The sequence below is a fragment of the Microbacterium sp. RU33B genome (genome assembly GCF_900155915.1).
Taxonomy (GTDB): domain Bacteria; phylum Actinomycetota; class Actinomycetes; order Actinomycetales; family Microbacteriaceae; genus Microbacterium.
Map to the genome: position 1 here is coordinate 786,710 of NZ_FTPO01000001.1, position 57,152 is coordinate 843,861.

Below are 57,152 nucleotides of genomic sequence, written 5' to 3' on the forward strand. Positions count from 1 at the left end.
GCGCGGGGGCGATCACGGCCAATTACGACGATCTGGCCAAGCACCGCACGGAGATCGGCGACGAGGTGCACTCCGGGTCGCATAACGTCTTCGTCGCGCCCGTTAGGATCGGTGACGGAGCGAAGACCGGGGCGGGCGCGGTCATCCGCAAGGATGTCCCCGCCGGTGCCCTGGCTTTGAGCGTCGCCCCTCAGCGCAATGTCGAGGGGTGGGTCGAGATCAACCGACCGGGGACCGGTGCCGCCGACGTCGCGGCCAAGGCCCGGTCCGCACAGAAAGCGGACGATGGGACGCAAGAAGAGGATTGAGCTCGATCGCGATCACGACATCGCACCGGGGCTCGTCGCGAAGACGAAGAAGCGCCTGGTCGTCGCGACGGGGAGGTCGCACCCCGAGCTCGCGGACTCGGTCGCGCTGTCGCTGGGCACCGAACTGGTGCCCACCGAGCACCGCACCTTCGCCTCCGGCGAGATCCTGACCCGCTTCGAAGTCTCGATCCGCGGCTGCGACTTCTTCCTGATCCAGTCGTTCGGCCCTCCGGTCAACGAGTGGCTCATGGAGACGCTCATCATGCTGGATGCCGCCAAGCGCGCATCCGCGAAGCGCATCACCGTCGTCGCCCCGTACTATCCCTACTCCCGCCAGGACAAGAAGGGCCGCGGGCGCGAGCCCATCAGCGCCCGCCTGGTCGCCGACCTGCTCAAGACGGCCGGCGCCGACCGCGTCATGAGCGTCGACCTGCACGCCGCGCAGATCCAGGGCTTCTTTGACGGTCCCGTCGATCACCTCTTCGCCAAGCCCGTGCTCCTGGAGTACTTCAAGGAGACCCTGTCGGCGGAGGATCGCGCCAAGCTCACGGTCGTCTCGCCCGACACGGGGCGGGTGCGCGTGGCCGACCAGTGGTCGGACAGTCTCGGGGCACCGCTGGCGATCATCCACAAGCGCCGCGACCCGAACGTCGCCAACCAGGTGACCGTCAACGAGATCGTCGGTCATGTGGACGGCCGGGTGTGCCTCCTGGTCGACGACATGATCGACACCGGCGGCACGATCGTGAAGGCGGCCGAGGCGCTGAAGAAGAACGGCGCCGAGCGCGTGATCGTCGCGGCGACGCACGCGATCTTCAGCGATCCGGCGGCCGAGCGACTCCAGAGCGAGGCGATCGACGAGGTCGTGGTCACCGACACGATCCCGATCCCTGCGGAGAAGCGCTTCGCCACGCTCACGATCCTGCCGATCGCGCCGCTCCTGGGCCGCGCCATCCGCGAGGTCTTCGAGGACGGCTCGGTCACGAGCATGTTCGACGGCGCGGCCTGAGCCGCCGGCCATGGCCTCGCTGACGGATGCCGCGCTGACCGTCGCCCGCCCGCACGCGCTCGACGTCGAGGAGCTCGAGTCGCAGCTCCGCACGGACACGGGCGGGCTCACGAGCGCCGAGGCATCCGCCCGGCTCGCCGTCGCCGGACTCAACCTGCTTCCGGAGCCGAAGCGCAAGCCGGCGATCCTGCGGTTCTTGTCGCACTTCAACGACACGCTGATCTACATCCTGCTGGGCGCTGCCGCGATCAAGGCGATCATGGGCGACTGGCTGGACTTCTGGGTCATCATGGCGGTCGCCCTCATCAACGCCGTCATCGGCTATCTGCAGGAGGGGCGCGCCGAGAAGGCACTCGCCGGCATCCGGGGCATGCTCTCCGCCGACGCATCCGTGCGGCGCGACGGATCGTGGGGCACGGTTCCCGCGGCCGACCTGGTGCCGGGAGACGTCGTGCGCCTCATGCCGGGCGACAAGGTGCCGGCCGATGTGCGGCTGATCCAGGCCAGCCAGTTCCGCATCGACGAGTCGGCCCTGACGGGGGAGTCGGTGCCGTCGTCGAAGGACATCGACTCCGTGTTCGCCGATGCCGGTGTCGGCGATCGCTCCTCGATGGCGTTCTCCGGCACGATCGTGTCGGCCGGTCAGGGACGCGGCATCGTGACGGGCACCGGAGTCGGCACCGAGATCGGCAAGATCCAGAGCCTCGTCGGCGAAGCGGGGTCGCTCGACACGCCTCTGACGAAGCAGCTCGACGGCTTCGGTCGCGTGCTGACCCTCGTGATCCTGGGCATGGCGGTGCTCATGCTCGCGATCGGCCGCTACCTGCACGGGATGCCGTTCGCCGAGCTGATCTCGGCGACGATCGGCTTCGCCGTCGCGGCGATCCCCGAGGGTCTTCCGGCGCTCGTGACCATCACCCTCGCCATCGGCGTGCAGCAGATGGCGAAGCGCAACGCGATCACCCGCAAGCTGCCGGCCGTCGAGGCACTCGGCTCGGTGACGACGGTCTGCTCCGACAAGACCGGCACGCTCACCAAGAACGAGATGACCGTGCGGACGATCGTCACCCCCGTGGCCGCGTACGACGTGTCGGGTCTCGGCTACGACCCGGCGGGGGCGATACGGCCACTGCAGGGAGCGACGGCCGGCGCGGATCTGGCCGCGATCCTCTCGGTGGCGACGCTCTGCAACGACGCCCACATCGTGGAGGACCCGTCGACAGGCTCAGGGACCGCCCGCTGGACGCTCGTCGGCGAGCCCACGGAGGGCGCGCTGAAGGTCGCGGCGAAGAAGGGCGGGGTCGAGGCATCCGGCACCCGGATCGGGGTGCTGCCGTTCGACTCCGCGAACAAGTTCATGGCGACGCTCAACGATGGGTCCGGTGGCTCGCGTGCGCTGCTCGTGAAGGGTGCGCCGGATCGCCTGCTGGAGCGCTCGCTGACCCAGCGCGGCGCGAACGGCGCCGAGCCGCTCGACATCGTGCGGTGGGAGGCGGAGATCGACGCGCTGAGCAGTCAGGGTCTGCGCGTGCTCGCCGCCGCCCGCAAGCCCGTGCGCTCCGAGACCGACTCCGTCGCGATCGACGACCTGGTCGACCTCGAGTTCCTGGGCCTCTGGGGGATCGTCGATCCGCCCCGCCCCGAGGCGATCGAGGCCATCGCGGACTGCCACACGGCCGGCATCCGCGTGAAGATGATCACCGGCGACCACGCGGGCACCGCCCTCGCGATCGCGCGCGAGATGGGCTTGGTGCCTCAGGACGACGACGTGCGGGTGCTCACGGGCGCCGAGCTCGAGGCCCTCAGCCAGGACCAGCTGAAGGCCGTCGTCCAGGACGTCGACGTGTACGCACGCACGAGCCCCGAGCACAAGATCCGGATCGTCCGCGCGCTGCAGTCGCACGGGGAGGTCGTCGCCATGACCGGCGACGGCGTCAACGACGCGCCCGCCCTGACCCGCGCGAACGTGGGCATCGCGATGGGCATCAAGGGCACCGAGGCGACGAAGGAAGCCGCCGAGATCGTGCTCGCCGACGACAACTTCGCCACGATCCGCTCGGCCATCCGCGAAGGCCGTCGCATCTACGACAACCTCCGCAAGTCGATCGTCTTCCTTCTACCGACCAACGGAGCGCAGTCGCTCGTCATCCTCGTGGCGATCGTGTTCGGTCTCGCGCTGCCGCTCACGCCCGTGCAGGTGCTGTGGGTCAACATGATCACCGCCGTCACCCTGTCGCTCGCGCTCGCGTACGAGCCCGCCGAGCGCGGCATCATGACGCGTCCGCCGCGCAGGAACAGCGGCGGCATCATCAACGGCAGCGAGTTGGGCTTCGTGCTGCTCGTGTCGCTCATCATCGGCGGTGCGACGCTCGGCGTCTTCTACAGCGTCGTCGGGGCCGGAATCGACATCGAGTACGCCCGCACCGAGGCCGTGATGATGCTGGCACTCGGACAGCTCGCGTACCTGTTCAACTGCCGGTTCATGTCGCGGTCGAGCCTCACCCTCGACGTGCTCAAGGGCAACAGGGTGATCTGGTGGTCGGCGATCGCGCTCGTCGTGCTGCAGGTCGTCTACACCTACGCGCCGTTCATGAACGACCTGTTCGGATCGCGCCCGCTGACCGTGTGGGGGTGGGTGCTGCCGCTCGTGCTGTCGGTCGTGGTGTTCCTCGCCGTGGAAGGCCTCAAGGCGCTCCGACGGCGCCGCGAGGTGGCCGCATCCATGCGTCTGCATTCATAGCGGGTTCATAGGACATATCGACCTCGCGTTCGCTCTCGGTCTCTAGCGTGGAGACCACCTCGCAGCGAGGAACCGCAGAAGGAGGACCTCTCATGATCCGCACCACCGCCGTGCCCCGCCCCGTCCGCACCGGAGCCGCCATGCTCGGCGTCGCCGGCATGCTCACCCTCGCGGGCTGCGCCACGACCCCCAGGGCGGACGCCGAGTCGACCGCCGACGCGGGATCTGGCACCGACGCGACCACCGGCGGTCCCTACACCGACGGCACCTACACGGCCGAGGGATCGTACGCGACGCCCGAATCGGTCGAGGAGATCAGTGTCACCGTCACCCTGGAAGACGATGTCATCACCGCCGTCGAGGTGACGGGCAACCCGACCAAGCGGGAGTCCGAGCAGTACCAGGGCCAGTTCATCGGCGGTATCGAGGAGGTCGTGGTGGGTCAGGACATCGACGACATCTCGGTGAGCCGCGTCGCGGGGTCGTCGCTCACGAGCGGCGGCTTCAACGAGGCGATCGAAGCGATCAAGGCGGAAGCGGCGGCGTGACGTGACGGCGTCGGTCTGGCGCTTCGACGCGATCGGCACGGTCTGGGAGATCGAGACGGCCGCGCCCCTCGACGGCGCCGTCCGCTCCGCGGTGACGGAGGACATCGACGCCTTCGACCGGGAGTGGTCGCGATTCCGATCCGACTCACTGGTCTCGGCGCTCGCGCGGGGTGCGGGCGCGGTGCCCGCACCCCGCGATGCCGAAGACATGCTCGCGGCGTACGGAGACCTGTCTGCGGCCACCGGCGGAGCCGTGAACCCCCTGGTGGGGTCGGTGCTCGAGCGACGCGGATACGACGCGTCGTACTCGCTCGTCGACGGCGGCGCGGAGCCCGCGCCCCGCGACCTGCTCGCCGTGGACGACGGCCTGCTCACGCTCCGCGAGCCGGCCGTCATCGACGTCGGGGCGCTCGGCAAGGGCCGGCTCGTCGATCTCGTGCTCGGTGTCGTGGCGGCCGCCGTTCCCGGCGACGTCGTCGTCGACGCCGGCGGCGACATCGCCGTGCGGGGCGGGCCGCACCGCATCGGTCTCGAGCATCCCTTCGACGCGCGGCGTGCGATCGGCGTCGTGGAGGTGACGGATGCCGCTCTCTGCGCATCGGCGTCCAACCGGCGCGCGTGGCCGTCGGCGACGGGGGAGACCCTCCACCACGTGCTCGATGCCCGAACGGGTCAGCCCGTGCGGACGATCGTCGCCGCGTGGGCGGTCGCCCCGACGGCGATGCGGGCCGATGCGATCGCCACTGCGCTGTTCTTCGACGGCGGTGCGCGGCTCGCCCACGACTGGGGCGTCGAGTGGGTCCGGATGCTGTCCGACGGCCGTGTCGAGTACTCGCCGGCGTCGACCGCGACGCTGTTCACGGCATCCGGACCGTGATCCCGAGGCGCTGACGACGGCTAGCGTGGATCCCATGACCTTCGACACCGACGAACCGCACGTCGTCGCCGTCGCACGCGACCGCGCCCACCGATTCAGCAAGCCTCTGGCCGAGGAGATCGTGCTCGTCGAAGGCTGGGGAGTCGAGGGCGACGCGCACGGCGGACCCACCGTGCAGCACCTCTCGCGGCTCCGGCGCGATCCGGAGGCCGCGAATCTGCGTCAGGTGCACCTCATCCATTCGGAGCTGTTCGACCTCGCAGAGCATCGCGGGCATGCCGTGGCGCCCGGCCAGCTCGGCGAGAACATCACGACGGCCGGAATCGACCTGCTCGGCCTGCCGCGGGGAGCCCGCGTGCACCTCGGAGCCGATGCCGTGGTCGAGATCACGGGTCTTCGCAATCCGTGCACGCAGATCAACGGACTCTCGGAGGGTCTCATGAAGGAGCTCGTCTACGTCGACGACGCCGGACAGACCGTCCGCCTCGCCGGCGTCATGTCGATCGTCGTCCGCGGCGGCGCGGTGCGCCCGGGAGACGGCATCCGGGTCACCCTCCCCGAGGGCGCCCCCGAGCGGCTGCAGGCGGTCTGACCGTGGGAGCGTCCTTCACCGCCCTCTGGAACCGCGTCTTCGCCGTGCTCGGCCGCGTGTCGATGTACCGCCTCGCGCTGCTCAGCCTCGGCGGGCTCGCCATGATCTCGTTCGCGGTGTCGTTCTTCGGCCTCATCGCGCCCGGTCCGCTCGAGCTCATCGTGACGCTGATCGTGCTCGCGGCCTCGTGCACGCTGGTGGATGCCGTGGCGCAGCGCCTCCTGCACCTGCCCTGGCGCATCGAGTCATCGCTCATCACGGCCCACATCCTCCTCTTCGTGCTGCGTCCGACTCTCGACCTCGCCGGGCTCGCCGGCATCGCCCTCGCGGGCGTCGCGGCGTCGCTCTCCAAATACGTCCTCGCGTGGCGCGGCCGCCACATCTTCAATCCGGCCGCTGTCGGCGCGACCCTGGTCACGGTGCTGAGCATCTGGCTCCCGGGCCTCGGATCGTCCGCCTGGTGGGTCGGCACCCCCGTCCTCGCCGTGCCCGTCGTGCTCGCCGGTCTCGCGGTGCTGTGGCGTACCGAGAAGCTCCGGGTCGTGCTCGTGTTCCTCGTCGTCGCGGTGGCGGTGGCGGTGCTGCGCACCTCCGCGCAGTACCAGGACGCCGGCGTGCCCTTCGACGGGATGTCGCTGTTCTGGCAGATCCTCTGGTCGTCGCCGTTCCTGTTCCTCGGCGCGTTCATGCTGTCCGAGCCGCTCACGCTGCCCCCGCGGCGCTGGCAGCAGTTCCTGGTGGCCGGGGTCGTCGGCGTGCTCGCGGGCTTCCCGATCGACATCGGCGAGATCAGTCTCGGCCAGGAGCGGGCGTTGCTGATCGGCAACCTCGTCGCGTTCGCGTTCTCGTTGCGCGCCGCGGTGAAGCTCACCCTCGAGTCCCGCGATCAGCTGACGCCCACCGTGAAGCAGCTGACGTTCCGCACCCATCGCCCGCTCGCCTTCACGCCCGGCCAGTACCTCGAGCTCGACGTGCCCCATCACCGGCCGGATGCCCGCGGCACCCGCCGCGAATTCAGCATCGCGTCGGCCCCGGAAGACCTGCCGCTCCTGCGCATCGCGTTCCGCGAGTCGGGCTCGCCGAGCGCGAAGCCGCAGAGTTCGTACAAGAAAGCCCTCGCGGCGGTGTCGGCGGGCAGCGACCTGGCCGTCACGGGCGTGTGGGGCGACTTCGTGCTCCCCAAGCGGTCGATGAGCCCCGTCCTCATGGTCGCGGCCGGGATCGGCATCACGCCGTTCGTGTCGCAGCTGCGACAGGCGACCCTCGGCCGCGAGGATCGCGACGTGGTGGTCGTCTACGTCGCCTCGGAGGCATCCGAGCTGGCGTTCCGCGACGACCTCGAGGCGTCCGGCGTGTCCGTGGTGGTGTTCACGCGCGATCGCCCCCAGGACCTCCCGTCGCACTGGCTGTGGGCGCAGGGAGTGCGGCTCGATGCCGAGGGACTCCTCCGGGTCGTGCCCGACATCGCCTCCCGGCACGCCTACATCTCCGGCCCGCCGGGCCTCATCGCCGAACTCGCGCCGGCCCTGGAGCGAGCGCGTTCGATCACGACGGACGCCTTCTCGGGCTACTGAGCCGCCGGGGATCCGGATTCCGGGGGAGCCGGTTTCGCGGGCAGCCGCACCTCGAACGTCGTGTCGCCCGGGGTGCTGCGCACGGAGATCGAGCCGCCATGCGCCTCGACGATCGCGCGGGCGATCGACAGGCCCAGACCCGTGCCGCCGGTCTTGCGTGCGCGGGAGCGGTCGGCGCGGGAGAAGCGCTCGAACAGCTCGTCCTGCACGGCCGGGTCGACACCGGGGCCGTCGTCGTGCACGCGGAGCACGGCATCCGTCCCGTCCTGGAGCACGCTGACCGCCACGGTCGTCCCCGCCGGGGTGTGCGTGCGGGCGTTCGCGAGGAGGTTCGCCGCGACCTGGTGCAGACGCGCCGTATCGCCCGCCAGCAGGACGGGGGCCTCCTCGGCGTCGAGACCCCACGTGTGGTCGGGGCCGGCGACGACCGCGTCGCCGACGGCCTCCATCGCGAGGCGGGTGAGGTCGACGGTTCCGTACACGAGCTCCTGACCCTCGTCGAGGCGCGCGAGCAGCAGCAGATCCTCGACGAGCCTGGTCATCCGCAGCGACTGCGCCTGGATGCGCTCGAGCGACTGCTCGGTCGTCTCCACGACGGTGGTCTCGCCCTGCCGGAGCGCGCGGAGCGACAGCTCCGAGTAGCCTCGGATCGAAGCGAGGGGGGTCCGCAGCTCGTGGCTCGCATCGGCGACGAAGCGCCGCATCCGCTCCTCGTTGCGCTGGCGCGCATCGAGCGACGCGTCGACATGGTCGAGGAGCGTGTTCAGCGCGTGTCCGACCCGGCCGATCTCGGTGCGATCGTCGGCCTCGGCATCCGGGACGCGCTCGTTGATCGAGACTGCGCCCTCCGACATGGGGACGGATGCCACGCGCGTCGCGGTGTCGGCGACGGCGCGCAGCGGCTTCAGACCCGCCCGGATCACGAGGGCGATCGCGGCCCCGAGGATCAGGAGCCCGCCCGCGGTGACCAGCAGCACGGTCGTGATGAGCTGGGTGATCGTGCTCTGCACTTCACTCAGCGAGAGCCCGACGAAGGCGACGTAGTTCTGCGACTGGAACGCTCCGACGCGGTACTCGCCCAGTCCGTCGACCGTCACGGTGGACCGGTCGGCCTCCTGCGGTCCCGCGAGCACCTGGGCGATCTGCCGCGGCGTGAGCTCGGTGATCGTGTCGCCGTCGACGATCGCGCCCGTGTCGGCTCCGCTCGACGAGCGGAGAACGAGGAGCGCTCCGGAGGCCTGGCGGCCCTCGCCGAGCACGTCGGCCGCGGTCAGCGCCACGGACTGGCCGAACGGTCCGCCCTGGAGCTCGAACAGCGACTGGCCGGTCTCCTGCGCCGTCGTGTTCAACCGCGCGTTGAGGTTCTCCTGCAGGACGTTCGAGAGGACCGTGCTCATCGCGAGGGCGACGCCGAGGAGGATGAGGGCGACCGCGCCGGTGATCGTCACCATGAGCCGCGCCTGGAGGCTCCATGGACGGCGGCCGGGGCGCGCGGACGGGGCGAGGGCGTCGGTGGTCACTGGGGTGCTTTGATCATGTATCCGACGCCGCGGACGGTGTGGATGAGCGGCTCGCCCCCCTGATCGATCTTCTTGCGCAGGTAGGAGATGTAGAGCTCCACGACCGAGGAGCGGCCGCCGAAATCGTAGTTCCACACGCGGTCGAGGATCTGCGCCTTCGACACGACGCGGCGCTGGTTGCGCATGAGGTAGCGCAGCAGCTCGAACTCGGTGGCGGTCAGCTCGATCTCGCGGCCCGACCGCTCGACCTCGTGGCTGTCTTCGTTGAGCGACAGATCGGCGACGCGCAGGATCGGCTCGGCGTCGCTTGCGAGCGCCGTGCCCGCTCGGCGCATGAGACCGCGCAGCCGCGCCACGACCTCTTCGAGGCTGAAGGGCTTCGTGACGTAGTCGTCGCCGCCCGCGGTGAGACCGGCGACGCGGTCGCCGACGGAGTCCTTCGCGGTGAGGAACAGCACCGGCACGTCGTTGCCCGACTGGCGCAGCCGCTGCAGCACCGCCATGCCGTCGAGGTCGGGCATCATGATGTCGAGCACCATCGCGTCGGGATCGAAGTCCCGTGCAGCCTGCAGAGCCTGGAATCCGGATGCCGCGGTCTTGACCTCCCACCCCTCCATGCGCAGCGCCATCGAGAGCAGGTCGGTGAGCATCTGCTCGTCGTCGACGACGAGCACGCGAAGGGCCGAGCCGTCGGGACGGTGGAGGGCGGGGGCGGGCGCGGTGGCGGTCATGGGTCCATTGTGCGCCGGTTCCTATGTGCTTCCTATGGAGGAGGCTATGCGTCGTCTGTGAGTCGCGCGCATACCGTTTCCATAGCTTCCTCCACGGTCCCGCATTGCCGCGGTCCCTACGTTCGGTCCCATGTACTTCACCTATCTGCGCCGCGAACTCGCCGGCCGAAAGAAGCAGACGATCATCGTCGCGGCAGGTCTCGCGATCGCGATCGCCCTCGTCATCATCGTGAACTCGCTCTCGACCGGCGTGCGCGACGCGCAAGCGCAGGCCCTCGAGTCGGTCTACGGGGTCGGCACCGACCTGACCGTCTCGGGCGCGGCGGTGGAGCCGGGCGAGGGCGGGGGTCCGCGGTTCGAGTTCGACGAGGACGGCGGAACCACGACCGACGACGGCACGACGAGCCTGAGTCAGTCGCGTCTGGTGACCGACCTCCTCCGAGGCACGCTGGACGCCTCGACGCTGGAGACGGTCGCCGGGATCGACGGGGTGGCCGCGGCATCCGGCGCGCTCAGCCTGACGAACACGACGTTCTCGGGCGAACTGCCGCAGCGACCGGCCGACGGCGAGGCGCCGGCCGCGCCGGGCGCCGGCGGCGATCAGACCCAGGGCGGCGGCTTCGGGGGTGGGGCGTTCGACGTGGATGCGTTCACGGTGCTCGGCATCGACCCGGCGGCCGACGCGGTCGGCCCCCTGTCGGCGGTCACGCTGACCGAAGGGCGCGGGCTCGACGCCGACGACGCGGGGCAGAACGTGGCCGTGCTCGACGCGACCTACGCTGCCGGCGCCGAGATCGGCGTCGGAGACACGATCGACGTCGGCGGCACGGCGATGGAGGTCGTCGGCCTCGTCTCATCGACCTCGAGCGAGGCCGACACCGCCGCGAATGCGTACATCCCGCTCGACGTCGCGCAGTCGATCTCGGGCGCGGGCGACGTGATCTCGACCGTGTACGTCCAGGCCGCTTCCGCCAGCGACATCGCCGCTGTGCAGGCGGCGATCGCGGCCGAGCTGCCGGACGCGACCGTGAGCTCGCAGTCCGACCTCGCTGCCGATGTCTCGGGATCGCTGTCGAGCGCGTCGTCGCTCGTCTCGAACCTCGGCACCTGGCTGTCGTTGATCGTGCTCGCCGTGGCGCTCGCCCTCGCCGTGCTCTTCACCACGTCGGGCGTCTCGCGCCGCACGCGCGAGTTCGGCACCCTCAAGGCGATCGGCTGGTCCAACGGCCGCGTCGTGGGTCAGGTCGCCGGAGAGTCGGTCGTGCAGGGACTCCTCGGCGGGGCTGCCGGCCTCGTGATCGGACTCGCCGGCATCTGGATCATCAATCTGACATCGCCCACGATCTCCGCGTCGCCGACGACGCCGGGGGCGCCCGGCGAAGGCGGACCCGGCGGGGGCGGATTCGGCGGAGGCGGCTTCGGGGCGTTGACGCAGACGGCGCAGGATGTCGTCCTGCACGCGCCGCTCACGATCTGGGTCCTCGTCGCCGCCGTCGGCATCGCCGTCCTCGGAGGACTCGTCGCCGGAGCGTTCGGCGGATGGCGCGCCGCGCGTCTCAGCCCCGCCGAAGCCCTGCGATCGGTGGGCTGACCGTGGACGCCCCCGACATCCTCACCCCTCACGCACCGACAGGAGACCCCGCCATGACCGTCACCGACACGACCCCCGCCCCCCACGAGGCGGATGCGCCGCTCGCGCCGATCTACCGACTCGCCGGCGTGACCCGCACCTACCGTCAGAAGGATCGGATCGTGAAGGCCCTCACCGGCGTCGATCTCGACATCGCGGCGGGGGAGTTCGTCACGATCCAGGGGCCGACGGGAGGCGGCAAGTCGACGCTCCTGCAGCTGCTGGGCGCTCTGGACCGGCCGTCGGCCGGTTCCGTGCTCCTCGCGGGCACCGACATCGCCCAGGCCTCGCCCGCCGAGCTCGGACGCCTCCGTGCCACCGAGATCGGATTCGTGTTCCAGGGGTTCAACCTCATCCCGACCCTGACAGCGCACGAGAACGTCGACATGGCGCTCGAGCCGCTCGGACTGTCGCGGCAGGAGCGCGCCGCCCGGGTGACCGAGGCTCTCGTGCACGTGGGTCTCGACGACCGCGCCGACCACCGGCCGGGGGAGCTCTCCGGCGGTCAGCAGCAGCGTGTCGCGATCGCCCGCGCGATCGTGAAGCGACCCCGTGTGCTGCTGGCGGACGAGCCCACCGGAAATCTCGACGAGAGCATGCGCGATGAGATCCTCACGGTGCTGCAGGCGCTGAACGCCGAGGGCCTGACGCTGATCGTCGTGACCCACGACTCCGCCGTGGCCCGTCGCGCGACCCGTCGGCTGCGACTCGAGAAGGGCACGGTCCGCGACATCACCCGCACCCGGTGAGCGCGGTGGGCGGTCAGGCGCCGGCCGACCGCGCGTAGTCGACGAGGCGATCGAAGACCGCGTCCGTCGAGCTGTCCGGGCTGCCCGGGTGGGGGTGCGCGTCGTACCAGGCCACGACGCGCCGCGCGCCCTCATCGAAGGTGATCGTCGTGCGGAAGTCGGGCACGAGCTGCGTGATCTTCGCCGTGTCGAAGACCATCGAGTGCGATCTGTCGCCCAAGAGTCCGTCGGCGAGGTCGGGAGCGAACGCGGCGATCGCCTGCGATGAGACGTGCACGAGCTCGGCATCCGGGGCGCCGGCGGCCTCGGCCAGCCAGCGGTAGATCTGGTTCCAGGTCGGGGCGTGGGTGCCCGTGATCGTGAAGGCCTCGCCGATCGCGAGCGGGTTCGACAGGAGTCCGGCGATGCCGACCGCGACGTCGTCGGAGTGGGTGAGCGTCCACTGGGTCGTGCCGTCGCCGTGCACGATCACGGGCCTGCCGGACCGCATCCGCTCGATGTCGGTGCCCTGGCCGAGCGTGGGGATGTGGGTCTGGTCGTACGTGTGCGACGGCCGCACGATCGTCGCAGGGAACCCGCGATCCCGGAAGGCGGCGACGAGCAGATCCTCGCAGGCGATCTTGTCGCGCGAGTACTGCCAGAACGGGTTGCGCAGCGGCGTCGACTCGGTGATCGGCAGTGCCTTCGGCGGCTTCTCATACGCGGATGCCGAGCTGATGAAGACGTACTGACCGGTCCGCCCTTCGAACACGTCGATGTCGCGGGTGATGTGCTCCGGAGTGAAGGCGACGAACTGCGCGACGGCGTCATACGACGTGCTCCCGATCGCGGCGCGCACCGATTCCGGATCGCGCAGGTCGCCCACGAGCGTCTTCACCCCCTCGAGACCGGCGAGGCTCGATCGCCCGCGGGTGAGGATCGAGACGTCGTGGCCGAGATCGAGCGAGCGGCGCACGCAGGCCCGGCTGATGACACCGGTTCCGCCGAGATACAGGATGCTGGCCATCTCCCGACCCTACTCGCGCGCCCGCCTCACCTTCCCGCCGTAGGGTTGCACGCATGGCAGTCATCGACACCGGCGTCTATCTCAAGGGCGAGCGCGTCGCCGGCGGACTCACTCCCGAAGAGGCGATCGCCGAGGCGCGCCGCGTGCACGGCGTCGTGTGGATCGGCCTGCACCAGTCCGATGCCGACGAGCTCCGCCGCGTCGGCGAGCTGCTCCTGCTGCATCCGCTCGCCGTCTCGGAGTGTCTGCGCGGCCATCAGCGCGCCAAGCTCGAGCACTACGGCGACCAGACCTTCCTCGTGCTCCAGCCGGCCCGCTACATCGACGAGTCCGAGACGGTGGAGTTCACCGAGATCGGCGTGTTCGTCGGGCCCGACTTCCTCGTCACGGTGCACGTCGAGGGGGACAGCGAAGTCGTGGACGTCCCTCGACTCCGCGAGCGCCTCGAAGCCCACCCCGAAGTCCTGATCCGGGGTTCGTACGCGGGACTGTGGGCGATCCTCGAGAGCATGATGCATCTCTACCTCCCTGTCGCCGACGGTGTGGAGAACGACATCGACGAGATCGAGGAGCAGCTCTTCAACCGCGATGTCGGAGTGTCGCATCGCATCTTCAAACTGCAGCGCGAGGTCATCGATCTGCAGCACGCGACATCGCCGCTGGTCGACATGCTCGATCGTCTGCAGCAGATCGTGGCGGCCGCGTCCGGCAGGACCGATGCGCCGGTCTTCCGCGATCTCGACGACCGCGCACGCCACCTGGTGGCCCGCATCTCCGGGTTCCGGCACACCCTCGACAACGCCCTCACCGTGGATGCGACGCTCGCCGATCAGGCCCGCAACGAGGAGATGCGGCGCATGACGGAGACGAGCCTGGAGCAGAGCGACCAGGTGAAGAAGATCTCCTCGTGGGCGGCCGTGGGCTTCGCGCCCACGATCATCGCCGGGATCTACGGCATGAACTTCCGGTTCATGCCGGAACTGGACCAGTGGTGGGGCTACCCGTTCGCCCTGTCGCTCATGGTCGCCGCCAGCACGACGCTCTACTTCGTGTTCAAGAAGCGCGGCTGGCTCTAGCCCTCGCTGCCTGGACGGATGTCGGGAGTCGGCGCTAGCTTCGGCGCATGGATCTCTCCGCGCTGCGCGCCGCCGTGTCCGGGTCGATCATCGCGGCCGCCGATGAGGGGTGGGATGCGGCGCGCGCGTCGCACGCGGGTTCGGGCTCGCCCGAGGCGATCGTGCGCGTCTCGTCGGTCGACGATGTCAGCGAAGCGGTGCGGTTCGCCGTGCGACAGGATCGAGCCGTCGTCGTGCGCGGCGGCGGACACAGTGCGTGGAGCACGCTCGCCGACGGGGTGATGATCGACCTCGCCGGGCTCGCCGATGTGGAGGTCGTGGGGGCAGCGACGAGGCCCGTCGTGCGGATCGGGGGAGGGGCGGTGTGGGGCGAAGTCGCCCGTGCGCTCGCGCCGCACGCGCTCGGCCTCAGCTCGGGCGACACCGCCTCTGTCGGGGTCGGAGGTCTCACCCTCGGCGGCGGCATCGGGTGGATGGTGCGGGCGTGGGGTCTCGCCGCCGACCAGCTCGTGGGAGCCCAGCTCGTGACCTCGAGCGGCGCGGTCGTCGAGGTGTCGGAGACCGAGCATCCCGAACTGCTCTGGGCGCTCCGCGGGGGCGGGGGCAATTTCGGCGTGGTGACGCGCTTCGACTTCGCCGCTCATCCTCTCCCCGGGGTGGCGTACGCCGAGCTCGATGTCGAGGGCGACGCGCGACCCGTGCTCCGGGCGCTCCGCACTCTGCTGTCTGATGCGCCTCGCGATCTGACGGTGACGTACATGGACGTGCCGTCCATGGATCCGAGCGCGCCGGCCGGCAAGACGATCACCGCGTGCTGGGCCGGCCCTGACGCCGACGCCCTGCGCGCGGCGTTGTCACCTGTCCTCGGGCTCGATGAGGTCCGCGAGGCGCGTCTGAGCGTCTGCGCCTACCCCGACATCCTGCTCGAGCAGCCCGCCGCAGACCCCGATCAGCCGTTGCCCGGCTTCATCGGCGGCAACTCCCTCATCGCCGACCTCGATGACGCCGTCATCGACGGACTCGCAGCCTTCCGGGAGTCGAACGACGCATCCGTGCTGTTCCTGCGTTCCCTCGGCGGTGCGTACGCCGATGTCGCACCCGCCGCGACGCCGTTCCCGGCGCGCGACGCCACATGGTTCGTCATGGCGGGGGCGTTCGACATCCCCGGTCTCGTCGACGACGACGACCGCGTCCGCATCTCGGCGGACTGGGATGCGATCGAGGCGCGCGGCGCGGGCGTGTACGGCAATTTCACCACGACGACGGATCCGACGTTCGTCGGCCGGATGTACTCGGCCGAGGCGATGGCGCGCCTGTCGTCCATCAAGCTCCGGTGGGATCCGCAGAACGTCTTCTCGAGGAATCACAACGTCGTCCCGTTCTGACGGCCAGCATGACCGCGAACCCGATGACGGCGCCGAGCGTGTTCGCCGCGAGATCGCGCACGTCCGCGACGCGGGTGTCGAGGAAGAGCGCCTGACTCAGTTCGATCGTCCCGCTGAGCACGAGTCCTGCGATCGGCGGGATCCACCAGCGGCGTGGGCCGGCCCACAGGACGCACAGGATGCCGAGCGGCACGAACAGCGCGACATTGGCGGCGAACTCGACCACGTCGAACGTGATCCACGCCGTCGCCGGAGATCGTGCGAGCACCGCGAGCACCGACGCGAGGAGTTCGCCGGCCTCGGGGTCGTACGGCGAAGGCCGCAGAGTCAGCCACGCGACGGCGCTGAGATACAGCGCCGTCGCGAGGACGAGAAGGGTGCGACGCCGGGTCAGTGCGTGTCTTCGGCTTCGATCTCGGTGCGGTCGCCCGACCACAGGGTGTGGAAGGTGCCGGGCTTGTCGATGCGCTTGTAGGTGTGTGCGCCGAAGAAGTCGCGCTGGCCCTGGATGAGGGCTGCGGGCAGGCGCTCGGCGCGGAGGCCGTCGTAGTACGCCAGCGACGACGAGAACGCGGGGGCGGGGATGCCGGAGGCGGCCGCGGCCTGCACGATGTCGCGCCACGCCGACTGCGCGCGGCCGAGGGCCTCGACGAAGTACGGAGCGGTGAGCAGCACCGGCAGGGCGGGCTCGGCCGCGTAGGCGTCGGCGATGCGGTTCAGGAACTGGGCGCGGATGATGCAGCCCCCGCGCCAGATCTTGCTGATCGCTCCGAGGTCGATCTGCCAGTCGTACTCGGCCGCACCCGCGCGGATCTCGTCGAAGCCCTGCGAGTACGCGACGATCTTCGAGGCGTAGAGGGCGAGGCGGACCTGCTCGATGAACGCGTCGGGGTCTTCCACGGACAGCGACTGCTCGGGGCCGGGGAGACCGAGCGAGACTTCGCGCTGCTCGGGGTGGCTCGACAGCGACCGGGCGAACGTGGCCTCGGCGATGCCCGAGACGGGGACGCCGAGAGAGAGGGCCGTCTGCACCGTCCAGGCCCCGGTGCCCTTGGCGCCGGCCTGGTCGACGATGACGTCGACGAGGGGGAGGCCGGTGGCGGCATCCACCTGGCGGAGCACCTCGGCGGTGATCTCGATGAGGTACGACTCGAGCTCGCCGGTGTTCCATTCGGCGAAGATGTCGGCGATCTCGGCCGGGCTCTTGCCGGTGCCGCGGCGGATCAGGTCGTAGGCCTCGGCGATGAGCTGCATGTCGGCGTACTCGATGCCGTTGTGCACCATCTTCACGAAGTGGCCGGCGCCGTCGTGGCCGACGTGCGTGACGCACGGCTCGCCCTCGGCGACGGCGGCGATCGAGCGCAGGATCGGGCCGAGCGTGACCCACGACTCGTCGGGGCCTCCGGGCATCAGCGACGGCCCGAGGAGGGCGCCCTCCTCACCGCCCGAGACGCCCATGCCCACGAAGTTGAAGCCGCGCTCGCGCACGGCCTTCTCACGGCGGATGGTGTCGGTGAACAGCGAGTTGCCGCCGTCGACGATGATGTCGCCCTCTTCGAAGACGTTCATGAGCTCGTCGATGACGGCATCCGTCGCCCGGCCGGCCTTGACCATGATGATCGCCGTGCGCGGCTTCTGCAGCGACGCCGCGAACTCCACGTACGACTCCGACGGGACGAACCCGGCCTCGGGGTGCTCCGTGACGAGCTCGTCGGTCTTCGCATACGTGCGGTTGAACACGGCCACCGTGTTGCCCTCGCGCGATGCGAGGTTGCGGGCGAGGTTCGATCCCATCACAGCGAGGCCGACGACGCCGATGTTGGCCGACGCGGCCGCCTCCGATGCGGGAGCGCTTCCGCTGACGGGGCCGGTCTCGCGGGGCACGTCCTCTGCGGCAGGTGCGCTCTCGTGGGCGGTCGCGGCCCGGTGCGGGGCCTGGTCGTGATCGGTCGAGTTCGAGGGCACGCGTACTCCTTGCGATGGATGCGGGGATCCCCTCCAGGGTAGTGCCTCACTACTGCGGGCCGCGGGCTGCGTTACGTTCGTCTCGTGCCTGCCTGCATCGTGGTGATGGGCCCGAGCGGATCGGGCAAGTCGTTCGTGGGCGCCCTTCTCGCCGCTCGCCTCGCGGTGCCCTTCGTCGACGCCGACGACCTGCATCCGCCGGAGAACGTGGCGAAGATGTCGGCCGGCGTCCCGCTCGCCGACGACGACCGGATGCCGTGGCTCGATGTCGTCGGCGCGACGCTGTCGTCGCTGGACGGCGGCGGCGTCATCGCCTGCTCCGCCCTCGCGCGGCGCTACCGCGAGCGCATCCTCGCGGTGTGCCCGGCCGCGCAGTTCGTCGAGCTGCGCGTCACCCGGGACGAGCTCGACGGACGCATGCGCACCCGGCAGCACTTCATGCCGGCTTCGCTCCTGGAGTCGCAGCTGGCCGCGCTCGAGGGTCTCGAGTCCGACGAGCCGGGCGTCGTCGTGGACAACACCGGAGATGCCACGGCGGTCGTGGCGGCGATCGAGAGCCTGCTGAGAGCCCGTCAGTCCTTGCGGTAGGCCGAGCGGCCCATCGTCCAGAAGGCCAGGACGGTGCCGACCAGCCCGACGGCGGTCATGGCGCCGATGATCCAGAGCAGGATGTGCGAGGAGGTGACGGCGTCGATGTCGAACATGGGGTCCTCCGGGCTCGGGAAACGTGCGTCTTCATCGTAGCGGGCCCGCTGGTAGACTTGAGGCTGAACTTCGGCGAGGGATGTCCGTCTCAGGGTGAGGCATCCGTGATCGACGCGGTGATGCAGGCTCCCGGCTTTCCTCACGCGCTCGCGTTCGAGTCGAATCCAGACCACCACCCGGTCCCTGCGTCAGGGGCCCGCAAGGAGAAACCATCATGTCGGAAGACACCAAGGTCGCAGCCGAGCTGCGCGAGAACTTCGGCAAGGGCTACGCCCGTCGCCTCCGCGCCGCCGGCAAGATCCCCGCGGTCATCTACGGCCACGGCACCGACCCCGTGCACGTCGCCCTCCCGGGTCACCAGATGTCGCTGCTCATCCGCCGCGCCAACGTCGTGCTCGAGCTCGACGTCGCCGGCAAGGAGCAGCTCACGCTGGTCAAGGACGTCCAGAAGGACCCCGTGCACCAGGTCATCGAGCACATCGACCTCCTCGTCGTCCGCAAGGGCGAGAAGGTCCAGGTCGACATCCCGATCAACGTCGTGGGCGAGTCGGCCCCCGGCACGATCGTGAACCTCGACGCCGCGAGCATCCTGCTCGAGGTCGAGGCGACCAACATCCCGCAGGGCATCGAGGTCGACGTCGAGGGCCTCGAGGACGGCACGCACATCACGGCCGCCGACCTCAACCTGCCCAAGGGCGCCACGCTCATCGCCGACCCCGAGACGCTGGTCGTCGCCGTGTCGATCCCGGTCGACACGCTCGAGGCCGAGGAAGAGATCGCCGACGCCGACGCGGCCGTCGCCGCCGAGCAGTCGGAGGAAGCGGCCGAGTAAGCCTGCTGTCCCGCGAGACCCTGCTTCCGCATCGACACCCCCGCCCACCGCGCGGGTCTCGATGCAGAGGGAGGGTCTCGCGCGTAGAAGGGAGAGGGATGCATGGCGGAGACATGGCTGGTCATCGGACTCGGCAACCCCGGTCCGCGGTATGAGACCACGCGGCACAACGTCGGTCAGCTCGTCGTCGACGAGCTCGCGGCGCGTCGGGGCGAGACGTTCCGCGCGCACAAGGCGAACGCCCGGGTCGTCGAGACGTGGCTGCGTCCCGGCGGGCCGAAGCTCGTCCTCGCCAAGCCCAACTCCTTCATGAACGTCTCCGGCGGACCCGCCTCCGGCCTCGCGAAGTTCTACGGGGTCGAGGCCGACCACGTCGTCGTCGTGCACGACGAACTCGACATCCCCTTCGACACGATCAAGCTGAAGGTCGGCGGTGGTCACGGCGGTCACAACGGCGTGCGCGATGTCGCGAAGGCGCTCGACACCCCCGACTTCCCCCGCGTGAGGGTCGGCATCGGGCGGCCTCCGGGACGCCAGGATGCCGCCGACTGGGTCCTGGATCCGTTCGGCGCCACGGAACGCCAGACGCTGGGCATCCTGATCGGCGATGCCGCGGATGCCGTCGAGCAGCTCGTGGGCGAGGGGCTCCTCGCGGCGCAGCAGAAGCACCACGCACCGCGGGACTGATCCCGCGGCCCGGCTCTCAGCCGCCGATCCCCGAACCGGCGGTGAGCCCGAGCGACAGAGTGGCCGCCACGGCCGCGAAGAAGACCACGGGACCGAGGGCGGCCACCACGACGGCGATGGTCCCGGGCACCCGGCCTCGCCGGGTGATGAGCGCGATGATCCCCGACACGATCGCCGCGATCCCCAGCGCCGTCCCGGCCCAGAGCGACACTTCGCCCGCGAGAGCCCAGTCGCGTACGGGGGCGAGGACGCTCCAGTCGAAGTCGGCATCGATCGGCGCCGTTGCCGATCCTCGGCCGGCGGCGAGACCGAGCTGCCACGCCGACGCGGCGCCCACGACAGAGGCGCCCAGGGTTCCCAGCACCGCGAGGACGAGGGCCGCGAGCCCGAGGCCCGCACCCGACGGCGCGGTCTCCGGAGGGCGGATGCCCGCCGCCGGCGGGCGGGGCGCGGAATATGGCGCGGCGTACCCGGGGGAGGGCGGGGGATGCGGTGCGTACGCTGCCGCAGCGGCAGGCGCGGAAAGCGACGGCAGGGGCGGAGACGGACGCATCGCCGGCTCGATCGGATCGCTCACGGTCTCATCCTAGGGAGCGCCGATCCGGCGTCGGAGCCCGCGCGTAGACTCGTCCGGTGACAGTTCCCGGGATAGTCCGCGCCCTCGAGCAGGCTGAGCCGTTCCGAGACGCGCTGGCGGCAGCATCCGTCGATGCCGACTTCTCGCTGGTCGAAGGCCTCGGCGCCCCGGCGCTCGCGGCCCTCCTGCAGCGCCGCGGGTCCGCGGGGCATCCGCCCTGCCTGTTCGTCGTCGCCCCCACGGGTCGACGCGCCGAGGCCGTGGGCCCGGCCCTGTCGGCGCTCGTGCCCGGCGTCGAGGTGCTCGACTTCCCCGCGTGGGAGACGCTGCCCCACGAGCGGCTGAGCCCGAGCGCCGAGATCGTCGGCCGTCGGCTCGACACGATCCGCCGCATCGCCCTGTGGGACGGCAGCACGCCCCTCGTCGTCACGGCGTCGGTGCGCGCCGCCCTGCAGCCCATGGCGGCCGGGCTCGCCGACGTGCCGCCCGTGCGATTCATCGTCGGGGAGCGCGGCTTCGATCTCGGCGAGATCACCCGCCGCATGGTCGAGCTCGCCTACGCCCGCGTCGACATGGTGTCGCGTCGTGGCGAGTTCGCCGTCCGCGGCGGCATCCTCGACGTCTTCCCGCCGATCGCCGATCATCCGTACCGCGTGGAGTTCTTCGGCGACGAGGTCGACCAGATCCGGGCGTTCTCCGTCGCCGACCAGCGCTCGCTGCCGGGCGACGTCGCCGAGGTCGAGCTCGTGCCCAGCCGCGAGCTGCTGCTGACCGATGCCGTGCGCAGTCGCGCCCTCGACCTCGCCGACACGCTCCCCGGACTCCGGGGGATGCTGGAGAAGATGGCCGAGGGAATCCCCGTGGAGGGGATGGAGTCGCTCACGCCGGCGCTCGTCGACCGTCTGGTGACCTTCGTGGAGTACTTGCCGAAGGGAGTCGCGACGGCGCTCCTCGACCCCGAGCGCGCCGTCACCCGCGCGCTGACGCTCGGAGAGACGAACCGTGAGTTCCTCGAGGCGGCGTGGAGCGCCGCGACATCCGGAGCCGCCGCGCCCATCGATCTCGGCGCCGGCGACTTCGTCACGCTGCCCGAACTCCAAGGCGCCGTGCGCGCGCGATCAGGCGTGTGGTGGACGCTGTCGAGCTTCGACTCGGGAGAAGCGGATGCCGCGGCCGAGGGTCTGCTCTCGGAAGACCTCGAGGTCGCGCTCCAGGCGCAGGTCACCGTGCGGGTGCCGGGCACACCGGTGCCGTCGTTCCAGGGCAACGTCGACGGAGCGACGACCCACGTGGGGGAGCTTCTCGCCCAGGGCTGGCGCGTCGTGGTCGCCGCATCCGGCGTCGGACTCGTCGAGCGCGCGCGTGATGTGCTCGCCGAGCGCGGCATCGCGGCCCGCAAGGTCGAGGCGATCCTCGACGCCCCCGAGCCCGGCGTGGCCCACATCGTCTGCGCGACGCTCGAGCGCGGATTCGAAGCGCCCGAGGCGAAGCTCGCGGTGCTCACCGAGGCCGAGTTCTACGGACGAACGATCGGCGGCGACAACCGGGTCGTCAAGAAGCTCGCCTCCCGCCGCCGCAACGTCGTCGACCCGCTGCAGCTCAAGCCCGGCGACAACGTCGTGCACGCGACCCACGGCATCGGGCGGTTCGTCGAGCTGACCCAGCGCGAAGTGTCCAGCGGGGGGCGCAATCCGGTCAAGACCACGCGCGAGTACCTCGTGCTCGAGTACGCGCCGTCCAAGCGCGGATACCCGGGCGACAAGCTGTTCGTCCCCACCGATCAGCTCGATCTGCTGTCGAAGTACGTCGGCGGTGAAGCGCCCACGTTGTCGAAGATGGGCGGCAGCGACTGGTCGGCCGCCAAGGGCAAGGCCCGCAAGGCGGTGCGCGACATCGCCGTCGAGCTCGTCAAGCTGTACTCGGCGCGGATGGCGGCGAAGGGATACGCCTTCGGACCCGACACGCCGTGGCAGCGCGAGCTCGAAGAGGCGTTCCCGTTCGCCGAGACGCCCGATCAGCTGCAGACGATCGACGAGATCAAGGCCGACATGGAGAAGCCGATCCCCATGGATCGACTGCTCTCGGGTGACGTCGGCTTCGGCAAGACCGAGGTCGCCGTGCGGGCCGCGTTCAAGGCGATCCAGGACGGCAAGCAGGTCGCGATGCTCGTGCCGACGACGCTCCTCGTGAAGCAGCACTTCGAGACCTTCACCGAGCGCTTCGCCGGGTTCCCGGTCAAGGTGAAGGCGCTGTCGCGATTCCAGACCGACAAGCAGGCGCGCGACGTCCTCGCGGGTCTCACCGACGGCACGGTCGACATGGTGATCGGGACGCATCGCATCCTCACCGAGAAGGTGATCTTCAAAGACCTCGGGCTCATGATCATCGACGAGGAGCAGCGGTTCGGTGTCGAGCACAAGGACGCGCTGAAGAAGCTCAAGACGAACGTCGACATCCTCGCGATGAGCGCGACGCCCATTCCGCGCACGCTCGAGATGGCGGTCACCGGCATCCGCGAGATGTCGTCGCTTCAGACGCCGCCCGAAGACCGGCATCCGATCCTGTCGTATGTCGGACCGCGCAACGACAAGCAGATCGCCGCGGCGATCCGGCGCGAGCTGCTGCGCGAGGGCCAGGTGTTCTTCGTGCACAACCGCGTGCAGTCGATCCAGCGCGTCGCCGCCGACCTCGCCGAGCTCGTGCCCGAGGCGCGCATCGCCGTCGCCCACGGTCAGATGGGCGAGCACGCGCTCGAAGAGGTGGTGGATGCCTTCTGGGAGCGCCGCTCCGACGTGCTGGTGTGCACGACCATCGTGGAGACCGGGCTCGACATCTCCAACGCCAACACGATCATCATCGATCGCGCGGACAAGTACGGTCTGTCGCAGCTGCACCAGCTCCGCGGACGGGTCGGGCGTGCGCGGGAGCGGGCGTACGCGTACTTCCTGTACGACGAGATGAAGCCGCTGTCCGAGACCGCGGCCGATCGCCTCGAGACGATCGCCGTCAACAACGACCTGGGCTCCGGCATGCAGGTGGCCTTGAAAGACCTCGAGATCCGCGGTGCCGGCAATCTGCTCGGCGCGGAGCAGGCCGGTCACATCGCCGGGGTCGGCTTCGACCTCTATCTCCGCATGATCGGCGAGGCCGTCGCGACGTTCCGCGGCGACGAGGTCGAGGGTCCGACCGAGCTGCGGCTCGAGCTGCCTGTGCAGGCGCGCATCCCCGAGTCCTACATCGACAGCGAGCGTCTCCGCCTCGAGGCGTACCAGAAGCTCTCGGCGGCGGCATCGGTCACCGCGAAGGACGACTCGCTCGACCTGGTGATCGAAGAGCTCACCGATCGCTACGGCGAGCCGCCGGCCGAGGTGGAAGGACTCGTCGCCGTCGCTCGGCTGCGGCGCCGTGCGGCGCAGGCGGGCCTTGCGGATGTCGTGGCGATGGGGCCGAACCTCCGCATCGCCCCGGCGAACCTCGCCGACTCGATGAAGGTCAGGCTGCAGCGGCTCTATCCGAAGGCGAAGCTCGTGTCGGGCAGCGACGCCGTCGTGGTGCCCCTGCCGACGGCCGGAGGCGCGGTGGTGTCCGATGCCGACCTCATCGGGTGGGTCGGGCAGCTGATCGAGCAGATGTGGCCGGCGCCGAAGGCCGCCGACGCCCCGGTGGCGGCTCCTGTCGATTGACGGGGGAGCGGCGCCTCGCGACGATGGGCTGATGGTCGATCAGCAGCGGATCTGGGACGACGTCGCGGCGCGGCAGTACGACACTCCGGGCGAGGGGATGTTCGCGCCCGAGGTGCTCGGCCCGGCGATCGAGGTGCTCGCGGCGCTCGCAGACGGCGGCTCCGCCGTCGAGTTCGCCGTCGGCACCGGTCGCATCGCGATCCCGCTGGCCGAGGCGGGTGTTCGGGTGAGCGGCATCGAACTGTCGCACGCGATGATCGCGAGGTTGCGCGAGAAGGTCTCGGACGACGTGATCCCGGTCGTGCAGGGCGACATGACGTCGGCATCGGCGGGAGAGGGATTCTCGCTCGCGATCCTGGTCTTCAACACGATCTCGAACCTGCTCACGCAGGACGCACAGGTCGAGTGCTTCCGCAACGCGGCGCGGCATCTGATTCCCGGCGGGCGGTTCGTGATCGAGCTGTGGGTCCCGCAGCTGCGCGCGCTGGCTCCGGGGCATCGTGGGACGGTCGAGGTGTTCGAGCCCGGCTACCTGCTGGTCGACACGGTCGACACGCTGACCCAGCACCTGGTCTCGCATCATGTGCGGTTCGGCGCCGCGCTGGAGGACGGACGGGATGCCGTGATCGGCCGGTCGCCGCACCGGTACATCTGGCCGAGCGAACTCGATCTGATGGCGCGGCTGGCGGGATTCGAGCGGGAATCACGGTGGGCGGACTGGGACCGCAGCGAGTTCACGGGGGAGTCGACGAGCCATGTGTCGGTGTACCGGCTCGTCGGCTGACCCCGGCCCCGCCACGGGCGGGTCGCGAGCTCAGCCGGCCGGACGCCGGCGCACGACAATCAGAGGCACGGCGAGCCCCAGCGCCAGCACGAGCGGCAGCGGCGTCATCGTCGCGAGAGCCACCGCCGCACCCAGGCCGGCCAGGACGGCGGCGAGCGTCCACGCGGTCACGAGAATCCACCGGGGTGCGGCATCCATGACGGCAGTCTCGCACGCCGCCCGCGCATCGCCCATCGACTCCCAGCGGTCTCCCACGCGCGGCACCCCGCGGCTCTATCCTGGAACGCGATGCACGACGAACATCACCGGCTGATCGCGTGGGATGCCGAGCTTCGCGAGGCGCACCGCCGGCTGCGGCGGGCTCTCCGCGCTGCGCAGGAGTCGGCATCCGCTTCGATCGCCGGCGGGAGTGACGGCGGGGCGCCGACCCGGGACCTGCTCCTGTACTGCCACGGTTTCTGCCTCGCGCTCTCGGCGCACCACCTGGGCGAAGACGGCGCGCTGTTCCCCGCCCTGGAGGCCCGGCATCCTCGCCTGCGCGAACTGATCGGGAAGCTGCGACAGGATCACAGCATGATCGCGCACCTGCTGACCCAGTTGGATCATGCGGTCGCCTCCCACGCGGGCGTCGAGCACCTCGGCCGACATCTCGAGGGGCTCTCGGCCATCATGGAGTCCCATTTCCGCTACGAGGAGCGGGAGCTGCTCGACATTCTGCGCGAGCTCGATCTCGACGCCGATCCCCACGCCGTGCTCGGTCCGCTGTGAGCGCTCTCGTGGCCGCGACGGACGACGACATCTCCGACGTGCGCTCGTTCCTCGCCGAGGCCGACCTGACCCTCAGCGGTCTCGATGCGGCATCCGTCCGCCTGTGGATCGAACGCGACGACGGCGGGCGGATCGTCGGCGCCACCGGATTCGAGCTGAGCGGCGACGCTCGTCACGCGCTCATTCGCAGCGTCGCCGTCGCATCCGACCGACGTGCGCAGGGGAGGGGCAGCGCGCTCGCGCGCTTCGCGCTGGAGCGGGCGACGGATGCCGGAGCCGGCACCGCCTGGCTCTTCAGCCGCCGCTCCGGGCCGTTCTGGCAGAGCCTGGGCTTCGCGCGCGCCGACATCGCCGAGCTCGCCGCAGCGCTCGCCGACACGCACCAGGTGCGTCTCTTCCGAGAGACCGGCCAGCTCGACCGCGAGGTCGCGTGGTCGCGGCCGCTCGCCACGGCCTCCTAGATCACGCCCTGCGCGAGCATCGCGTGCGCGACGCGCTCGAACCCCGAGGCGTTCGCACCCACGACATAGTCGCCGGGGTGTCCGTAGCGCTCGGCCGCGTCGAACGCCGAATCGTGCACGTTCTTCATGATGACGCGCAGCTTCGCCTCGCTGTCGTCGAACGACCACCGCTGGCGGGCTGCGTTCTGGCTCATCTCCAGGGCGGATGTCGCGACGCCGCCGGCGTTCGCGGCCTTCCCCGGCCCGAACAGCACGCCGGCCGCCCGCAGAGCGGCGATCGCACCGGGCGTGGAGGGCATGTTCGCCCCTTCGACCACGGCGCGGACGCCGCCGGCGATGAGCGCCGCGGCATCCGATTCGTCGAGCTCGTTCTGCGTCGCCGACGGGATCGCGATGTCGACGGCGACCTCCCACGGTCGCGCACCCTCGACGAATCGCGCCGACGGTCGCCGCACGGCGTACTCCGAGATGCGCGCGCGATCGATCTCCTTCACCTGGCGGAGGAGACCCACGTCGATCCCGGCATCGTCGACGACGTAGCCGGATGAGTCGGATGCGGTCACCGGGACCGCTCCGAGCTGCCACGCCTTGTCGATCGCGTAGATCGCGACGTTGCCCGAACCCGACACGGCGACGCGTTTTCCCTCGAGCGACCCGCCGTCGACGGCGAGCATCTCCTCGGCGAAGAACACGGCCCCGTACCCGGTGGCCTCGGTGCGCACCTCGGCGCCGCCCCACTGCACGCCCTTGCCGGTGAACATGCCGGACTCGTGGCGGTTGGTGATCTTGCGGTACTGGCCGAACAGGTAGCCGATCTCTCGCGCACCCACGCCGATGTCGCCCGCGGGAACGTCGGTGTGCTCGCCGAGGTGGCGGTACAGCTCGTTCATGAACGACTGGCAGAACCGCATGATCTCGGCATCCGTCCGCCCGTGCGGATCGAAGTCGCTGCCCCCCTTCGCGCCGCCGATGCCCTGGCCGGTGAGCGCGTTCTTGAAGATCTGCTCGAATCCCAGGAACTTGATGATCGACAGGTTCACCGACGGGTGGAAGCGCAGGCCGCCCTTGTAGGGCCCGAGCACGGAGGAGAACTGCACCCGGAAGCCCCGGTTGACCTGCAGGACGCCGGCGTCGTCGACCCACGGCACGCGGAAGATGATCTGGCGCTCCGGCTCGACGATGCGCTCGGCGATGCCGCCGCTGACGAACTGCGGATGGCGCTCGAGCACGGGGGCGATCGAGTGGAGCACCTCGTGCACGGCCTGCTGGAACTCCGGCTCATGGGGGTTCCGAGCCTGGACCGCGTCGAACACGGGGCGGACGGAGGCGGGCAGCACGGCGAGGGTCTCGATCACGGTGGAGCTTTCTGTGCGAGGCGTCGGGGGCGGTTCGAGGCGAACCTCCCCACCCTAGCCCGAGGCCGCAGCGGGCCACGGGCGTGTGACGGGCCCCGGCGCTACGCTGGCGGAACACACCCCCAGGGAGGTCCGCCATGCAGTTCGAGCACCTCGGAGCACGTCCCCGCATCCATCCGTCCGCCGTCATCGCCCCCACCGCGGTCATCAGTGGAGACGTCGAGATCGGCGCGGACTGCCAGGTGCTGCACGGCGCCGTGATCACCGCCGAGGGCGGCCCCCTCACGCTCGCCGAGAACGTCATCGTCATGGAGAACGCGCTCCTCAGAGCGAGCGCGACCAACCCCGTGCACATCGGCGCGCACTCCCTGGTCGGTCCGATGGCGAGCGTGTCGGGCGCGACGGTCGGCGACGAGGTCTTCCTCGCCACAGGCACGCGCGTGTTCAACGGCGCGCGCGTCGGCGACCGCAGCGAAGTGCGCATCAACGCGGTCGTGCACCTGCGCACGACGCTCCCCGCCGACTCGATGGTGCCGATCGGCTGGGTGGCCGTCGGCGACCCCGTGCAGATCCTCCCGCCCGATCGGCACGAGGAGATCTGGGCCGCCCAGAAGGAGCTCGATTTCCCGGGCTACGTCTTCGGCCTCGACCGTGAGACGCCGGATCTCATGATGCAGCTCACCGAGCGCTACGGGCGCAGCCTCGCGCGCCATGCTCACGACACGCGCGTGGACTGACGGGATGCCGTCACGGCGGCGGTAGCCCGATCAGCCGGTGTTCTGGAGTCCGGCCGCCACGCCGTTGACCGACAGCAGCAGCAGGCGCTGCTGGTCCGGATCGCCCGGAAGCCCCTCCGCCGCCGTGTCGCGGAGCGCCCGGAGTGCCCGCAGCTGCAGCAGCGACAGCGCGTCGACGTAAGGGCTGCGCATCTTGACGGCGCGCTGCAGGATGGGGCGGTTGTCCAGGAGCTCGGATCCGCCGGTCACCCGTTCGACCCACGAGCGGGTGAGGAGCATCTCGTCCATCACGAGATCGGCGAGGTCGGCGCGATCGCCGAGATCGAGGTAGTTGCGCGCGATGCGCATGTCGGACTTCGCGAGACTCATCGCCACGTTGTCGATCAGCGTGCGAAGGAGCGGCCAATCGCCGTAGGCGCGGCGAAGCAGCTCTTCGTCGCCGACGGCCTCGAGCGCGGAGCCCAAGCCGAACCAGCCGGCGAGGTTGATGCGAGCCTGCGTCCACGCGAACACCCAGGGGATCGCCCGGAGGTCTTCCAGCGACTCGACCGAGAGGCCGCGGCGCGCCGGACGGGATCCGAGGGCGAGCAGCCCGATCTCCTCCATGGGGGTCACCTGGGCGAACCAGGGCGCGAAGCCCGGTGCCTTCACGAGGGAGAAGAAGCGCTCGCGGGAGGCGGTGTCCATCGTCGCGGCGACGTCGGCGTACCGCTCGGCCGCATCGCGGTTGCGCTGCTCGATCGAGGGGGACGAGGCCAGCAGCACGGCAGCGGCGACCTGGTCGATGTGGCGCATGGCGATGGCGGGATCGCCGTACCGGGCGAAGATCACCTCACCCTGCTCGGTGAGCTTGAACCGCCCGTCGACCGAGTGCGGGGGCTGGGCGAGCACGGCCGAGTTCGCCGGTCCGCCGCCGCGCCCGAGCGCCCCGCCGCGGCCGTGGAACAGCGTCAGCTCGATGCCGACCTCTTCGGCCCACGCGGCGATGTGCGCCTGCGCCTCGTACAGCGCGAGGTTCGCAGCGACCGGTCCGACATCCTTCGACGAATCGGAGTAGCCGAGCATGACCTCCAGGCGGCGGTCGGTCGCAGCGAGACGCGCGACGAAGTCGGGGTTCTCGACGATCTCCGCCAGGATGCGCGGCGCCGCCTGCAGATCGGCGAACGTCTCGAACAGCGGGATGACGTCGAGCACCGGCGGGACGCCCTCGGGGCCGACCGCATAGCGCGCGAGGCGGTGCACGTTCGCGAGGTCCTGCGAGGACTGCGTGAACGACACGATGTAGCGACCGGCCGCGCGCGGGCCGAAGCGCTCCTGCACGTACGCGATCGCGCGGAACACGTCGAGCACCTCTTCGGCCTGCTCCGAGTACCCGTCGGCGGGACGCGGACCCGACTCGAGCTCGGCGAGCACCTTCGCGTGCACGGCGGAGTGCTGCCGCACCTCGAGTTCGGCGAGATGGAATCCGTACGTCTCGACCTGCCACAGCAGCTGCTGGAGGTGTCCGTAGGCCTGGCGGGGTGCTCCGGCCTGCACGAGCGAGCCCTGCACGGTGCGCAGATCGGCCAGGAGGTGCTCGGGATCGCGGTACGCGAGGTCGGCGTCGCGCGTGCGGGTGGCTGCGATCTTGCGGGCGATCATCAGCAGCACGCGGCGGTGCGGCTCGTCGGGCGAGCGCTTCGCCACGTCGGCGGCGGCCTCTTCGTCGGATCCGCGCAGACGCTGCCAGAGGGCGACGAGCGCATCGCTGGGAGGCGTCGTGGTGGCGTCCACGGTGAGCGTGCGGCCGATGCGGAGCGTCGTGCTCTCCAGGCCCCGCAGGATGTGCTCGCTCGCGATCCCGGCGGCCTTGCGGGTGACGGATGCCGTGACGAACGGGTTGCCGTCGCGGTCGCCGCCGACCCACGATCCGATGCGGACGAACGGCTTGACGATCGGCGCGCGGCCGCCGGCCGCAGGCCCCTGCAGGGCGTCGTCGACCCGCCGATAGACGTGCGGCACGGCCGTGTACAGCGTCTCGTCGAAGACGGCCATGACGGCGCGCACCTCGTCGGTGGGCGCGGGCTTCTCAGGGCGCAGCGGTGCCGTGCGCCACAGGGTGTCGATCTCCTCGAGCATGCGTCGCTCGGCGCGCCGCTGATCGGCGCCGTTGCGCAGCGACGCCTCGTGCTCGGTGAGCAGGGCGGCCAGGCGCCGGATGCTGGTCGAGATCGCGCGGCGGCGGGCTTCGGTCGGGTGCGCGGTGAACACCGGGTGGAAGCGGAGGTTCTGAAGGCGCTGCAGGGCGGTGTCGTCGCCGACCTCGCGGGCGAGGTGCATGTAGGCCGCCGCGATCGAGTCGGTCGCGTCCTCCTTGTCGGGGCGACCGTCGCGCTCGCGGAGGACGCGCACGCGCTGCGTCTCCTCGGCGAGGTTGACGAGGTGGAAGTACGCCGTGAACGCCCGCGCGACCTCGTGCGCGCGCTGGAGGTCGAACGAGTCGGCGATCGCCTCGGCACGGGCGAAGGCCTCGGGGGTCTCGTCGGTGTAGGCCTGGATCGTGGCGACCCGCAGTCGTTCGACGTCTTCGTACAGGCCCGGGGTGCCGCTCTCGCGCAGCACGCGACCCAGCAGGGCCCCGAGCATGCGGACGTCGGAGCGCATCCGCTCCGGGATCTCCTGGCCGGCTTCGAAGCGTCCGACGAGGTCGATGGCTTCGGTCTGGGTGAGCTCGCGCATCGTTCCACGCTATCGCCGACGTGTTTCGTCGAGATCACGTATGACGCTGCGGTGGCGTCGGTCGGAGTGCTTAGGCTGGGGGAGTGATCGACGACGACCGCACCCCTCCCCGCCGGCGCACCGCTCGGCGGATCGGGTGGAGCGTCGTCGCCCTCCTCGTCGTGGCGGCCGTGATCAGCGGGATCTTCGTTGCGGTGAGCCTCCCGCGAGCATCCACCGATCTCGCCGACGCCCCCGCGGGCTCCCTCCGCGTCGACACCGAGGCCCGCGGCGTGTGGCAGATCGGCGGATTCTCGGTGCTCCTCGGGTCGCGGCTGCGTGTGACGCATCCGGCGGCGGAGAAGCCCGTGTGGGAGTCCCCCTCGCGCGAGGCGTTCCTGACCGCGGGTGTCGGCGACCCGTGGTTCATCGACGATCTCGGCATCCTGCGTGTCAGCGATCGCCTCGCGCAGACGTGGGGCGATCAGCGCATCCGCACGGCGTCGGTCGATGCCGACGGCGCGCTGACGCTGGACGGGACGCTGACCGATGCCGAGGGCGACGACGTGCGCTGGCAGCTGCGCTTCGCGCAGGGCGCCGAAGGCCGCCTCGACGTCGCGGCAGCGGTGTCGGGAGCTGCCGACAGGCTCTATCTGGCCGCCGCTCTCGAGGCCGACGAGGGCGTCCACGGGTTCGGCGCGCAGTCCGCCGCCTGGGACCTGCGCGGCCAGCGCCTCGCGCTCGTCCCGCGCGAGCAGGGCATCGGGCGCGGTGCGCAGCCCCTCTCGTTCCTCGTCGATCTCCAGGCATCCGCGGCCGGCGGTCACGACACGACGTATCTCGTCAGCGGCGTCAACGTCACCGACCAGGCGCGCAGCTTCGCGTACCGCGGAGACGCGATCGCCTCGGTCGATCTGCGCCCCGTCGACCGCATGATCTGGGAGGTCTGGGCGGCGGAGGCCGAGTTCTCGTTCGCCGCGGCATCCGAGCCGGTGAACGCCCTGACGGTGCAGGCGACGTGGACCGGAGCCGCTCCGGCACCGCCGATCTGGGCGTCGCGCGGACTCATCGCGGGCCTCCAGGGCGGCACGCGGGAGGTGCGCGAGAAGCTCGCCGCGCTGCAGGAGGCGGGCACGCCGATCGCGGCCGTCTGGCTCCAGGACTGGGTCGGCGGCCGCTCGACGGACTTCGGCGAGCGCCTGCAGTGGAACTGGACCCTCGACCGGGATCTGTACCCGGAGTGGGACGAGTTCGTGGCCGAGCTCCAGGCGCAGGGGATCAACGTACTGACCTACGTCAACCCCTCGCTCTCGGAGGACAGCGGCGCCGCGGCGGCCGCGCGCGGGGGGCGCGACCTGTACGCGGAGGCGGAGGCGGCGGGATTCCTCGCCCTCGACGAGGACGGCGAGGTTCTGCAGACCGACCAGCACGGGTTCCTCGCGGCCGCCGTCGACCTGTCGGACGAGGCCGCTCGGGAGTGGCTGGCGCAGGCGATCGCCGACGAGGCCGTCGCCGCGAAGGCGTCGGGGTGGATGGCCGACTTCGCGGAAGGGCCCCCGCCGGAGGCGCGACTCCAGGGAGGGCTCGGCATCGACTGGCGCGTGCGGTGGCCCGTGCTGTGGCAGCAGGTCAACACGCGGGCGCTCGAGCTGTCGGGCCTGGGCGCGGAGGGCCTCGTGTGGCATCGGAGCGGAACGGCGGCGTCGGCCGGCGCGGCCGACGCGCTGTGGATGGGCGATCAGATGCAGGACTGGTCCGCTGAAGACGGACTGCGCTCCATGATCGCGATCACGCAGTCGCTGTCGGCGAGCGGGATGGCGCAGGTGCACGGCGACATCGGCGGCTACACGAGCATCGACCTGCCGCTCCTGCCCGACGTCGTCCGCGACGACGAGCTCCTCGTGCGGTGGGCCGAGGCATCCCTCCTGCAGCCCCTGTTCCGCACGCACGAGGGGAACAGGCCGGATGCCGCGGCCCAGGTCGCCGGCGAATCCCGCGTCGCCCGCCAGGTCGGAAGGCTCGCGCGGCTGTTCGCCGCGCTGAGCGGCGAGCGCGCGCGCCTGTGGGCGGACGGGCCGCTTGCGACGGCCGCTCAGCATCCGTGGATGCTGAGCCCGTCGGACCGCCTGCTCGCACAGGGCTCGGCTGATGACGAGCTGCAGCTCGGGCCGGATCTGCTGCTCGCCCCCGTCCTCCAGTCCGACACCGATTCGATCGCGGTGACGTTTCCGCCGGGCCGCTGGACGCACGTGTGGACCGGCGCCGTCTACGGCAACCCCGCCGGGGTGACGCAGAGTCTCGTCTCGGCGCCTCTCGGCCGGCCCGCACTGTTCGCTCGCGCCGACACGTCCGTCGCCGCAGAGCTCGCCGCGTTCATCGCCGCCGAAGACGCGGAAGGATGATCGAGGGGGATCACCGCCCCGAGGAAGGACGTCCCGTCGTGACCGATGCGCTGCGCGAAGCCGCCGTGACCATGACCGCCGTGCGCGACCGCTGCGTGTGGACCCAGCAGATCGATCACCGGGCGCTCGTCCCGTACCTCGAGGAGGAGAGCGCGGAGCTCATCGACGCCGTCGAGGCGGGATCCCGGGCAGAGCTCCGCGAAGAGCTCGGCGATCTGCTGTGGCAGGTGCTGTTCCACGCCGAGATCGCCTCGCGCGACGCCGACGATCCGTTCGACATCGACGACGTCGCGCGCGGGCTGACCGAGAAGATGGTCCGCCGTCATCCGCACGTCTTCGCGGGGGAGACCGCCGAGACGCCCGAGCAGGTGCTCGTGCTGTGGAACGCGGCGAAAGCCGCCGAGAAGCACGAACGTCGCAGCGTGCTCGACGGCGTGAGCGAGCGCATGCCGACCCTCGCGCTCGCCCAGAAGCTCCTCGGCAAGGCCGCGACCGTCGGCCCGAGTGCGAACGCCGTGCCCGTCGAGGCATCCCCGCCGCGATCGGAGGCCGAGCTGGGAGGTGCCCTGCTCGCTCTCGTCGCGACGGCTCGGGAGAACGGGTGGGACGCCGAGCGCGCGCTGCGGGAACGGCTTCGCGCGCTCGCCGACGACATCCGGAGCGCGGAGGCGGATCTGGAACACTAGTTCCGTGGCATCCGTCAATCCTCCGCGCGGCATGCGCGACTTCCTCCCCGCCGACAAGGCCCGTCGCGAGCGCGTCCTCGCTGTCATCCGCGAGCGGTACCGCGCGCACGGCTTCGACGAGATCGAGACGCCCGTCATGGAGGAGTACGCGCGCCTTCACGCCGGCATCGGGGGTGACAACGAGAAGCTCGCCTTCAACGTGCTCAAGCGGGGGGTGGATGCCGAAGCCATCCGGGCCGCGGCCGACGACCCTGCACGCCTCGCCGACCTCGGGCTGCGCTACGACCTCACCGTGCCGCTCGCCCGGTTCTACGCGAGCCACCGGGCCGAGCTGCCCACGGTGTTCCGCTCCGTCCAGATCGCACCCGTGTGGCGTGCCGAGCGGCCGCAGAAGGGCCGATACCGGCAGTTCGTGCAGTGCGACATCGACGTGATCGGCGATGCGTCGACCCGCGCGGAGGCCGAGCTGATCGCCGCGACCCTCGACACGCTCGACGCGCTCGGGCTCGAGGGCGGCAGCGTCCGCATCAACGATCGCCGGGCGCTGGAGTGGATGCTGGGCTCGTTCGGGTTCTCCACCGACGAACAGCCCGGCGTCCTGATCACGATCGACAAGCTCGACAAGATCGGCGTCGCGGGTGTCATCGCCGAGCTCCGCGACCGCGGGGCCACCGACCATGCCGTGACCGCGTTCGAGCAGTTCACGCTGCGCCCGATGACCCTCGAGTACACCCCCTACGGCGAGCGTCAGATCCGCAAGCTCCTCCCGGCGGACGCCCCGGATGCCATCGTCGACGACCTCGTCGGCATCGGCGACGCGGTCCGGGCGGCGCGGGGAGGGGCGTCTCCCGACGTCTCGGTCGATGACATCCCCCTCGTGTTCGACCCGTTCCTCGTGCGGGGGATGGGCTACTACACGGGCACGATCTTCGAACTCGCGCACCCGTCGGTGGACTACTCGCTCGGCGGCGGCGGTCGCTACGACGGCATGATCGGGAGATTCCTCGGCCAGGACGTCCCGGCGGTCGGATTCTCGATCGGGTTCGAGCGCATCGTCGATCTGGTCGAGGAGCGCGCGGCCGACGCCGCCCGATCACTCGTCCTCGTCCACGAGCGCGATGTGCCGGTGGGAGAGCTCCTCGCGCTGAAGGCGGCCTTCGTCCGCGCCGGCGCCCGGGTGCGTCTGGAACAGCGCACGAAGAACCTCAAGGCGCTGCTGGAACGTGCGGCCTCCGACGGGTACACGGCGTTCGCGACGGTCGCAGCCGGAGCCACGCCGGAGTCGATCGAGATCAAGCCGCTCGGCTGATGTCAATAATCGCTTGACATGAGAAGACGTCAAGCGTAGGTTGACATCATGAGCGAACCGACAGCACGCAGAGACCACGCCTTCCGCCGCATCATCGGAGCAGCCCTCGCCTCCGTGGTCGTGGGTGGACTCATCGTCGTCATCGGGATCGGCCTGGACTGGGGCGGATTCGGCGGCGGACTCGCCCTCGGGGCCGGGGTCGGACTCGTCCTCGTCGGCGCGTACTTCGGTGGGTTCGCCCACGGACTCCGACAGGCCGCCACCCGCGTTTCCGCGGCGCCGGGAACGTGGCTGCCCAGCCGCGACGGCCGCGGATGACCGACCTCGCCGACGCCGTCGGTCGCGCGGTCCTGACGGCCGCCGACGTCGATCCCGAAGGCACGCTCGACCTCGACGCGCACCTCGCCCTCGTCCGCGCGAGCGCGACCGCCGAGTCGGAGGTGCGGGCCATCCTTCAGCGCTCCGTCACCGCGGCGCGGGCCGGGGGAGCGAGCTGGGCGCTGATCGGAACCCAGCTGGGGATGACGCGGCAGGCGGCGCAGCAGCGGTTCGGCGGAGCGGTCGAACCGACCCCGGCGGGCGACGCGGAGCGCTGGCTCGGACCCGTCACGGCGTTCGATGAGCTCGACGAGCTCGCCCTCGCGGGGCGCGCGGGGTGGCGCACCGTCGAGGCGGGCGTGCTCGCGCACCGGATGGTGCGCACCGACACGCAGTGGGAGCACCGGCGGATCCTGTGGCGCACGTCGCTGGCGAGCGAGGAGGCGGCGGGATGGGTCGTCGGATGCCGCGCCTTCCCGTGGATCTACCTCGTCCGCGACCTCGGAGTGCCGGTGGAGGATGCCGGAGAGTGATGTCGCAATTGTTCTAGTTGTTATAGAATAGATTCATGCTCGTCCGCATCGATCCGTCCAGCGATCAGCCGCTGTTCGCACAGCTCGCGGCCTCGATCCGCGCGGATGCGGCCACCGGTGCCCTGCGCCCCGGTGACCGCCTTCCCGCGGCTCGCGACGTCGCCGATGCGCTCGGCATCAATCTGCACACGGTGCTGCGGGCGTACCAGGAGCTGCGGGCCGAGGGACTCGTCGATCTGCGTCGCGGTCGCGGCGCGGTCGTGACCGAGGCGGCGGCTCCTCTGTCGGCGCTGCACGACGACATCCGCGCGCTCGCCGCGCGTGCGCACGCACTCGGCCTGTCCTCCGACACCCTCGCCTCGATGATCAAGGAGATGACCGCATGACCTCCGTCCGTCCCCGCAGGGCCGCCCGGCGATTCGCGCTCGTCGCGCTCGTCCTCCCCGCCGTGCTGACCCTCGTCTCGCTCATCGTCCAGTTCGTCGCGCTTCCCGCGGTGCCCTCGACGATCGCCATCCACTGGGGAGCGTCCGGCGAGGCGGACGGCTTCGCGCCTGCATGGCTGCAGCCCCTCCTCACCGCTCTCGTCGGGTTCGGCATCCCGCTGCTCATCGCCGCCTTCGCGCTCCCGGGTCTGCGGCGCGGCGACACGGGCCCGACGTATCGCCTGATGGGCACGATCGCCGCATCCGTCGCGACGCTCATGGCGGTGCTCTCCGCGTGGACACTGCTCGCGCAGCGCGGCCTGGACGACGCGGCGGATGCCCCGTCGGTGCTGCCGGGCCTGGCCTGGGCGCTCGTCGCCGCGCTCGTCGTGGCCGTCGCCGCGTGGTTCGTGCAGCCGGCCCAGCCGGCGCGCAATGCGACGTCGGTGCCGGCCGACCCGCTCGCACTGGCGCCGGGGGAGCAGGCGGTGTGGTTCGGCACCGCGGCGCTCGGGCGAGGAGCGACGCTCGTCATCGGCGGCACCTGCGCCGTGATGGTCGCCACGGCGCTCGCGGTGTGGTTCTCCGGAGCCCCGATCGCGATCTCGCTCCTTCTCGGCGGGATGACCTTCCTGCTCGTCGCGATGGCGCTCACGACGTCGGCGTTCCGCGTGCGCGTCGATGCGGAGGGATTGTGGGTCGTCGCGCTCCTCGGGTTCCCGCGCTTCCACGTGCCGCTCGCCGACGTGCGGGTCGTCGAGGTGGGTGAGGTGAGTCCGCTCGGCGAGTTCGGCGGATACGGCATCCGTTCGAGCGTCGGCGCCTTCGGCGTCGTGCTGCGTCGAGGTCCCGCGCTCACGGTCGTCCGCGCGTCGGGGCGGCGTTTCGTCGTCACCGTGGACGACGCCGCGCGCGCCGGCGCTCTCCTCGAAGCGCTCGCACGCCGCGGGTCGATCGTCGCCTGAGCCGGGGTTGACTCGTCCTGCTCGCGAATGTTGAGTGAGCACATGACCGACCCCACTCCGGATGCCTGGCGCGCCGTCGACCGCTACTTCGCCGAGACGCTCGTCGGGCACGATCCGGCGCTCGAGTCGGCGGTCGCGGCGCAGTCCGCCGCGGAACTGCCTGCCATCGAGGTCGCCCCCGTCAACGGCAAGCTCCTCCACCTCCTCGCCCACATCGCCGGCGCGCGTCGCGTGCTGGAGATCGGCACCCTCGGCGCGTACTCGACGATCTGGCTCGCCCGCGCGCTCCCCGCCGACGGCATCGTCGTCACGATCGAGGCCGAGCCCCGCACCGCCGCGGTCGCCCGCGAGAACGTGGATCGGGCGGGCGTCGGCGACCGGGTCGACATCCGCCTCGGCCGCGGGGAGCACGTCCTCCCGACCCTCGAGGGGGAGGAGCCCTTCGACCTCGTCTTCATCGACGCGGACAAGGAGTCCAACACGATCTACCTCGACTGGGCGGCCCGGCTCGGGCATCCGGGCACCGTCGTGGTCGTCGACAACGTCGGCCGCGGCGGCGACGTCGCCGATCCGCACGCGACGCGCTCCGACGTCGTGGGCACGCAGCGGGGCCTCGAGATGCTCGGCTCCGACCCCCGCTTCGACGCCACGGCGCTGCAGACCCTCGACGCCAAGGGCTGGGACGGCGTGGCGATCGCCGTCGTCGTGCGCTGCGGTCCCGCGACGGAGGCCTGAGTCGTCGCGATTTCGACGGCGGGATGCCTGTGGCCCCGGCTCGCCCGTCACTAGAGTGGACAGCGGACCGACGAAGCTCCCCGAATCCACCTCCAAAGAAACAAGGAGTCCTCCGTGGCACTTATCGAGGCAGTCAACGCGCGCGAGATCCTCGACTCGCGCGGCAACCCGACCGTGGAAGTGGAGGTGCTGCTCGACGACGGGATCGTCCAGCGCGCAGCCGTCCCCTCCGGCGCGTCGACGGGCGCCTTCGAGGCGTACGAGCTGCGCGACGGCGACAAGAAGCGCTACGGCGGCAAGGGCGTCCTGAAGGCCGTCGCGGCCGTCATCGACGAGCTCGGACCGGCGATCGAGGGCGTCGACGCCAGCGAGCAGCGCATCATCGACGAGATCCTCATCGAGACCGACGGAACCGAGAACAAGTCGCGCGCGGGTGCGAACGCCATCCTCGGCGTGTCGCTGGCCGTCGCCAAGGCCGCAGCCGACAGCGCCGACCTGCCCCTGTTCCGCTACCTCGGCGGCCCCAACGCGCACGTGCTGCCCGTCCCGCTGTTCAACGTCATCAACGGCGGATCGCACGCCGACAACGGCATCGACTGCCAGGAGTTCTTCCTCGCCCCCATCGGCGCGTCGAGCTTCGCCGAGGCGCTGCGCTGGGGCGCCGAGACCTACCACGTGCTCCACAGCGAGCTGAAGGCCGCGGGCTACGCCACGGGCCTCGGCGACGAGGGCGGGTTCGCCCCCGACCTGGGGAGCAACCGCGAAGGCCTCGACTTCCTCGTGAAGGCCATCGAGAAGGCCGGCTTCACGGTCGGGTCCGACATCGCCCTGGGCATGGACGTCGCCGCCACGGAGTTCTTCAACGACGGCGTGTACCGCTTCGAGAACAAGGACTGGTCGGCTGAGAAGCTCACGGACTACTACGTCGACCTCGTCGACAACTACCCGATCGTCACGATCGAGGACGCCCTCGCCGAGGACGACTGGGATGCCTGGAAGGCCCTCACCGAGAAGCTCGGCGTGAAGACGCAGCTCGTCGGCGACGACCTGTTCGTCACCAACCCGGGGCGCCTGCGCAAGGGCATCGACCTCGGCATCGCGAACTCGCTGCTGGTCAAGGTCAACCAGATCGGCACGCTGTCGGAGACGCTCGACGCCGTCGACATGGCACACCGGGCGGGCTACACCTCGATGTTCTCGCACCGCTCGGGCGAGACCGAGGACACGACGATCGCCGACCTCGTCGTCGCGACCAACTCGGGTCAGATCAAGAGCGGCGCGCCCGCTCGCAGCGAGCGCGTCGCGAAATACAATCAGCTTCTGCGCATCGAGGAGGAGCTGGGCGATGCCGGTGAGTTCATCGGCCGTGCAGCGTTCCCGCGCTTCAAGGGCTGACGCGCACACGCGCTGAGACGAAAGGGGGAGCCGTGGTCAAGACGACGGCTCCCTCTTCCGTTCCCGCTGCGGGAGCCTGTGCCCGCCGCACGCCGCGGGAGAAGCGGTCGGTCGACGTGCGCGGATGGCTCGGAGGCATCCGTCTCTCGGGCTTCATGGTGGTGATGCTCGGCCTCGTCGTCCTCGCCGCCTTCGTGCTGGTGCCCACGATCGGCACGTATCTCGACCAGCGTCGGCAGGTGGCAGCCCTCGAGGAGGCCGTCGCGCTCGGACGCGACCAGGTCGAAGCCCTCGAGGCGCAGCGCGAGCGGTGGAAGGACCCCGCCTACATCACGACGCAGGCGCGTGAGCGTCTCTACTACGTCAAGCCGGGCGAGGTCGTCTACCTCGTCGACGACGACCTGCCGGTGTCCGAGACGCCGCAGGAGCACGCGGCGGTGAGCGACGATGTCGAGCGAACGCAGACCGACTGGATGACGCAGCTCGTGCGCTCGGTCACCGCGGCCGGGGTCTCCCAGACGGTCACCGCGCCCTCGATCGGCATCCCCGACGTGGTGCCCACGGAGACTCCCGCGCCCTGACCGGTCACGTGATCGGGTGGGTCACAGGCGGCGGCCGGTACCCTGGAATCGTGACCACGCCGCCCTTCGCCCCCGTGAGCGACGCCGATCTGACCGTTCTGCACGAACAGCTCGGACGCCCGGCGCGCGGAGTGGTCGGCATCGCAGCCCGCTGCGTGTGCGGCAACCCCACGGTCGTGGCCACGACGCCGCGGCTGCCCGACGGGTCGCCCTTCCCGACGTTCTACTACCTCACGCATCCCGGTGCCACAGCGGCGATGTCGATGCTCGAGGCCGACCACATCATGCGGGAGCTGCAGGACGGTCTCGCGGACGACGACCTCCGCGCCGCGTACACCGCGGCCCATGAGGCGTACCTCGCCGACCGTGCGCAGTACGGCGTCGTCGACGAGATCGACGGCATCTCCGCCGGCGGGATGCCGACACGTGTCAAGTGCCTCCACGCCCTCGCCGGTCATGCGCTCGCCGCCGGGCCCGGCGTGAACCCCATCGGCGACCGTGCACTGGAGATGTCGATCTGGTCGCCCGACCGCTGCGTCTGCGCGACGCCCGGAGGGGCGACGGGAGAGGCGGGAGCCGGATGACGCGGATGGCGGCGCTGATCGCCGCGGCGCTGGCGGCCTGTCTGCTCGCCACCGCGCCGACGGCGGCATCCGCCGTCACGGTGAACCCCGACCCCGTGCGCGCGGCCGAGTACTGGCTCGCGGACTACGGGATAACCGACGCGTGGGCGACGACACGAGGCGCAGGCGTGCGGATCGCGATCATCGACACCGGCATCGGCAAGGGGCCGATCGAGTTCGTCGGCGCCGTCGTGGACGGCACCGACGTGTCGGGCAAGGGCTCCTCCGACGGCCGCACGCCCGTCGGCGCGGTGGATGCGAATCACGGCAGCTGGGTGGGCTCCCTCGCGGCGGCCCGCGGCACGGGCCCCGACACGGGCATGATCGGCGTGGCGCCCGAGGCCGACCTGCTCGCGATCTCGGTGGGATTCGGCTCGGCGGCGACGATCCCGTTCGCCGAGCAGATCGCGACGGCGGTGCGCTGGGCGGTCGACAACGGCGCCGACGTCATCAACCTGTCGCTGACGACCAACACGCCCGACTGGGACGAGAGCTGGGACGACGCGTTCCTCTACGCCTACGAGAACGACGTCGTCGTCGTGGTCGCGGCGGGCAACCGGGGGAGCGGCACGAATCGCGTGGGCGCGCCCGCGACCATCCCGGGCGTTCTCACGGTGGGCGGCGTCGACCCGCAGGGACGCGCCAGCGTCGAGGCATCCACGCAGGGCATCACGATCGGCGTCTCGGCCCCGAGCGAGAAGCTGCTCGGGGTCTCCGCCGACGGACAGCTCGTCGAGTGGAACGGCACGAGCGGGGCCGCTCCCATCGTCGCGGGGATCGCCGCGCTCGTGCGCGCGGCCCACCCCGACCTCGATGCGAACAACGTGATCAACCGCATCGTCCGCACGGCCCGGCCTGCCGCGGGTGCCGGATCCGGCCGCGACCCGCTGTACGGCTACGGGCTCGTCGATGCCGCAGCCGCCGTGACGGCGACCGTGGCGCCCGTGTCGGCGAATCCGATGGGGAGTCTCTCCGAGTGGATCCGCCTCTACCGGCGAGCGGATGCCGGTCCCGCCCCCGTCCCCACCGTCGAGCCCGTCGTGCTCGATCCGCTTCCCGAGGCGGATCCGGTCAGTCGCCCGACGTCGCCCCTCCTGCCGACCACCGACACCCTCCTCTACGGCACGGTGCCGCTCGCGGGCGGCACCCTCGCCGCTATAATGGTGGGGCTCGGCGTCACCGCTGCTGTCCGACGCATCCGATCGGCGCGCACATCCGGCACGTCGAGCCGTTGAACCGAGGAGTTCACCCCATCGTGTCCAGCACTCCTGCCGTGCCCAAGATCCTGATCGTCGGAGGCGGCTACGCCGGCTTCTACACCGCCTGGAAGCTCGAGAAGCACCTCCGCAAGGGCGAGGCAGAGGTCACGATGGTCGACCCGCTGCCCTACATGACGTACCAGCCGTTCCTCCCCGAGGTCGCCGCGGGCGAGATCGAAGCGCGGCACATCGTCGTCGGACACCGTCGCCACCTCAAGCGCACGAAGGTCGTCACGGCGAAGGTCACCGGGATCGACCACGCGAACAAGACGGCCACGATCACGCCCGAAGAGGGCGCGCCGTGGGAGATCGAGTACGACCAGATCGTCGTGACCGCGGGCGCGGTCTCGCGCACGTTCCCGATCCCCGGCATCGCCGACAACGCCATCGGACTCAAGACGATCGAGGAGGCCGTCGCGATCCGCGACCGCCTGCTCGGCAACTTCGACAAGGCCGCGAACCTTCCTCCGGGTCCCGAGCGCGATCGCCTCCTCACGGTGGTCGTCGTGGGTGGCGGATTCGCCGGCATCGAGGTGTTCGCCGAGCTGCGCGCCTTCGCGTCGTCGCTGCTGCGCGTGTACCCGCAGCTCTCGTTCGAAGACACGCACTTCCACCTCATCGAGGCCATGGGCCGCATCATGCCCGAGGTGTCGCTGAAGACCAGCGAGTGGGTCCTCAAGGACCTCGCCAAGCGCGGCGCGAACGTGCACCTCGACACCCAGGTCACCGGCGCCGTCGACGGCGTCATCGAGCTCTCCACCGGCGAGTCGCTTCCGAGCGACCTCATCATCTGGACGGCCGGCGTCATGGCGAACCCGACCGTCGTCCGCGGCGGCGATCTGCCCGTCGAGGAGCGCGGCCGGATCGCGACCCGCGCCGACCTCCGCGTCGGCACGGTCGACGAGGTCGTCGAGGGAGCCTGGGCCGCCGGCGACGTCTCAGCGGTTCCCGACCTCACGGGCAAGGGTGTGGGCGGTTACTGCGTTCCGAACGCCCAGCACGCCGTGCGCCAGGCCAAGCTCCTCGCGAAGAACCTCACGGCGGTGCTGCGCGGAGAGCTTCCGCAGGAGTACATCCACCACAACCTCGGCGCGGTCGCCGGTCTGGGTCTCTACAACGGCGTGTTCCAGTCGGGCAACATCGCGCTGAAGGGCCTGATCGCCTGGTTCGCGCACCGCGGGTACCACGGCATGGCGATGCCCTCGTGGGAGCGCAAGTGGCGCGTCGTCGGCGACTGGTGGCACAACTTCTGGCTCGGTCGCGACAACGTGTCGCTCGCAACGGTCCAGAACCCCCGCTACGTGTTCGAGGAGTTCGCCGCGCGTCCTCGGCCCGCCGCGCCGGTCGAGCCGCAGCAGCCGGCCATCGACCCGAAGAGCGTCGTCGGGGAGGACGCCCCCGTCGCCGGGGCGAAGGCCGAGAAGGAGCCCGCGAAGGCTCCGGTAGCCGGCTGACAGCTCCCGCTCCCGCCTCCCGGCGCGGCTATCGTGGGCTCGGGCCCCCGTAGCCCAATGGCAGAGGCAGGCGACTTAAAATCGCTTCAGTCCGGGTTCGAGTCCCGGCGGGGGTACGCAGACACACGAATGCCCTGACGCCTCGGCGTCAGGGCATTCGTTCTCCGTCCGGTCAGGTGGCGTCGTCGGCCGTGACCCCCACCGACGCTGCGGCCGAGCCCGGCTCGGCGCCCACGAGCGCCTCCTCGGCATCCGGGTCCTGCGCGGCCTGCTCGAACTGCGACTGGTACAGCCGCCAGTACGCCCCCTGGGCGGCGATCAGCTCGTCGTGCGAGCCCTTCTCGACGATGTCGCCATGCTCCATCACGAGGATCAGGTCGGCGTCGCGGATCGTCGACAGACGGTGCGCGATCACGAACGACGTGCGTCCGTCGCGGAGCGCCGCCATCGCGTGCTGCAGCAGCAGCTCGGTGCGGGTGTCGACCGACGACGTGGCCTCGTCGAGGATGAGCACCGAGGGCTGGGCGACGAAGGCGCGGGCGATCGTGATCAGCTGCTTCTCTCCGGCCGACACATTCGACGCGTCTTCGTCGAGCACGGTGTCGTACCCGTCGGGAAGCGAGTGCACGAACCGGTCGACGCGGGTGGCGCGGGCGGCCTCGAGGATCTCCTCGTCGGTGGCCGACGCGCGTCCGTAGCGGATGTTGTCGCGGATCGTGCCGGCGAACAGCCACGGGTCCTGCAGCACCATGCCCGTGCGCGAACGCACGTCGTCGCGCCTGAGCTCGGCGATGTCTTGGCCGTCGAGCAGGATCCGCCCGCCGTCGAGCTCGTAGAAGCGCATGATCAGGTTGACCAGCGTCGTCTTGCCTGCGCCCGTGGGTCCGACGATCGCCACCGTCTGACCCGGCTCGACGCGGAACGACAGGTCGGTGATGAGCGGGCGATCGGGCGTGTACGCGAAGCGCACGTTCTCGAACTCGATCACGCCGTCGCCGTCGACGAGCGGGGGAGCGTCGGCGGAGTCGGGCTCCTGCTCCTCGGCATCCAGCAGCTCGAACACGCGCTCCGCGGACGCGGTGCCCGACTGGATGACGGCGGCCATCCCGCCGAGCTCCGAGAGGGGCTGCGTGAACTGCTGCGAGTACTGGATGAAGGCCTGCACGTCGCCGAGGCGGAGATTGCCGCTGGCGACCATGAGTCCGCCGAGCACGGCGATGCCGACGTAGGTGAGGTTTCCGATGAACATCATGCCGGGCATGATCATGCCGGAGAGGAACTGGGCCTTGAAGGCGGCCTCGTAGAGCTCTTCGTTCTCGACCTGGAACTTCGCGCGCGAGTCCACCTCGCGGCCGTAGACCTTGACCAGTGCGTGTCCGGAGAACGACTCCTCGACGCGGGCGTTGAGGCGCCCGACCTTGCGCCACTGGAGGCCGAAGGCCTTCTGCGACTTCGGGCCGATGACGCCGAAGATCACCGCCATCAGAGGGAGGGAGACGAGCGCGACGAGGGCGAGCTGCCACGAGATCGAGAACATCATGAACAGCACGCCGACGACCGTGAGCACCGAGGTCACCACCGTCGACAGGGACTGCTGCATCGTCTGGGTGATGTTGTCGATGTCGTTGGTGACACGGGAGATGAGCTCTCCGCGCTGCACCTTGTCGAAGTACGACAGGGGGAGCCGGTTGATCTTCGCCTCGACGGACTCGCGCAGGCGCCACATCGTGCGCACCATGATGACGTTGATGACGTAGCCCTGCACCCAGTTCAGGAACGACGACGCGATGTAGATGCCCATCACCCAGAGAACGACGACGCGCAGACGGTCGAAGTCGACGCCCGCCCCGACGGCGAAGCCGTTCATCGCGCCGACGATGTTGGCCAGATCGGTCTGACCGCCGCCCTGGAGCGCGCTCACGACGTCGGCCTGAGACGTGCCGGCCGGGAACTGCTCGCCCAGCTGCAGGGAGATGACTCCCTCGAAGATGATGTTCGTCGCCTCGCCGAGGATCTTGGGCGCGATGACGGCGAGCACGACGCCCATCGCACCGAGGATCGACACGAACGTGAAGGCGGCGGCGTGCGGCTTCAGCAGCCCCACGAGGCGTGCGAAGCTCTTGCCGAAGTTCGCGGCCTTGCCGGGCGCGACGCTGTCCCAGTCGCCGGAGGTGAGGCGCGCCTGCTCGGCGAGCTCGAGTTCGAGGCGCTCCTCTTCGGTCAGGAGGTCGGGAGTGCTCATGCCTCCACCCCCAGCTGCGACTCGACGATCTCGCGATACGTCTCGCTCGTCGCGAGGAGCTCCTCGTGGGTGCCGAGTCCCACCATCCGGCCGTCGTCGAGCACGACGATGCGGTCGGCCTCGGTGACGGTCGAGATGCGCTGGGCGACGACGATCTTGGTCACCTCAGGCAGCTCCCTCCACAGCGCCTGACGCAGACGGGCATCTGTCGTCAGATCCAGCGCCGAGAACGAGTCGTCGAACACCAGGATGTCGGGCTGGTGCACGATCGCGCGGGCGATCGCGAGACGCTGGCGCTGACCGCCCGACACGTTCGTGCCGCCCTGCGAGATGCGGGCCTCGAGCCGACCGTCCATCTCGCGCACGAAGTCGGCGCCCTGTGCGATCTCGAGCGCGTGCCACAGCTCCGCGTCGGTGGCCTCTTCGCGCCCGAACCGGAGGTTCGAGGCGATCGTGCCGGTGAACAGGAACGGACGCTGCGGGACGAGGCCGATCGAACTCCACAGCCGATCGAGGTCGGCCCGGCGCACATCCACGCCGCCGACGCGCACTTCGCCTCCCGTGACGTCGAACAGGCGGGGGATGAGCGATATGAGAGTGGTCTTGCCGGATCCGGTCGAGCCGACGATCGCGACGGTCTCGCCACGCGCCGCGCCGAAGCTGATGCCCTGGAGCACGGGCGACTCGGCGCCGGGATAGCTGAACTCGACCCCGTCGAACTGCACGGTGCCGGGGGCGTCGAACACGCTCACCGGGTTCTCCGGCCGGATGAGCGTGGTCTCGCTGTCGAGCACCTCCCCGATGCGCTCGGCTGAGACCGCCGCGCGGGGGATCATGATCGTCATGAACGTCGCCATCAGGACGCCCATCAGGATCTGACCCACGTACTGCATGAAGGCGAACAGCGTGCCGATCTCGACCGTGCCGGCGTTCACCTGGATGCCGCCGAACCAGATGACCCCGATGACCGTGAGGTTCAGCACGAGCATGGCGGCCGGGAACATCAGCACGAACAGCGAACCCACCTTGCGACCCACGATCATGATGTCGGTGTTCGCTCCGCGGAAGCGCTCCTCTTCGATGGGCTCGCGCACGAAGGCGCGCACCACGCGCACCCCCGTGAGCTGTTCCCGCATGATGCGGTTGACGGCGTCGAGCTTGGTCTGGAAGCTGCGGAAGAGCGGCACCATGCGGCTGATGAGGATCGCGACGAAGACGAGCAGCACCGGCACCGACACCGCGATCAGCCAGCTGAGGCCGACGTCCTGCTGCAGCGCCATGATGATGCCGCCGATCGCGAGCAGGGGAGCGGTGACGAGCATCGTCGCGCCCATCATCGCGAGCATCTGCACCTGCTGCACGTCGTTGGTGTTGCGGGTGATGAGCGAGCCGGGGCCGAACGTGGAGACCTCGCGCTCGGAGAACCCGCTGACGCGCTCGTAGACGTCGCGGCGGATGTCGCGACCCGCGCCCATCGCCGCGCGCGCGGCGAAGTAGGTCGCGATGACCGAGGCGACGATCTGGCCGAGCGAGATCGCGAGCATGAACGACCCTGTCGACCAGATGTAGGCGGTGTCGCCGCGCGCGACGCCCTGGTCGATGATGTCGGCGTTGAGGCGCGGCAGATAGAGCGATGCCATCGCGGAGGCGAACTGGAAGACGAGGATGCCGACCAGAAGCCAGCGATACGTCTTCAGATAGCGGATGAGGAGTCGTGCGAGCACGGGCATCTCCCGGGAAGTGAGTGACGGGGCTGCGCCCGAAGTGGTCCTCGCGGTGTGCAGCGACTCGAGACCGAGCGCCTCCAGGCTACGCGCCGGGTCGGACATCGGCACGCACGAGACGGCCGACCGCGTAGGCTCGGACGCTATGGCCTCCGGCGCGACGATCCACACGTTCGAGATCGCTCTGGCGGATGTGGACCGGGGCGTCTACGAAGACCTCACCCTGCGTGTCGCGCGGCATCCCTCCGAGACGGATGCCTACATGATGACCCGCGTGCTCGCGTACTGTCTCGAGTTCGAGGAGGGCATCGTGTTCAGCGAGGGCATCTCCTCCGCCGACGAGCCCGCCGTGCTCGTGCGCGATCTCACGGGCCGCGTGACGGCGTGGATCGAGATCGGGTCGCCGGATGCCGGTCGCCTGCACTTCGGGAGCAAGCTCGCGGACCGCACCACGGTCTACACGCACCGCGACCCCGCGAAGGTCGTCGCGACGTGGGCGGGCAAGCGCATCCACCAGGCCGAGGCGATCACGCTGCACAGCTTCGATCCGGGATTCATCGACGCCGCCGTCGCCGCTCTGCAGCGCCGCAACACCATGACCCTGTCGATCACCGAGCGTCAGCTCTACCTCGAGCTCAACGGCGTCTCGGCCAGCTCCGCCGTGCACGATCACCCGATCGAGTGATCGCCGGGAGGGGGACGGGAACGGGTACGCGCGCGGCGTAGGCTGGCTCCCTACGCGTCGACGCGAAGGAGCCCCGAACCGATGAGCCTCGACCTCCTCGCCGCACCCCCCGCGGCGGACACCGTCCTCGGCGATCGTCGCGGCTCCCGGCCGTGGCACGATCCCGCCGCCTACTGGCGCTCCCGCACAGCAGCCGTCGCCGGGATCTCGGGTCCTGTCGCGACGATCGACGTGGGCGCCCTCCGCTACAACGCGCTCGACATGCTCGTGCGCGCGAGCGGCGTGCCGATCCGCGTCGCCAGCAAGTCCGTGCGCGTGCGCGACGTGGTCGATGCGACCCTCGCGCTGCCTGGCTACCACGGCATCCTGGCGTTCACGCTGCCCGAGGCGCTCTGGCTCTCCGAGACCGTCGAGGACGTCGTTCTCGGGTATCCGACGGTCGATCGAGCCGCGATCGCGGCGCTCGGCGCCGACGAGAGGGCCGCCCGGCGTGTGACGCTGATGGTGGACGACCTCGCGCAGCTCGACCTCGTCGACGCGGTCGTCGCTCCCGGATCCCGGGCCGAGATCCGCGTCGCGATCGAGGCGGATGCCTCATGGCGCGCGCCCGGTCCGCTCGGCCACATCGGGGTGCGGCGATCGCCGGTGCACGAGCCGGCGGAGGTCGCGAACCTCGATCGGGCGATCGCGGCGAGACCCGGCTTCCGCCTGGTCGGACTCATGATGTACGAGGCCCAGATCGCCGGGCAGGGCGATGCGACGGGATCGGGCGACGGCGTTATCCGCTGGATGCAGCGGCGCTCGTCCGCCGAGCTGCTCGATCGCCGCGCGGCCATCGTGCAGGCGCTGCGCGACATCGCGCCGCTCGAGTTCGTCAACGGCGGAGGAACCGGGTCGCTCGAGTTCACGGCATCCGATCAGGCCGTCACCGAACTCACCGCCGGCAGCGGCCTGCTCGCCGGTCACCTCTTCGACGGCTACCGGGGATTCGATCTGGCACCCGCCGCCGCCTTCTCGCTCGAGGTCGTGCGCAAACCCACGGCCGACATCGCCACCGTGCTCGGCGGCGGCTGGATCGCGTCCGGGCCCCCGCTGGCCTCGCGTCAGCCGCTTCCGGTCTGGCCGGCGGGGCTGACGACGCTCGCCCGCGAGGGCGCGGGCGAAGTGCAGACCCCGCTTCAGGGCGAGGCGGCCCGGACCCTCGCGGTCGGCGACCGTGTGTGGTTCCGTCACGCCAAGAGCGGTGAGCTGGCCGAGCGCGTCGACCGGTACCTGCTCGTGGAGGGCGATCGCATCGTCGGCGACACGCCGACCTACCGAGGCGAAGGGAAGACGTTCCTGTGACCCGACCGGGCGGAGTGTGGGAGAACTGGGGCCGATCGGCCAGAGTGCGCCCGCAGGCGGTGGAATTCCCGGGCTCGACCGACGCGGTGCAGCGCGCCGTGCAGGCGGCCGCCCGGAAGGGCCGGCGTCTCAAGGCCGTCGGCGCGGGCCACAGCTTCACCGGGATCGCCGTCGCGCCGGGCGTGCTGCTCGACCTCAGCGACCTCACCGGCGTCGTCTCGGTCGATCGCGAGCGCTCCCGGGTGACGCTGCGCGCCGGCACGAGGCTGCACCAGATCCCCCGTCTGCTCGCACCCTTCGGCCTGGCGATGCAGAACCTCGGCGACATCGACCGCCAGTCGCTCGCCGGTGCGACCTCGACGGGCACTCACGGGACGGGGGCGCGCTTCGGCGGCATCGCGACCCAGATCACCGCCGCCACTCTCGTGACCGCCGACGGCGACCTCCTCGTCGTCGACGAGCACCAGAACACCGAGATGCTCCCCGCCGTCGCCCTCGGGCTCGGCGCCCTCGGCATCCTGGTCGAGATCACCGTGCAGTGCGTCCCGGCATTCCTGCTGCACGCCGTCGAGCATCCGGAGCCCCTCGACGATGTGCTCGCCACGCTCGACGACCGCGCCGCCTCGAACGATCACTTCGAGTTCTACTGGTTCCCGCACACCGACGTGGCGCTGACGAAGTCCAATACGCGCCTCCCGGAGTCCGCCCCGCGCCACCCGCTGCCGAGAGCGGGGAAGTGGCTCGACGAGACGCTCCTGGCCAACGGCGTCTACCGGGTCGTCTGCGGCGCCGCGACGACCGTGCCTGCGATCGTGCCGCCGTTCTCCCGGCTCGCCGTGCGGCTCACGGGCGACCGCGAGTACACGGATGTCTCGACGAAGGTGTTCACGCAGAGCCGGACCGTCCGCTTCCGCGAGATGGAGTACGCGCTCCCCGCCGAGAACGTGCGTCCCGCGTTCGACGCGCTGCGCGCGCTCATCGACGAGCGCGGCTGGCGCATCTCCTTCCCGATCGAGGTGCGCTTCGCCGCGCGCGACGACCTGTGGATGTCGACGGCGCACGGCCGGGCATCCGGCTACATCGCCGTCCATCGCTATTGGCGCGAGAACCCCACCGACTACTTCGAAGCCGTCGAGAACATCATGACGTCGTTCGGCGGTCGGCCTCACTGGGGCAAGATGCACACGCAGGATGCCGCGTCGCTGCGGGAGCGGTACCCCCGCTTCGACGACTTCGTCGCGCTCCGTGATCGGCTCGACCCGGATCGCATGTTCCAGAACACCTACCTCGAGCGCGTGCTGGGTGCGTAGGTGCTGAGAGTCCGGCGTGAGGGGATCATGCCGTCGGGGTCGCGTCGCTAGGATGAGGCCATGGAGTGGCTGATCCCTGTCCTCATCGTCGTGGCGCTCGTCGTCATCGTCGGAATCTACCTGTGGGCGACCTACAACTCGCTCGTCGCGCTGAACGTGCGCGTCGACGAGGCGTGGAGCGACATCACCGTGCAGCTCAAGCGTCGTGCCGACCTGCTGCCGAACCTCATCGAGGCGGTGAAGGGATACGCCGCCCACGAGAAGGCGGTGTTCGAGAACGTCACGCGCGCACGGGCCGAGACGCTGAGCGCCGGCGGACCCGCGGAGGCGGGGGTGGCCGAGGGGCACATGCAGCAGGCTCTGAAGTCGATCTTCGCGGTCGCCGAGGCCTACCCGCAGCTGCAGGCCAGCCAGAACTTCCTGCAGCTCCAGCAGTCGATCGTCGACACCGAGGACAAGATCCAGGCGTCGCGCCGGTTCTACAACGGTGGAGTGCGCGAACTGAACACCAAGATCAAGGTGTTCCCGAACAACCTGTTCGCCCGCAACCTCGGCTTCAACGAACGCGAGTTCTTCGAGGTCGTCGACGGCGCTGCGATCGCCGAGCCGCCGCGAGTGCAGTTCTGACATCTTCCGCCCGGGGCTGACCGGTGTACAGCGCCATCGCGCGCAACAAGCGCAACACGTGGTTCATCCTCGGCGGCTTCATCGTCGCGCTCGGCCTCATCGGCCTGGCGGCCGGCTGGCTCGCCGGGAGCAACTGGTGGATCACCGCGTTCGTCCTGATCTTCGCGGCGGGCTACGCCACGGTGCAGTACTTCGTCGCCGACAAGGAGGCGCTCGCTCTGGCGGGGGCCGTTCCCGTGACGCAGGCCGAGGCGCCTCGGTTCCACCGACTGGTCGAGAACCTGTGCATCACGACGGGCACGCCGATGCCGAAGCTGTACGTCGTCGAGGATGCCGCGCCGAACGCGTTCGCGACCGGACGCACGCCCGACGAGGCCGCGATCACCGTGACGACGGGGCTGTTCGAACTCATGACGGACCGTGAGCTCGAGGGCGTGCTCGGGCACGAGCTCGGGCACATCCGCAACTACGACATCCGCGTCTCCCTCATCGTGTTCGGGCTCGTCGTCGCCGTCGGCCTGCTCGCCGACATCGCGATGCGCGTCGCCTTCTTCGGCCGCCGCGGCGGGAACGGCCAGGCCCAGATCTTCTTCGTCCTGTTCGGCGTCGTGGCCGCGATCGTCGCTCCGATCCTGGCGGGCGCGGTGCAGTCCGCCATCTCCCGTCAGCGCGAGTACCTCGCGGATGCCACGAGCGCCATGACGACGCGCGATCCCGACGGGCTCGCGTCGGCCCTGCAGAAGCTGGGCGAGCACGGGCAGCCCCTGCAGAAGGCGAACACGTCGATGGCGCATCTGTGGATCGCCGATCCGCTGCGCCCGGGGATGCTCACGAGGATGTTCTCGACGCATCCCTCGATCCCCGATCGGATCGCGCGGCTGCAGAAGATCGGCGGGGAGTTCTAGGCGTGCTGCGCCTGTCCGCCGAAGACGCGCGACGGCTCGCCGTGCGGGCGCAGCTGCTCGCCGCCGATCGGCCCGCCGGCATCGTCGAGACGATCTACGGTCTGACCGTGGTCAACATCGAGCCGACGAAGGCCGTCGCCCCGAGCGCCGATCTGATCCTGTGGTCGCGCCTGGGATGGCCGTACCAGAACGCCGACCTCGTGCAGGCGGAGCAGGTCGACCGCGACGCGTTCGAGTGGGGCGGACTCTACCGCCTGATGTCGGACCTGCCGCTCCTGCGGCACGAGATGGCCGCGCGGCCGAGATACGCCGACGCGCGGGAGTGGGTCGAGGTCAACGACCGCTTCCGCCTCGACGTGCTCGCTCGGCTGCGCGATGACGGGCCGCTGCACGCGGCCGAGATCGCCGACACGGCGCAGCGGTCGTGGCGGTCGACCGGGTGGACCAACAACCGAAACGCGTCGCAGATGCTCGAGATCCTGACCGGCATGGGACAGGTGGCGGTGTGGGGTCGCGACGCGAAGGGCCGCCTGTTCGATCTCGCCGAGCGGATCTATCCGACCGATCTTCCCGACATCCCGGTGGAGGAGGCCGCGCGCGAGCGCGCGGAGCGCCGCCTGGGCTCGCTCGGCATCGCGCGGGCGAAGTCGGTCGCTCAGCCCGTCGAGCCGGTCGACGTGGGCACGGTGGGGGAGGAGGCCGTCGTCGACGGTGTGCCGGGGACGTGGCGGGTGGATGCGGCGGCCCTCGGCGATGCATCGGCTTTCGCGCCGCGCACCGCCCTGCTCTCGCCGTTCGACCGTCTCGTCTTCGACCGTGACCGCCTCGCCGACCTCTTCGGGTACGAGTACCTCCTGGAGATGTACAAGCCGGCGGCGAAGCGCCGCTGGGGGTACTTCGCCCTCCCGATCCTGCACGGCGACCGCTTCGTCGGAAAGCTCGACGCGAAGGCCGACCACAAGGCCGGAGCGCTCGTCGTGACGGCGGTGCACGAAGACGTCCCGTTCGACGAGTCGACCACGGAGGCCGTGCACGCCGAGATCGCGGAGCTCGCCCGCTGGCTGGGTCTCGAGGTGCGGGGCGTGCCCGGAACCTGACCCGCGTCGTCGCCGTCGTCCCGGCGCGCGCGTCGAGCACGACGCGGTGTCAGTCGACGGAGAGCACCATGTCGTCACCGGTGAAGGCGACCGTGCCGCGCAGCGCCCAGTCGTCGGCGCGGTACGTGACGGTCTGCGCGGCCCCGTCGCGCGTGGTGCCCGTGGCGGTCGCGACGAGGACGCCGCCGGTCGCAGCGAACGTGCGGGCATCGGCCGAGAAGGCGACGACAGGCATCGCGTCGATGCGGAACGCGATGCTCGAGAGTGCGCCGAGGTCGGCCGCCCACGGCACGCGGATGCCGCAGTTCTCCGGCACCGTCGACGCGGGTGCGGCGCAGGCCGTCGCGTACGCGTCGATCTGCTCCTGGGCGCTCGCGGTCGCGTCGGGGGAGAGGGATGCCTCGACCGCGACCTCCTGCGAGGAGCCCGGGAGCACGATCACCGTGGCCGACCCCGCCAGGATGCCGCTCGGAGCCGCCGCGACGTCGTAGACGGCCGGGAAGAGCGATGTCGTGGCCGACGCGGGTGTGAGCACTCCGCCGACGTGGAGCGCGTCGCCGATCGTGGTGGTCGGAGTGAGGGCGCCCAGCGCGTCGGGCGCGATGCGCCACCCTCCCTCGGTCTCGACCAGGCCGAATGAGGCCTCCTGAGCCGCGCCGTCGAGATCGAACGCGACGTCGGCGCGGGTGGTGCCCTCCTCGACCGCGCCGATGCTCACCACGGCGGGGTCGGTGAGCAATCCGACGGCTCCCTCGAGGGCGTCCGCGGCAGCGGCCTCCGGCGGATCCTCGAGGAACGTCGCGGCGCGCGCGCCGTCGCCTGCTGCGAGGGCGGCGAGGAAGTCGCCGGCGACGACATCGGGGCCGGGGGAGCGCGATGCGAACCACCAGACCGCTGCGCCGCCGCCCACGAGCAGCGCCGCGGCTCCCGCCGCGATCGCGACGACGGCTGCGCGCTTCACGCCTCCACGCTAGCGCCCGGCGGCAGGGACGGCTCGTCGTCGGCGAGAGCGACCGGGGCGGCCGGACCGCCGTCGTGGCGACGGGCCTCGGGCAGCGCTCCCGCCAGATCGTCGGTCGCATCCCCCCATCGCGAGACCGAGATCGACTCCAGGCCCTGCCAGCGCGCGGCCGCGCGCAGTTCGTCGGCGACGCGTTCGGCCGCATCGGCGGGTCTGCCGTGCTCCCACCACGCGGACTGCACGAGCAGCGCGGATGCCGCGCGGTCGGCCTTCAGGTCGATGCGGCCGACGATGTCGTCGCCGACCAGCACGGGGAGGGAGTAGTAGCCGAACCGGCGCTGCGCGGCGGGGGTGTAGATCTCGATGCGGTACTCGAAGTCGAACAGGCGCTCGGCGCGATCGCGGAACCACACCACGGGGTCGAAGGGGGTGAGGAGCGCCGTCGCATCCACGCGACGCGGGATGGCAGCCTCGGTGTGGAGCCACGCCCGCGCAGGACGGCCGGCGCTGCGCCATCCGTCCACGGTCACCGGGCGCACGACGCCGGCGTCTTCGAGCTCGCGCAGGGCCGTGATCACGCCCGCGCGATCCTTGATCCGGTAGTAGTCCGCGAGATCGGACGCCGTGCCGACGCCGTAGGCCCGTGCTGCGCGACCGATCAGTTCGCGCAGCGCGACCTCGGTCGGCACGGGCTCCCTGGCCGCGTCAGGGATCACGTGCTCGGCGAGGGCGTAGGTGCGCTCGAAGCCGCGTCGCCCGGCGATCGCGACGTCGCCGAACAGGAAGAGGTACTCGAGTGCGTTCTTGACGACATCCCAGTCCCACCAGGGTCCGCGCTGGGTCTGCTTGGCGTCGTGCTCGATCTGCGCGGGACGCAGGGGCCCTCGCGTCGCGAGCTCGGAGAGCACCCAGTCGACGATCTCGCGATGGGTGTGGAACCAGCCGTCGGGCTTCGTGCCGTACTTGCGGCGGTTCGCCTGGTGGCGGAAGGCGAACAGCCCCCAATCGGCGACGGGGATGAACGACGCGACGTGCGCCCAGGACTCGACGTAGGGTGCCCGCCGGGCGAAGAGCAGCTTGTCGAGCGCCGCGGTGTCGTAGGGCCCGAGCCGGGAGAACAAGGGCATGTAGTGCGAGCGTGCGAACACGTTGACGGAGTCGATCTGCAGGATGCCCATGCGGGCCATCGCGAGGTTGAGCTGACGCGTGCCCGCGGCATCCGGCCTCTTCTGGGCGAAGCCCTGTGCGGCCAGCGCGATGCGACGCGCCTCGGCCGCGGTCAGGGTCTCCTTCACGCGCACCACGATAGCCATCGCCGCCGACACCCTGCATGACCTGGCGGGAATGCGGCGACTCTAGACTTGCGGGATGACCGGACCCGAAGACAAGCCGCGCGCGGGGTTCTTCGACGCCCTCCGCGATCGCAGCCGCGTCGTCACGAGCGATGTGTCGGGCACGGTCCCTCGCGGCCTGCGCGTCGCGACCGCCTACGGCTGGCGCTTCATCGTGCTGGCCGCGGCGGCGGGCGTCGCCATCTGGCTCGTCATCCAGCTCAAGCTCCTGGTCATCCCGCTCCTCATCGCGATCCTAGTCTCGGCGCTGCTGTACCCCGCCTTCACATGGATGCTGCGCCATCGCGTGCCGAAGTGGCTGGCGATCGTGGTCTCGGTGCTCACCACCCTCGCCGTCGTCACAGGACTCATCTGGCTCGCGGTGTGGCAGATCACGCGGCAGTGGGCCTCGGTCCAGAGCCGCACGGTGGATGCCGTCGAGCAGTTCCGCCAGTACCTCATCGACGGTCCCCTCCACCTGACCGCGCAGCAGATCGACGGTCTCCTCGAACAGGGCTGGTCGTTCCTGCAGCAGCAGGCCGAGCTCCTGTGGTCGGGCGCGCTCGCGGTGGGGTCCACGCTCGGGCACGTCGTGACCGGCGCGTTCCTGGCGCTCTTCATCCTGCTGTGCCTCCTCGCCGACGGCCGCGGCATCTGGCGCTGGACCGTGCGGCTGTTCCCGACGCGGGCGCGCCCCGCTGTCGACGGCGCCGGCACCGCCGGATGGAAGACCGTCGTGAACTATGCGCGCACCCAGCTCCTCGTCGCCACGATCGACGCCGTCGGCATCGGCCTGGGCGCGTTCCTCCTCGGGGTGCCGCTCGCGATCCCCGTCGCCGTCCTCGTGTTCCTCGGAGCCTTCATCCCCTTCGTCGGCGCCGTCGTGACCGGCGCGCTCGCCGTCTTCCTGGCCCTCGTCTACAACGGTCCGTGGATCGCGCTGTGGATGCTCGTCGTCGTGCTGGGCGTGCAGCAGCTCGAAGGCCATGTGCTTCAGCCGCTGCTGATGGGATCCGCCGTCAAGGTGCACCCCCTCGCCGTCGTCCTCGTCGTGGCGGGTGGCGCGATGATCGCCGGCATCCCCGGCGCCCTGTTCGCCGTGCCGCTCGCGGCATTCGTCAACGTCGTCGCCGTCTACCTCGGCGACAGAGCGTGGGAGACCGGGCGGGATCCGAGCACGGCGGATCTCATCTGGAACACCGTCCCGCGCTCGAGGAGGATCACCGAGTGAGCACCCCCACCCTG

The 57,152-nt window shown here is 70.6% G+C and carries 53 protein-coding genes and 1 tRNA gene (1 of these 54 cut by a window edge); 40 read left to right on the forward strand and 14 right to left on the reverse strand.

Going from position 1 to position 57,152, the window contains the following annotated elements; translation table 11 throughout:
- From glmU to B0B14_RS03895, 7 genes are all read left to right on the forward strand, one after another.
- Positions 1 to 308: the end of a bifunctional UDP-N-acetylglucosamine diphosphorylase/glucosamine-1-phosphate N-acetyltransferase GlmU gene (gene glmU, locus B0B14_RS03865; RefSeq protein ID WP_076680180.1), read on the forward strand. Its footprint begins 1,153 nt before the window's first position; 308 of the gene's 1,461 nt are visible here — the last part of the coding sequence; its start codon lies off the left edge, out of view; it ends in the stop codon at positions 306 to 308.
- On the forward strand, positions 286 to 1,317 hold the full coding sequence (locus B0B14_RS03870) for a ribose-phosphate diphosphokinase (protein WP_076680181.1): 1,032 nt from the start codon (positions 286 to 288) through the stop codon (positions 1,315 to 1,317). The genes glmU and B0B14_RS03870 overlap by 23 nt, the downstream gene beginning before the upstream one ends.
- A 10-nt stretch (positions 1,318 to 1,327) precedes the next feature.
- Positions 1,328 to 4,057, forward strand: a complete 2,730-nt coding sequence (locus B0B14_RS03875; RefSeq protein WP_076680182.1) for a cation-translocating P-type ATPase — start codon at positions 1,328 to 1,330, stop codon at positions 4,055 to 4,057.
- Positions 4,058 to 4,149: 92 nt separating this feature from the next.
- Entirely contained in the window at positions 4,150 to 4,605 is a 456-nt protein-coding gene (locus B0B14_RS03880) for an FMN-binding protein (protein WP_076680183.1), read from the forward strand.
- Between the two features lies 1 nt (position 4,606).
- On the forward strand, positions 4,607 to 5,482 hold the full coding sequence (locus B0B14_RS03885) for an FAD:protein FMN transferase (RefSeq protein ID WP_076680184.1): 876 nt from the start codon (positions 4,607 to 4,609) through the stop codon (positions 5,480 to 5,482).
- Positions 5,483 to 5,516: 34 nt separating this feature from the next.
- Positions 5,517 to 6,074, forward strand: coding sequence for an MOSC domain-containing protein (locus B0B14_RS03890; protein WP_076680185.1), 558 nt, complete (start codon positions 5,517 to 5,519; stop codon positions 6,072 to 6,074).
- A 2-nt stretch (positions 6,075 to 6,076) separates the two neighbouring features.
- The gene (locus tag B0B14_RS03895) at positions 6,077 to 7,648 is read left to right on the forward strand and encodes an FAD-dependent oxidoreductase (protein ID WP_076680186.1); all 1,572 of its coding nucleotides are present in this window, start codon (positions 6,077 to 6,079) and stop codon (positions 7,646 to 7,648) included.
- Here the strand turns inward: B0B14_RS03895 and B0B14_RS03900 are convergent.
- Together B0B14_RS03900 and B0B14_RS03905 are read right to left on the reverse strand one after the other, a co-directional pair.
- Positions 7,642 to 9,168 carry a sensor histidine kinase gene (locus B0B14_RS03900; protein ID WP_372236630.1) on the reverse strand — a complete coding sequence of 509 codons (1,527 nt, stop codon included), beginning with the start codon at positions 9,166 to 9,168 and terminating at the stop codon, positions 7,642 to 7,644. The two genes, B0B14_RS03895 and B0B14_RS03900, sit on opposite strands and share 7 nt — an antisense overlap.
- Positions 9,165 to 9,899, reverse strand: a complete 735-nt coding sequence (locus tag B0B14_RS03905; RefSeq protein ID WP_076680187.1) for a response regulator transcription factor — start codon at positions 9,897 to 9,899, stop codon at positions 9,165 to 9,167. The genes B0B14_RS03900 and B0B14_RS03905 overlap by 4 nt, the downstream gene beginning before the upstream one ends.
- A 130-nt stretch (positions 9,900 to 10,029) precedes the next feature.
- On the opposite strand from B0B14_RS03905, the gene B0B14_RS03910 reads away from it, so the two are divergent.
- Together B0B14_RS03910 and B0B14_RS03915 are read left to right on the forward strand one after the other, a co-directional pair.
- Positions 10,030 to 11,490, forward strand: coding sequence for an ABC transporter permease (locus tag B0B14_RS03910; protein WP_076680188.1), 1,461 nt, complete (start codon positions 10,030 to 10,032; stop codon positions 11,488 to 11,490).
- Positions 11,491 to 11,543: 53 nt separating this feature from the next.
- Positions 11,544 to 12,278 (forward strand): ABC transporter ATP-binding protein, encoded by a 735-nt coding sequence (locus B0B14_RS03915; protein ID WP_179085262.1) that lies wholly within the window; start codon positions 11,544 to 11,546, stop codon positions 12,276 to 12,278.
- A gap of 13 nt (positions 12,279 to 12,291) precedes the next feature.
- Here B0B14_RS03915 and B0B14_RS03920 read toward each other — a convergent pair whose 3' ends face one another.
- Positions 12,292 to 13,284, reverse strand: a complete 993-nt coding sequence (locus B0B14_RS03920; protein ID WP_076680189.1) for an SDR family oxidoreductase — start codon at positions 13,282 to 13,284, stop codon at positions 12,292 to 12,294.
- A gap of 53 nt (positions 13,285 to 13,337) precedes the next feature.
- Between B0B14_RS03920 and B0B14_RS03925 the strand changes: the two genes are divergently transcribed.
- Positions 13,338 to 14,360 (forward strand): magnesium and cobalt transport protein CorA, encoded by a 1,023-nt coding sequence (locus B0B14_RS03925; protein WP_076680190.1) that lies wholly within the window; start codon positions 13,338 to 13,340, stop codon positions 14,358 to 14,360.
- A gap of 47 nt (positions 14,361 to 14,407) precedes the next feature.
- Positions 14,408 to 15,745, forward strand: a complete 1,338-nt coding sequence (locus tag B0B14_RS03930) for an FAD-binding oxidoreductase (protein WP_076680191.1) — start codon at positions 14,408 to 14,410, stop codon at positions 15,743 to 15,745.
- Here the strand turns inward: B0B14_RS03930 and B0B14_RS03935 are convergent.
- Both B0B14_RS03935 and gndA read right to left on the reverse strand, forming a co-directional pair.
- Positions 15,684 to 16,181 (reverse strand): VanZ family protein, encoded by a 498-nt coding sequence (locus tag B0B14_RS03935; RefSeq protein ID WP_256714246.1) that lies wholly within the window; start codon positions 16,179 to 16,181, stop codon positions 15,684 to 15,686. The two genes, B0B14_RS03930 and B0B14_RS03935, sit on opposite strands and share 62 nt — an antisense overlap.
- On the reverse strand, positions 16,136 to 17,629 hold the full coding sequence (gene gndA / locus B0B14_RS03940; protein ID WP_256714336.1) for an NADP-dependent phosphogluconate dehydrogenase: 1,494 nt from the start codon (positions 17,627 to 17,629) through the stop codon (positions 16,136 to 16,138). The genes B0B14_RS03935 and gndA overlap by 46 nt, the downstream gene beginning before the upstream one ends.
- A 186-nt stretch (positions 17,630 to 17,815) precedes the next feature.
- Here gndA and B0B14_RS03945 point away from each other — a divergent pair, with 186 nt between their 5' ends.
- Complete coding sequence (locus tag B0B14_RS03945) at positions 17,816 to 18,298, forward strand: gluconokinase (protein WP_076680193.1); 483 nt, start codon at positions 17,816 to 17,818, stop codon at positions 18,296 to 18,298.
- Here the strand turns inward: B0B14_RS03945 and B0B14_RS16710 are convergent.
- Positions 18,283 to 18,414, reverse strand: coding sequence for a hypothetical protein (locus tag B0B14_RS16710; RefSeq protein ID WP_256714247.1), 132 nt, complete (start codon positions 18,412 to 18,414; stop codon positions 18,283 to 18,285). The genes B0B14_RS03945 and B0B14_RS16710 overlap by 16 nt on opposite strands.
- A 215-nt stretch (positions 18,415 to 18,629) precedes the next feature.
- On the opposite strand from B0B14_RS16710, the gene B0B14_RS03950 reads away from it, so the two are divergent.
- Complete coding sequence (locus B0B14_RS03950; protein WP_076680194.1) at positions 18,630 to 19,247, forward strand: 50S ribosomal protein L25/general stress protein Ctc; 618 nt, start codon at positions 18,630 to 18,632, stop codon at positions 19,245 to 19,247.
- 102 nt (positions 19,248 to 19,349) lie between these two features.
- Positions 19,350 to 19,934 (forward strand): aminoacyl-tRNA hydrolase, encoded by a 585-nt coding sequence (gene pth, locus B0B14_RS03955; protein ID WP_076680195.1) that lies wholly within the window; start codon positions 19,350 to 19,352, stop codon positions 19,932 to 19,934.
- A gap of 16 nt (positions 19,935 to 19,950) precedes the next feature.
- Here the strand turns inward: pth and B0B14_RS03960 are convergent, their stop codons facing one another.
- Complete coding sequence (locus B0B14_RS03960) at positions 19,951 to 20,511, reverse strand: hypothetical protein (RefSeq protein ID WP_076680196.1); 561 nt, start codon at positions 20,509 to 20,511, stop codon at positions 19,951 to 19,953.
- Positions 20,512 to 20,567: 56 nt separating this feature from the next.
- On the opposite strand from B0B14_RS03960, the gene mfd reads away from it, so the two are divergent.
- Both mfd and B0B14_RS03970 read left to right on the forward strand, forming a co-directional pair.
- Positions 20,568 to 24,194: a transcription-repair coupling factor gene (gene mfd, locus B0B14_RS03965; protein ID WP_076680197.1), complete on the forward strand. Its 3,627-nt coding sequence runs from the start codon at positions 20,568 to 20,570 to the stop codon at positions 24,192 to 24,194.
- Positions 24,195 to 24,225: 31 nt separating this feature from the next.
- The gene (locus B0B14_RS03970) at positions 24,226 to 24,978 is read left to right on the forward strand and encodes a class I SAM-dependent methyltransferase (protein ID WP_076680198.1); all 753 of its coding nucleotides are present in this window, start codon (positions 24,226 to 24,228) and stop codon (positions 24,976 to 24,978) included.
- Between the two features lie 30 nt (positions 24,979 to 25,008).
- Here B0B14_RS03970 and B0B14_RS03975 read toward each other — a convergent pair whose 3' ends face one another.
- Positions 25,009 to 25,242 carry a hypothetical protein gene (locus B0B14_RS03975; protein ID WP_076680199.1) on the reverse strand — a complete coding sequence of 78 codons (234 nt, stop codon included), beginning with the start codon at positions 25,240 to 25,242 and terminating at the stop codon, positions 25,009 to 25,011.
- A 24-nt stretch (positions 25,243 to 25,266) separates the two neighbouring features.
- Between B0B14_RS03975 and B0B14_RS03980 the strand changes: the two genes are divergently transcribed.
- Positions 25,267 to 25,746, forward strand: coding sequence for a hemerythrin domain-containing protein (locus tag B0B14_RS03980; protein ID WP_076680200.1), 480 nt, complete (start codon positions 25,267 to 25,269; stop codon positions 25,744 to 25,746).
- Positions 25,743 to 26,207 carry a GNAT family N-acetyltransferase gene (locus tag B0B14_RS03985; RefSeq protein WP_076680201.1) on the forward strand — a complete coding sequence of 155 codons (465 nt, stop codon included), beginning with the start codon at positions 25,743 to 25,745 and terminating at the stop codon, positions 26,205 to 26,207. Before B0B14_RS03980 ends, B0B14_RS03985 begins: the two co-directional genes overlap by 4 nt.
- Here B0B14_RS03985 and gdhA read toward each other — a convergent pair.
- Complete coding sequence (gdhA, locus tag B0B14_RS03990; protein ID WP_076681260.1) at positions 26,204 to 27,544, reverse strand: NADP-specific glutamate dehydrogenase; 1,341 nt, start codon at positions 27,542 to 27,544, stop codon at positions 26,204 to 26,206. The two genes, B0B14_RS03985 and gdhA, sit on opposite strands and share 4 nt — an antisense overlap.
- A gap of 155 nt (positions 27,545 to 27,699) precedes the next feature.
- Between gdhA and B0B14_RS03995 the strand changes: the two genes are divergently transcribed.
- The gene (locus B0B14_RS03995; protein ID WP_076680202.1) at positions 27,700 to 28,299 is read left to right on the forward strand and encodes a gamma carbonic anhydrase family protein; all 600 of its coding nucleotides are present in this window, start codon (positions 27,700 to 27,702) and stop codon (positions 28,297 to 28,299) included.
- Between the two features lie 30 nt (positions 28,300 to 28,329).
- Here B0B14_RS03995 and B0B14_RS04000 read toward each other — a convergent pair whose 3' ends face one another.
- Positions 28,330 to 31,017, reverse strand: a complete 2,688-nt coding sequence (locus B0B14_RS04000; RefSeq protein ID WP_076680203.1) for a phosphoenolpyruvate carboxylase — start codon at positions 31,015 to 31,017, stop codon at positions 28,330 to 28,332.
- Between the two features lie 83 nt (positions 31,018 to 31,100).
- Between B0B14_RS04000 and B0B14_RS04005 the strand changes: the two genes are divergently transcribed.
- The 14 genes from B0B14_RS04005 (at position 31,101) to B0B14_RS04070 (ending at position 43,797) form a co-directional block, all read left to right on the forward strand.
- The gene (locus B0B14_RS04005; protein WP_076680204.1) at positions 31,101 to 33,398 is read left to right on the forward strand and encodes a TIM-barrel domain-containing protein; all 2,298 of its coding nucleotides are present in this window, start codon (positions 31,101 to 31,103) and stop codon (positions 33,396 to 33,398) included.
- Entirely contained in the window at positions 33,395 to 34,084 is a 690-nt protein-coding gene (locus B0B14_RS04010; RefSeq protein WP_076680205.1) for a nucleoside triphosphate pyrophosphohydrolase, read from the forward strand. The genes B0B14_RS04005 and B0B14_RS04010 overlap by 4 nt, the downstream gene beginning before the upstream one ends.
- Before the next feature lie 31 nt (positions 34,085 to 34,115).
- Entirely contained in the window at positions 34,116 to 35,393 is a 1,278-nt protein-coding gene (locus tag B0B14_RS04015) for a histidine--tRNA ligase (RefSeq protein WP_218642070.1), read from the forward strand.
- A 48-nt stretch (positions 35,394 to 35,441) separates the two neighbouring features.
- Complete coding sequence (locus B0B14_RS04020; RefSeq protein ID WP_076680207.1) at positions 35,442 to 35,711, forward strand: hypothetical protein; 270 nt, start codon at positions 35,442 to 35,444, stop codon at positions 35,709 to 35,711.
- Complete coding sequence (locus tag B0B14_RS04025; protein WP_076680208.1) at positions 35,708 to 36,244, forward strand: hypothetical protein; 537 nt, start codon at positions 35,708 to 35,710, stop codon at positions 36,242 to 36,244. Before B0B14_RS04020 ends, B0B14_RS04025 begins: the two co-directional genes overlap by 4 nt.
- Before the next feature lie 35 nt (positions 36,245 to 36,279).
- Complete coding sequence (locus B0B14_RS04030) at positions 36,280 to 36,630, forward strand: GntR family transcriptional regulator (RefSeq protein ID WP_076680209.1); 351 nt, start codon at positions 36,280 to 36,282, stop codon at positions 36,628 to 36,630.
- On the forward strand, positions 36,627 to 37,634 hold the full coding sequence (locus tag B0B14_RS04035; protein WP_076680210.1) for a DUF1648 domain-containing protein: 1,008 nt from the start codon (positions 36,627 to 36,629) through the stop codon (positions 37,632 to 37,634). The genes B0B14_RS04030 and B0B14_RS04035 overlap by 4 nt, the downstream gene beginning before the upstream one ends.
- 42 nt (positions 37,635 to 37,676) lie before the next feature.
- Entirely contained in the window at positions 37,677 to 38,369 is a 693-nt protein-coding gene (locus B0B14_RS04040) for an O-methyltransferase (RefSeq protein ID WP_076680211.1), read from the forward strand.
- Positions 38,370 to 38,483: 114 nt separating this feature from the next.
- Positions 38,484 to 39,764: a phosphopyruvate hydratase gene (gene eno, locus B0B14_RS04045; RefSeq protein WP_076680212.1), complete on the forward strand. Its 1,281-nt coding sequence runs from the start codon at positions 38,484 to 38,486 to the stop codon at positions 39,762 to 39,764.
- Positions 39,765 to 39,796: 32 nt separating this feature from the next.
- Positions 39,797 to 40,345, forward strand: a complete 549-nt coding sequence (locus tag B0B14_RS04050) for an FtsB family cell division protein (protein ID WP_256714248.1) — start codon at positions 39,797 to 39,799, stop codon at positions 40,343 to 40,345.
- A 50-nt stretch (positions 40,346 to 40,395) separates the two neighbouring features.
- Positions 40,396 to 40,929: a DUF501 domain-containing protein gene (locus B0B14_RS04055; protein WP_076680213.1), complete on the forward strand. Its 534-nt coding sequence runs from the start codon at positions 40,396 to 40,398 to the stop codon at positions 40,927 to 40,929.
- Positions 40,926 to 42,203, forward strand: coding sequence for a S8 family serine peptidase (locus B0B14_RS04060; RefSeq protein ID WP_076680214.1), 1,278 nt, complete (start codon positions 40,926 to 40,928; stop codon positions 42,201 to 42,203). The genes B0B14_RS04055 and B0B14_RS04060 overlap by 4 nt, the downstream gene beginning before the upstream one ends.
- 38 nt (positions 42,204 to 42,241) lie before the next feature.
- A complete protein-coding gene (locus B0B14_RS04065) occupies positions 42,242 to 43,681 on the forward strand; it encodes an NAD(P)/FAD-dependent oxidoreductase (RefSeq protein ID WP_076680215.1) in 1,440 nt (479 codons plus the stop codon).
- Positions 43,682 to 43,724: 43 nt separating this feature from the next.
- Positions 43,725 to 43,797 (forward strand) — tRNA-Leu (locus B0B14_RS04070).
- A 56-nt stretch (positions 43,798 to 43,853) separates the two neighbouring features.
- On the opposite strand, the gene B0B14_RS04075 is transcribed toward B0B14_RS04070, so the two are convergent.
- Both B0B14_RS04075 and B0B14_RS04080 read right to left on the reverse strand, forming a co-directional pair.
- A complete protein-coding gene (locus B0B14_RS04075) occupies positions 43,854 to 45,923 on the reverse strand; it encodes an ABC transporter ATP-binding protein (RefSeq protein WP_076680216.1) in 2,070 nt (689 codons plus the stop codon).
- Entirely contained in the window at positions 45,920 to 47,647 is a 1,728-nt protein-coding gene (locus B0B14_RS04080; protein ID WP_076681262.1) for an ABC transporter ATP-binding protein, read from the reverse strand. The genes B0B14_RS04075 and B0B14_RS04080 overlap by 4 nt, the downstream gene beginning before the upstream one ends.
- Before the next feature lie 145 nt (positions 47,648 to 47,792).
- Between B0B14_RS04080 and B0B14_RS04085 the strand changes: the two genes are divergently transcribed.
- The 6 genes from B0B14_RS04085 to B0B14_RS04110 all read left to right on the forward strand — a co-directional run bounded on the left by B0B14_RS04085 (position 47,793) and on the right by B0B14_RS04110 (position 53,615).
- Positions 47,793 to 48,332 (forward strand): YaeQ family protein, encoded by a 540-nt coding sequence (locus tag B0B14_RS04085; protein WP_076680217.1) that lies wholly within the window; start codon positions 47,793 to 47,795, stop codon positions 48,330 to 48,332.
- Between the two features lie 81 nt (positions 48,333 to 48,413).
- Positions 48,414 to 49,676, forward strand: coding sequence for an alanine racemase (locus B0B14_RS04090; RefSeq protein WP_076680218.1), 1,263 nt, complete (start codon positions 48,414 to 48,416; stop codon positions 49,674 to 49,676).
- Positions 49,673 to 50,986 (forward strand): D-arabinono-1,4-lactone oxidase, encoded by a 1,314-nt coding sequence (locus tag B0B14_RS04095; protein WP_076680219.1) that lies wholly within the window; start codon positions 49,673 to 49,675, stop codon positions 50,984 to 50,986. Before B0B14_RS04090 ends, B0B14_RS04095 begins: the two co-directional genes overlap by 4 nt.
- Before the next feature lie 60 nt (positions 50,987 to 51,046).
- Complete coding sequence (locus B0B14_RS04100; protein WP_076680220.1) at positions 51,047 to 51,613, forward strand: LemA family protein; 567 nt, start codon at positions 51,047 to 51,049, stop codon at positions 51,611 to 51,613.
- A gap of 23 nt (positions 51,614 to 51,636) precedes the next feature.
- Positions 51,637 to 52,518 carry a M48 family metalloprotease gene (locus tag B0B14_RS04105; protein WP_076680221.1) on the forward strand — a complete coding sequence of 294 codons (882 nt, stop codon included), beginning with the start codon at positions 51,637 to 51,639 and terminating at the stop codon, positions 52,516 to 52,518.
- A gap of 2 nt (positions 52,519 to 52,520) precedes the next feature.
- Positions 52,521 to 53,615: a DNA glycosylase AlkZ-like family protein gene (locus B0B14_RS04110; protein WP_076680222.1), complete on the forward strand. Its 1,095-nt coding sequence runs from the start codon at positions 52,521 to 52,523 to the stop codon at positions 53,613 to 53,615.
- A 49-nt stretch (positions 53,616 to 53,664) separates the two neighbouring features.
- Here the strand turns inward: B0B14_RS04110 and B0B14_RS04115 are convergent, their stop codons facing one another.
- Positions 53,665 to 54,576 (reverse strand): hypothetical protein, encoded by a 912-nt coding sequence (locus B0B14_RS04115; RefSeq protein ID WP_076680223.1) that lies wholly within the window; start codon positions 54,574 to 54,576, stop codon positions 53,665 to 53,667.
- Complete coding sequence (locus B0B14_RS04120; RefSeq protein ID WP_083710471.1) at positions 54,573 to 55,871, reverse strand: winged helix-turn-helix domain-containing protein; 1,299 nt, start codon at positions 55,869 to 55,871, stop codon at positions 54,573 to 54,575. The genes B0B14_RS04115 and B0B14_RS04120 overlap by 4 nt, the downstream gene beginning before the upstream one ends.
- 73 nt (positions 55,872 to 55,944) lie before the next feature.
- Here B0B14_RS04120 and B0B14_RS04125 point away from each other — a divergent pair, with 73 nt between their 5' ends.
- Positions 55,945 to 57,138: an AI-2E family transporter gene (locus tag B0B14_RS04125; protein ID WP_076680225.1), complete on the forward strand. Its 1,194-nt coding sequence runs from the start codon at positions 55,945 to 55,947 to the stop codon at positions 57,136 to 57,138.
- The last annotated feature ends 14 nt before the right edge of the window (positions 57,139 to 57,152 follow it).

Bases quoted from the DNA above. Each gene is read 5' to 3' on its own strand.
- B0B14_RS03870 (WP_076680181.1), top strand. From the start codon at position 286: ATGGGACGCAAGAAGAGGATTGAGCTCGATCGCGATCACGACATCGCA.
- B0B14_RS03875 (WP_076680182.1), top strand. From the start codon at position 1,328: ATGGCCTCGCTGACGGATGCCGCGCTGACCGTCGCCCGCCCGCACGCG.
- B0B14_RS03880 (WP_076680183.1), top strand. From the start codon at position 4,150: ATGATCCGCACCACCGCCGTGCCCCGCCCCGTCCGCACCGGAGCCGCC.
- B0B14_RS03890 (WP_076680185.1), top strand. From the start codon at position 5,517: ATGACCTTCGACACCGACGAACCGCACGTCGTCGCCGTCGCACGCGAC.
- B0B14_RS03905 (WP_076680187.1), bottom strand. From the start codon at position 9,899: ATGACCGCCACCGCGCCCGCCCCCGCCCTCCACCGTCCCGACGGCTCG.
- B0B14_RS03910 (WP_076680188.1), top strand. From the start codon at position 10,030: ATGTACTTCACCTATCTGCGCCGCGAACTCGCCGGCCGAAAGAAGCAG.
- B0B14_RS03915 (WP_179085262.1), top strand. From the start codon at position 11,544: ATGACCGTCACCGACACGACCCCCGCCCCCCACGAGGCGGATGCGCCG.
- B0B14_RS03920 (WP_076680189.1), bottom strand. From the start codon at position 13,284: ATGGCCAGCATCCTGTATCTCGGCGGAACCGGTGTCATCAGCCGGGCC.
- B0B14_RS03925 (WP_076680190.1), top strand. From the start codon at position 13,338: ATGGCAGTCATCGACACCGGCGTCTATCTCAAGGGCGAGCGCGTCGCC.
- B0B14_RS03930 (WP_076680191.1), top strand. From the start codon at position 14,408: ATGGATCTCTCCGCGCTGCGCGCCGCCGTGTCCGGGTCGATCATCGCG.
- B0B14_RS03945 (WP_076680193.1), top strand. From the start codon at position 17,816: ATGGGCCCGAGCGGATCGGGCAAGTCGTTCGTGGGCGCCCTTCTCGCC.
- B0B14_RS16710 (WP_256714247.1), bottom strand. From the start codon at position 18,414: ATGTTCGACATCGACGCCGTCACCTCCTCGCACATCCTGCTCTGGATC.
- B0B14_RS03950 (WP_076680194.1), top strand. From the start codon at position 18,630: ATGTCGGAAGACACCAAGGTCGCAGCCGAGCTGCGCGAGAACTTCGGC.
- pth (WP_076680195.1), top strand. From the start codon at position 19,350: ATGGCGGAGACATGGCTGGTCATCGGACTCGGCAACCCCGGTCCGCGG.
- B0B14_RS03970 (WP_076680198.1), top strand. From the start codon at position 24,226: ATGGTCGATCAGCAGCGGATCTGGGACGACGTCGCGGCGCGGCAGTAC.
- B0B14_RS03980 (WP_076680200.1), top strand. From the start codon at position 25,267: ATGCACGACGAACATCACCGGCTGATCGCGTGGGATGCCGAGCTTCGC.
- B0B14_RS03995 (WP_076680202.1), top strand. From the start codon at position 27,700: ATGCAGTTCGAGCACCTCGGAGCACGTCCCCGCATCCATCCGTCCGCC.
- B0B14_RS04000 (WP_076680203.1), bottom strand. From the start codon at position 31,017: ATGCGCGAGCTCACCCAGACCGAAGCCATCGACCTCGTCGGACGCTTC.
- B0B14_RS04010 (WP_076680205.1), top strand. From the start codon at position 33,395: ATGATCGAGGGGGATCACCGCCCCGAGGAAGGACGTCCCGTCGTGACC.
- B0B14_RS04015 (WP_218642070.1), top strand. From the start codon at position 34,116: ATGCGCGACTTCCTCCCCGCCGACAAGGCCCGTCGCGAGCGCGTCCTC.
- B0B14_RS04020 (WP_076680207.1), top strand. From the start codon at position 35,442: ATGAGCGAACCGACAGCACGCAGAGACCACGCCTTCCGCCGCATCATC.
- B0B14_RS04025 (WP_076680208.1), top strand. From the start codon at position 35,708: ATGACCGACCTCGCCGACGCCGTCGGTCGCGCGGTCCTGACGGCCGCC.
- B0B14_RS04030 (WP_076680209.1), top strand. From the start codon at position 36,280: ATGCTCGTCCGCATCGATCCGTCCAGCGATCAGCCGCTGTTCGCACAG.
- B0B14_RS04035 (WP_076680210.1), top strand. From the start codon at position 36,627: ATGACCTCCGTCCGTCCCCGCAGGGCCGCCCGGCGATTCGCGCTCGTC.
- B0B14_RS04040 (WP_076680211.1), top strand. From the start codon at position 37,677: ATGACCGACCCCACTCCGGATGCCTGGCGCGCCGTCGACCGCTACTTC.
- B0B14_RS04060 (WP_076680214.1), top strand. From the start codon at position 40,926: ATGACGCGGATGGCGGCGCTGATCGCCGCGGCGCTGGCGGCCTGTCTG.
- B0B14_RS04075 (WP_076680216.1), bottom strand. From the start codon at position 45,923: ATGAGCACTCCCGACCTCCTGACCGAAGAGGAGCGCCTCGAACTCGAG.
- B0B14_RS04085 (WP_076680217.1), top strand. From the start codon at position 47,793: ATGGCCTCCGGCGCGACGATCCACACGTTCGAGATCGCTCTGGCGGAT.
- B0B14_RS04090 (WP_076680218.1), top strand. From the start codon at position 48,414: ATGAGCCTCGACCTCCTCGCCGCACCCCCCGCGGCGGACACCGTCCTC.
- B0B14_RS04100 (WP_076680220.1), top strand. From the start codon at position 51,047: ATGGAGTGGCTGATCCCTGTCCTCATCGTCGTGGCGCTCGTCGTCATC.
- B0B14_RS04125 (WP_076680225.1), top strand. From the start codon at position 55,945: ATGACCGGACCCGAAGACAAGCCGCGCGCGGGGTTCTTCGACGCCCTC.